This is a genomic window from Kribbella turkmenica (assembly GCF_004348725.1).
In the GTDB taxonomy this organism is placed as follows: Bacteria; Actinomycetota; Actinomycetes; order Propionibacteriales; family Kribbellaceae; genus Kribbella; species Kribbella turkmenica.
Genome location: NZ_SMKR01000002.1, coordinates 57,672 through 110,056 on the forward strand (window position 1 = coordinate 57,672; position 52,385 = coordinate 110,056).

Sequence of the window (52,385 nt, forward strand, 5' to 3'; positions counted from 1 at the left end):
CGACCCGGAGCGGATCCTGATCTGCTCGGGCTACGTGCAGGCGTTGAGTCTGCTCAGTGAGGTGCTCAGCTCACTGGGCGGGACGACGGTGTCGGTGGAGGAGTTCGGGTACGCGCTGCACCTGGACGTCGTCCGGTCACGTGGTCTCGAACCGGTGCCGGTCCCGGTCGACGGGTCGGGTGCGCAGGTCTCGGCGTTGTCCGGACAGGCCGCGCTGCTGACGCCGGCGCACCAGATGCCGACGGGCGTGCCGCTCGCGCCCGAACGCCGAACGGCGGCGGTCGAGTGGGCCCGGGAGGCCGGGGCGGTGCTGATCGAGGACGACTACGACGGCGAGTTCCGGTACGACCGGCAGCAGGTGGGTGCACTGCAGGCGCTGGACCCCGAGCGGATCGTGTACACGGGCACGGCGAGCAAGAGTCTCGCGCCGGGGCTGCGGCTCGCCTGGATGGTGCTGCCGCAGCGGCTGATCGAGCCGGTGGTCGCGGCCAAGCGGACCGCGGACTTCCAGACCGCGACGCTGGACCAGCTGATCCTCGCCGAGTTCATTGCCTCCGGCCACTACGACCGGAATGTCCGCCGGTGCCGCCTGCACTACCGCCGCCGTCGCGACCGCCTGGTCGAACTGCTCGCCGTTCGTGCCCCGGAGGTCAAGGTCGCCGGCATCTCCGCCGGTCTGCACGTCCTCCTCGACGTCCCGGGCGACGCCGATGACATCGTCCACCGAGCCGCCCGCCAGGGCCTCGGCCTGGCCACCCTCAGCAGGTATCACGTCGACCCGACTCCCAGCACCCGCCAGGCGGTCATCGTCGGCTACGGCACCCCACCCGACCACGCCTACCCCGGCGCCCTCGACCTCCTCTGCCAGGTGCTGGGCGTCTAGCGACCAAGCTTCGCTAGCCGATCGCAGCGGCCAGCCTGCGGATGGCGGCCGGCCCCACTCGGCAGCAGCCGCCGATGTAGCGTGCTCCGGCGGCCAGCCAGCCGGGTGCGAGCGACGTGCTGTCCGCGGCGGACCCGGTCCAGTGGCGGTCGCCGGCGTTCCAGGACTCGCCGCTGTTCGGGTAGGCGACCGCGGGTCTGCCGGTGACGGCGACCGCGGTTTCGACCGCGTGCTGTACGTCGTCCGGTGTGCAGCAGTTGATGCCGACCGCAACCACCTGCTCGACGGCGGCCACGGCGAAGGCTTCGGTCAGCGGCTGCCCCGCCCGGGTGCGCGAACCTGCGATGGAGTAGGAGAACCAGGCGGGGAAATCCAGTTCGCCCAGCAGCGTGACCAGGACCTCGGCCTCGTCGACGTCGGGGATGGTCTCGATCGCGAGCAGATCCGGTCCGGCGTCGACGAGCAGTTCGAGGCGCGGACCGTGGAAGTCGCGCAGGACCGACGGGCTCACGCCGTACCGGCCGCGGTACTCCGAGCCGTCCGCGAGCATCGCGCCGTACGGGCCGACCGATGCGGCCACCAGGCGTCCGGGCTGTTCGTCGCACACCGCCCGGGCGATGCGGACGCTGTCGCCGATCAACCGCTCGGCCTCGGCCCGCGACACCCCGGCCCGCTCGAACCCGGCCACGCTCGCCTGGTAACTGGCTGTCGTCGCGACCATCGCACCGGCCTCGTAGTACGCCCGGTGGACCGCGGCGATCTCTGCCGGTGCGTCCCGGAGCAGCCGCGCCGACCACAACGCGTCGGAGAGGTCGTGGCCCCGGTCCTCCAGCGCGTTCGACAGACCGCCGTCGAGGATGACCGGCCGGTCAGAGGCCATGGATCAACTCGAAGACCTCGTGGGCGCAGCCCCACGACAGCGTCACGCCGGAGCCGCCGTGGCCGTAGCAGTGGATGACGGGTTCACCGGTCCTGGTGCGCACGAGCTCGCAGCGGATCGTCGGCCGCGCGGGACGGAGGCCGACGCGGTGCCGGAGGACTTTCGCCGTGCGGAGCTGAGGAACCAGTTCGGCCGCGCGCTCCAGGATCTGGTCGGCGGTCGCGGGATCGACGGCGAGGTTCCAGTCACCGGGCTCGCTCGTGCCGCCGACGACCACGTCCTTGTCGCGCGGGACGACGTACGTGAGCTCGCCCGGCGAACGGTCGGCGACGAGCCAGTCGGTCAGCCCGCACTGCTCGACCGTCAGCACCTGGCCGCGGACCGGGGTGACGGTCGGGTCCGCAGCGGTCAGCCGGGCGCCCAGACCGGTGCAGTTCACGACCACGTCGGCCGTGGTGGGCAGCGCCGACAGCGCCGCACGGGTCAGCGTGCCGCCTGCCTGCTCGAGCCGCTTGACCAGCGACCGCAGGTAGGCCGGCATCTCGACCAGCGGCGCGGTGAACGCCCAGCCGTCCTCGAACCCGACCGGCGGCGACGGAACCCTGGTCAGATCGGGCAGCACGTCGGCCCAGGCCGGATCCGGCGTCCGGTGCACCAGGAACTCCCGTCCGTGCCGCATCCGCACCGACGGCTCGATCTCGGCCAGCTTGGCGAACTCGTCGTACGACGTCCGCGACCAGGCGGCCACCCGGTCCGCGGGAGCCGACAGGTACGGGTACCAGATCGCGGCCGCCACCGCGGACGTCGTCTCCAGCGGCAGGTCGCGGGCGAACACGGCCACGTCGTACCCGCCCTCGGCCAGCCGGACCGCACAGGTCAGCCCGATCACGCCCGCACCCACCACGATCACGCGCATTCACACATTGTGACGCGCGGGTAGGGATCACGCCACGTCAGCTTCCCGGTCAGCGCAGGTCGACGGCCAACGAGTAGAACCGGGTGATCTGGGTGGCACCGTTGTTGTCGTCCGAGAGCAGGTAGAGCTGCCGGCGGCCGCCGGGGAGGTGACCGCCGAGGGCGAGGGCCTCGACGTTGTCCAGCAGCGGGTTCGGCTGCGGCTGCTTGGCGACCGCACCTGACGGCGGGCAGTTCACCAGGTCGAACAGCAGCTCCTTCCGCAGGAACACCTTGTCCGGAGCGTCGGCGAGCGACGCCCGCGCGGTCACGTCGGCGGCCTTGCGCAGCGACACCGTGAACACCCGGATCGTGTTGCCGACGCCCGGTACGAACGCGCGCTCCATCGACAGCAGTTCGTCCCGGTCCACCACGGCCAGCTCGACCAGCGAGAGCCCGGGATCGGTCTGGTAGGCGTACTGCGCGACCGGCTGGTAGTCGTGGCCTGGCCGGCCGGCGTACCTGATGATCCGGTTCCGCGAGCGGCCGTCGGCGTCCGTGCCGTCGGGAGCGAGCGGTCCTTCCATCCCGGCGTACAGGGATCGTTCGTCCGGGCTGACCGCGAGCGACTCGAACGTCGCGTTGGTCGTCGCCTCACCGGCCGGAGCGACCTGGAACCGCGCGGGCACCGGCAGCGAACCGACCTGCAGCCCGTCGGACAGCCGGAAGCGGCGGATCGACGGCTCGCGCTCGGACGTGGCGAGGAGGGTCCGCTCACCGCGCTCGACGACCAGGCCCTCGCCGTCGAAGTCGGCACCCGTGTACGGCGTACCGTCCGGGCGCCGCAGGATCGTCATCCCGTCCACGCTGATCGTCGGCTCGCTGCTGATGTCGAGGTCGAAGACCCGGGCCGGCGTGGTCCCGACGTTGTCGACCAACGCCACCGCGCTGCTCCGGCCGGTCATGCTCAGCGCGGACAATCCGGCCACCGGCTGGCCCTCGAACGCCGTCTTGTCCAGCGCGTCGCTGAACCCGAGGAAGCGCGCGTCCCGCGAGCAGGATCCACCTCCGTCCTGCGGGGCGGCCGCGGCCGTCAAGGGGGTGGTGAGAGCGGTCAGGACAACGGCAGCGGCGAGCGGCTTGTGCCAGCGCATGACATTCCTCCGGCGAGGGCGAGGTCTGGACGACTGCAACCGATGGAAACCTACCGCGCGCAACACCAGGTGAACATCAGCGCACCAGACAGGGCCGCTTGGGATCGAACACCCAGTCCTTCAGCAGATACCGCATGGCGATCGCGTCGTCCCGCGCACCCAGCCCGTGCTCCCGGAACAGCTCGTGCGCCGCCGCCAGCGCGTCCCGGTCCAGGTCGATCCCGAGGCCCGGACGCGTCGGTACGGCGATCGCACCGTCGGCGATCCGCAGTGGTTCCTTGGTCAGTGACTGACCGTCCTGCCAGATCCAGTGCGTGTCCAGCGCCGTGATCTCGCCCGGTGCGGCCGCGCCGACCTGGGTGAACATGGCCAGCGAGATGTCGAAGTGGTTGTTCGAGTGCGAACCCCAGGTCAGCCCGAAGTCGTGGCACAACTGGGCGACCCGCACGGAGCCGGCCATCGTCCAGAAGTGCGGATCCGCAAGCGGGATGTCCACCGCGTCGGTCCGGATCGCGTGCGCCAGCTCGCGCCAGTCGGTGGCGATCATGTTGGTCGCCGTCCGCAGCCCGGTCGCCCGCCGGAACTCCGCCATCGTCTCGCGCCCGGAGAACCCCTCCTCCGCCCCGCACGGGTCCTCCACGTACGCGAGCACGTCGTCCAGCCCCGAGCACAACGCGATCGCCTCACGCACCGGCCAGGCGCCGTTCGGATCGACCGTGATCCGGGCCGACGGGAACCGCTTCGCCAGCGCGGTCACCGCCGCGATCTCCTCCGCGCCGGCGAACACACCACCCTTGAGCTTGAAGTCCGCGAACCCGTATCGCTCCTGTGCCGCCTCGGCCAGCGCCACCACCGCGTCCGGTGTCAGCGCCGGCCGGCGGCGCAGCGCGGACCAGCGGTCGCCGAATCCGTCGCCGGTCAGGTACGGCAGGTCCGTACGCGCCGGATCGCCTACGTAGAAGAGGTAGCCGAGCACCGGCACCCGATCGCGCTGCTGCCCGTCACCGAGCAGCTCGGCCACCGGCACGCCGAGGTGCTGCCCGAACAGGTCGAGCAGCGCCGACTCGAGCCCGGTCACCGCGTGCACCGTCGTCCGCAGGTCGAAGGTCTGCCGGCCACGGCCACCGGCGTCCCGATCGGCGAAGGTCCGCGCGACCGTGCGCAGGAGACCGCGGTACCGCGCGACCTCCTGGCCCACAAGTAGTTCCGCCGCCTCGGCGATCGTCGACGCGATCCGGCCGCCACCGGGGACCTCGCCGACGCCGGTGTTCCCCGAGCTGTCGGTCACGATCACCACGTTCCGGGTGAAGAACGGCCCGTGCGCCCCGCTCAGATTGAGCAGCAGGCTGTCGTACCCGGCGACCGGCACGACCTCGACCGACGCGACCGTGGGAGTCACTTGATCCGGCCGATCAGCTCGGTGAGCTGGGCGAGCTCGTCCTCGGTCAGGTTCTGCAGGGGTGGGCGGACCGGGCCGGCCGGGCGGCCGATCGCGGCCACGCCAGCCTTGACGATCGAGACGGCGTACCCCTTCTCGCGGTCGCGGATGTCCAGGTAGGGCAGGACGAATTCGTTCAGCTTGCGGTACACGCCCGCGCGGTCCTGTGCCCGGACGTCGGCGTAGAAGCCCTGGGCGAACTCGGGCACGAAGTTGAAGATGGCCGAGGAGTAGGTGCTGACGCCGAGCTGCAGGAGCGGCAGCGCGAACGTCTCGGCGGTCGGCAGGCCGCCGATGTAGACCAGCCGGTCACCGACCCGGGCGTAGGTGCGGGTCATCAGCTCGATGTTCCCGACGCCGTCCTTGAGACAGACCAGGTTCTCGTGGCGGTCCGCGAGCTCCGCGACCGCGACGTCGGTGAAGATCGCATTGGCCCGGCTGTAGACGGTGATGCCGAGCGACGTACTGCGGCAGACGGCGGAAACGTGCTCGATCAGACCACGTTGGCCGGCCTCGGTGAGGTACGGCGGCAGCAGCAGGATCCCGTCCGCGCCGGCGGCCTCGGCGGCCCGGGCCTGGGCGATCGCGGCCGCCGTCCCACCGGTCGCGGGCGCGATCACGGGGACCTCGCCGTCGATCTCGGCCACCGCGGTCCGGACGACGGTGTCGATCTCGGCCGGCGTGAGGGAGAAGCCCTCGCCGGTGCCACCCGCGGCGAACAGGCCGGCCACGTCGTACTGGCTCAGCCAGGCCAGGTGCTCGCGGTAGCCGGTCTCGTCGAAGCTCAGGTCGTCGTGAAAGTGCGTGACGGGGAAGGACAGCAGCCCGGTCTCGAGCTGAGCGGCCAGTTCGGTCGGGGAGTAGTGGGTCACGAGGTCAGGCTAGGAACGAGTTCAGATGCCTGTCCAAGATCAATTGTGGATTCATTGATGCTCGGCGAGCATCGTGAGCACGCGATGCAGGACAGGGTTGGTGGATTCACGGTGCCAGATCGCGTGCAGTTCGACGGGCTCGCCCGGTACGCCGACCTCGCAGTACGTCACGCCGTCGACGCCGAGGCTGCGCGCCGACGCCGGCACGAGCGCCACCCCGCGGCCGGCGGCGACCAGCAGGATCACCGTCAGGATCTGCTCGACCCGCTGCTCGATCCGCGGGCGGGCGTCGGCGAGGAACCGGATCGTCAGCTCGTGGAAGTAGCGGGCCTGGCTGGGGGAGTAGCTGATCACGTCCTCGCCGGCGAAGTCGGGCGCGGTCAGCGGCCGGCCGAGAACTGCGAGCCGGTGGCCGGCCGGGACGACGGCGCACAGCGGCTCGCGGAAGACGATCCGGGAGTCGAGCACCCGGGCGTCGAACGGCGGCCGGCCGAGGCCGAGATCCAGTTCGCCGCGCAGCAGACCGTCGATCTGCGCGGGGGTGACCCGTTCGTGCAAAAGCACGTCGACATCCGGTAGCTCGTCGGCGATCCGGCGCAGCAGCGGGCCGAGCGTCCTGATCGCGGAGGTCGCGGTGAACCCGAGCCGGAGCGTCCCGGCCACGCCCCGGTCGACGCGGCGGGCGAGGTCGCCCGCGGTCTCGACCAGTGCCAGCAGCCGCCGGGCCTCGGTCAGGAAGGCCCGCCCGGCATCGGTCAGCGCGACCCGGCGGTTGTCCCGCTCGAGCAGCCGGACGCCGACCGCCCGCTCCAGCTTCTGCACCTGCCGGCTCAGCGGCGGCTGGGTCATGGTGAGCCGCTCGGCGGCCCGGCCGAAGTGCAGTTCCTCGGCGACGGCGACGAAGGCGGCCAGCTGGTCGAGCGAGAACATGATTCCCGGAAAGTATCACTCACGGTCAAATCGGCCTTGGTCAGGCATCGTCGGCTTCCCCGGCTTCAGTCCGGGAACCGCTCGCTGGTGAGACGGTGGCGGGTGTTGGACAGGTGCACCCGCGCCGCCGCCCGGGCGGCCTCGGGATCGGACCGCGCGATCGCGTCGTGGATGTTCTCGTGTTCGAGCGTCACCCGGGCGAGATGGCCGGCGTCGGCCACCTCGTACGCCGGGTCCAGCCGGGTCCGCGGCAGCATGATCATCATCGGGCCGAGGGAGCCGATCAGCTCGCTGTAGAAGCGGTTCCCGGACGCGGCCGCGATCTTCTGGTGGAACGCGAAGTCCGCCTCCACCGACCGGCTCGGGTCCTCGCCGATCCGCCGGAAGTCCGCCAGTGCCCGCTCGATCGCCTTGAGCTGATGCGCCGTACGCCGGGCGGCCGCCAGCCCGGCCGCCTCGCTCTCGACGCCGGTGCGGAAGTCGAGGAGATCCAGCACGTCCTGGTGCGACCGCACCTCCCGCAGGCCCGGGGGCCGTTCCGGCACCGCCAGGACGAACGAGCCGCGGCCCTGGAACGTCTCCACCAGCCCGGCGGCCTGCAGTTGCGACACCGCCTCCCGGATCACCGTCCGGCTGACCCCGAACTCGTCCACCAGCGCGTTCTCGGCCGGCAGCTTGTCCCCGGGGGCGAGCTCGCCGCTGAGCATCCGCGCCCGCAACTGCTCGACGACCTCGTGCGCGAGCCCGCTCATCGCGTGCCGAACTCGCAGGCGTCCACCGTCCAGGCCGCGCACTGCTCGGAGGTGGTGAAGCCCAGGCCGGGCCGGTCGGGCACGATCATCCGGCCGTCCAGCGTCTCCAGCCGCTCGTCGAACAGTGGATTCAGCCACTCGAAGTGCTCGACCCACGGCTCGCGCGGGTACGCCGCCGCGAGGTGGAGGTGGATCTCCATCGCGAAATGCGGTGCCAGCTGCAGACCGTTGTGGTCGGCGAGCGTGGCCAGCCGGAGGAACGGCGTGATCCCGCCGATCCGCGGCGCGTCCGGCTGGATGATGTCGGCGGCCCGGGCCTCGATCAGCCGGACGTGCTCGGTGACGCTGGACAGCATCTCGCCGGTGGCGATCGGGGTGTCCAGGGCCGCCGCCAACTGCGCGTGCCCCTCGGCGTCGTACGCGTCCAGTGGCTCCTCGATCCAGACCAGACCGAACTCCTCCAGCACCCGCCCGAAGCGCAGCGCGGTCGGCCGGTCCCACTGCTGGTTGGCGTCGACCATCAGCGGTACGTCGTCGCCGAGGTGTTCCCGGACCGCGCGGACCCGGTCCAGGTCGACCCGCGTGTCCGGCTGCCCGACCTTGATCTTGATCCCGCCGATCCCGTCCGCCAGCGACTTCGACGCGCGCTCCTTGACCTCCTCGATCGGCGCGTGCAGGAACCCGCCGGAGGTGTTGTACGCGCGGACCGAGTCGCGATGGGCGCCGAGCAGCTTCGCCAGCGGCAGGTCCGCCCGCTTCGCCTTCAGGTCCCACAACGCGATGTCGATCGCCGCGATCGCCTGGGTCGCCACCCCGGACCGGCCGACCGAGGCCCCGGCCCAGAGCAACGTGTCGTACACCTTCCCGATGTCCGACGGGTCCTCGCCGATCAGGCCGGCCGCGACCTCCTTGGCGTGCGCGTACTGCGCCGGCCCCCCGGCCCGCTTGGAGTAGCTGAAGCCGATGCCGTGCTGGTCCTGCTCGGTCGCGATCTCGGCGAACAGGAAGACGATCGCGGTCATCGGCCGCTGCCGCCCGGTCAGCACTTTGGCGTCGCTGACCGGGCGGTCGAGCGGGAGAACGACGGACGAGAGCCGGACGTGGCGGATACGATCCATCAAGTCATCGTACAAGTGGTGGTCTTGTACGACAACTTACTCGACGGTGACCGACTTCGCCAGGTTCCGCGGCTTGTCGACGTCGTGGCCGAGCGCGACGGCCGCGTAGTACGCGATGATCTGCAGCGGGATCGTGAGCAGGATCGGGTCGAGCTCGGGCTCGTTCTTCGGTACGACGATCTTCGCCGCCACGCCGTCCGGCACCTCCACGCCCGGGTGGGTGACGACGTACAGCGGGCCGGAGCGGGCGCCGATCTCGTGCAGCGCGCCGACGTTGCGGTCGAGCAGTTCGTCGTCCGGCACGATCGCGACGCTCGGCACGTCCGGCGAGATCAGCGCGAGCGGGCCGTGCTTCAGCTCCGAGGTCTGGTACGCCTCGGCGTGCCGGTAGGAGATCTCCTTCAGCTTCTGCGCACCCTCGCGGGCGACCGGGTAGCCGCGCGTCCGGCCGACGAAGAACAGGCTCTCGTGCTGGGCCAGCCGGCCGGCGATCTTGGCCAGCTCCTCCTCCTGGGCGACGATCTCGGCGATGTGCTCGGGGATCTTCTTCAGGCCCTCGATCAGCCGTCGGCCGTCGGCCGGCGAGACGTCGCGGATCCGGCCGAGGTGGATGCCGAGCATCGCGAACGCGACCGCCATGTTGGTCAGCGCCTTCGTCGACGCCACCGAGACCTCCGGGCCGGCGTGCAGGTAGACCCCGCCGTCGACCTCGCGGGCGATGCTCGAGCCGACCGCGTTCACCAGGCCGATCACCCGGCCGCCCTTGCGCTTGAGCTCCTGGACCGCGACCAGGGTGTCCAGCGTCTCGCCGGACTGGCTGACCGCGACGTACAGGGTGTCGCGCTCGACCACCGGGTTGCGGTAGCGGAACTCCGAAGCCGGCTCGGCGTCGGCGGGGATCCGGGCCACCTCCTCGATGAACTGCGCGCCCATCTGGCCCGCGTAGTACGCCGAGCCGCAGCCGAGGATCTTGACCCGCTTGATCTCCCGGGCCTCCCGGGCGTCCATGTTCAGGCCGCCCAGGTGGACGGTGTGGAAGCGCTCGTCCAGGCGGCCGCGGATCGCCCGGCCGACGGCGTCCGGCTGCTCGTGGATCTCCTTCATCATGAAGTGCTCGTGCAGGCCGCGCTCGTACTCGTCGGCCTCCCACTCGACCGTCTTCGCGGTTTTGTTGGTCGGCGATGCGTCCTGGGTGAAGGTCCGGTAGCCGTCGGCGCGGACGGTGGCCAGCTCGCCGTCGTCCAGGTAGACGACCTGGCGGGTGTAGCGGATCAGCGCGGCCGCGTCGGAGGCCACATGCATCTCGCCGTCGCCGATCCCGAGGATCAGCGGGCTGCCGTTGCGGGCGACGACGATCCGGTCCGGGAACTCCAGGTCGATCACGGCGATGCCGTACGTGCCGTCGATCCGGCGCAGGCTGGCCAGCACCTTCTCCTCGAGCGTGTCGCCGTCGGCCTGCTCGATCAGGTGTGCGAGCACCTCGGTGTCGGTGTCCGAGCGCAGCTTGACGCCGGCGTCCTCCAACTGGGCACGCAGCGCGGCCGCGTTGTCGAAGATGCCGTTGTGCACGACGGCGATCCGCTCGTTGCCGCTCACGTGCGGGTGGGCGTTGTCCTTGCTCGGGCCGCCGTGGGTCGCCCATCGCGTGTGGCCGATGCCCAGCTTGCCGCCGAACCGCTTCGGCAGCGAGGCCTCCAGCTCGCGGACCCGGCCGGCGTCCTTGTGCACCTTCAGCTCACTCGATCCCAGGACGGCGACCCCCGCCGAGTCGTAGCCGCGGTACTCCAGCCGGGCCAGTCCGTCCACCAGGATGGGCGCGGCCGGCTTGGTGCCGACGTACCCGACGATTCCGCACATGTGTTCATGCCTTTCGGAGGTTGTCGTGGGAGGGCCCGCCGCGCGGCGGGCTCACGTGGTGTCCCCGTCAGCCGTAGACGATCCGTCGCAGCTGCCGGGCGGAGAGTTCGGGTGAGCGGACCGGCCAGTGCCGAAGCTCGGTGCCGAGCCGGGCGAAGATCTCGTCGTTGCGGGCGCCGTAGGTCTGCAGCTCACGGTGCCGGCGCCGGACGTACTCCTCGGTGGTCTCGGTGAAGTAGGCCAGGACGTCGGCGACCACCCGGCGCGCGTCGTCCGGCGGGAGGCCGGTGGTCCGGCTGATCTGTTCGGCGAGTTCGTCCACCGGACCCGCCGCCGCCTCACTGATCACCCGTCAACTGTGCAGTCTTTCCAGGGCCAAGGCAAAGGATCTGCCCGAAATCGGGCAAAATAGTTGAGTTGTCAGCGGTCAGAACAGTCGGAGTACGTCGGATTCCATCCCGCGGAGGGCGTCGTAGTCGACCGTCAAGCACTCCAGCCCGCGGTCCGTGGCCAGCACCTTGGCCTGGGGCTTGATCAGCTGGGCGGCGAAGATACCGCGGACCGGGGCGAGCAGCGGGTCCCGGTTGAGGAGCTCGACGTACCGGGTCAGCTGCTCCACGCCGTCGATCTCGCCGCGGCGCTTGATCTCCACCGCGACGTGCCTGCCGTCCGCGTCCCGGCAGAGCAGGTCGACCGGCCCGATCGCGGTCGGGTACTCCCGCCGTACCAGGGTCCAGCCGTCGCCGAACGTGTGCACGTGCTCGGCCAGCAGTTCCTGCAGGTGCGCCTCGACGCCGTCCTTGATCAGCCCGGGGTCGATGCCCAGCTCGTACGCGGTGTCGCTGTGCACCTGGTCGATGGTGATCCGCAGTTCCTCGCCGGCCTTGTTGGTGACGCTCCAGACGCCGGTGTCGACGTCCTCGGTCAGCTTGCACGGCGGCGACATCCAGTTCAGCGGCTTGTACGAGCCGCCGTCGGCGTGAATCAGTACGGAGCCGTCCGCCTTCACCATCAGCAACCGCGGCGCCATCGGCAGATGAGCCGTCAGCCGGCCGGAGTAGTCCACGGAACAGGTAGCGATCACCAAGCGCACGAGAAAGCACCGTAGTCCACAACCGCCGCAGAACCTACGCCACCCGGCCGCCGGAGTGGCAGTCTGGTGTGCATGATCCCGAAGCCCAGCGAGCAGGCGGTCGCCGCGTACGACGCGGTCGCGGCCGGACTGGAGTCGTCCGGCGTGGTCCGGGGCAGCATGTTCGGCATGCCCTGCCTGAAGATCGGGAAGAAGGTGGTCGCCGGGATGTTCGGCGACGCGATGACCTTCAAGCTGCCGCCGGAGCCACGGGAGGAGGCGCTCGGGCTGCCCGGTGTGGAGCCGTTCGATCCCGGCATGGGTCGTCCGATGAAGGCATGGGTGCTGATCCCGCTGGCCCAGTCCGCGGTCTGGCCGGACTATGCCGCCGAGGCGCTGGAGTACGTGCGCGGATGAACCTCATGTGTCCCGCGCGCATCCTCCTCCTGCCTGGGGATGTGGTCGATCACGAGGTCGGAGAGCGGATCGCGCAGGTGTACGCCGGTCCGTTCGAGGCGGCCGCCGGGACGCGGCTGGCGCATCGGCTCGGCGTACGGCTGACCGTCGTGCCGGAGCTGGTACGGCGGCCTCACGACGAGCTGCAGGCGATCGCGGACCTGCATCGCGGCGAGACTGTGGTCGTGCTCGGGGTCGATCTCGGGCTGCGGCTGCCGGCCGTCGTCGAGCACACCGGCGACGGGTGGACCCGGGTGCCGACGGACAACGAGGTGACACTGGCGTCGTACGAGCAGGCCGCCGAGAAGTTCCGGGACTCGATCCCCACCGAACCCAACGCACTGCTCATCGACCTGCTTGCCGGCGCGGTCGGCGCCGGCGCGGGCGTGCTCGAACTCGGCAGCGGCACCGGCCGGGACGCACTCGAGTTGGAGCGGCGAGGTTTCGTCGTCCGGCGGACCGACGCCGCCCAGGCCTTCGTCGAGATGATGCGTGCCGACGGGTACGACGCCGACCGGCTGAACGCGCTCGCCGACGACTTCGGCGGCCCGTACGACGCGGTCTTGGCCGACGCGGTGTTCGTGCACTTCGGCCGCGCCGAGCTCATCCAGGTATTGCGCAAGGCCGCGAGGGCCGCGCCCGTTCTCGCCTTCACCGCCCGTGAGGGCAAGGGCGAGGAGTGGTCCGACCGCCATCTCGATCTCCCACGCCACTTCGTCCTCTGGCAGGAGGAACCGCTGCGCGAGCTGCTCACAGCCACCGGCTGGGCCGTCGAGCGGCTCGAGCGGGGCGAGACGCGCATCGGCCCGTGGTTCCACGTCCAGGCCCGCCGCACGTGATGCGAGCGGGGATCGTGCTGCTGACGGAGGACGGCGTCGCCGCGATCGAGCGGGTGCGGGACGGGTCGACCTACCACCTCCTGCCCGGCGGCCAGGTCGAGGACGGCGAGAGCCCGGAGGAGGCGGCGCGGCGCGAGGCCTTCGAGGAGCTGGGGGTGCTGGTGAAGATCCGCGGTCTGGTGGCGGTGGTCCATTTCGACCTGCGCACTCAGCAGTACTTCCTGGCCGAGCCGATCGGTGGCGAGTTCGGCACCGGGAACGGCCCGGAGATGACGAGTTCCGCGGAGTCGGCGGCCGGGAGCTATCGCGCGGTCCGGCTGCCGGTCGGGGAGCTCGTCGGGCGGGAGCTCAAGCCGAAACCGATCGCTGCGGCGCTGGCCCAGGCGCCGGATCCGGGGTGGCTGCTCGACGAATGGCTGGAGTCGCCGGTGGTGTTCGAGGAGGTGTGAGGTTGGCCTCGCGGGTGACTCAGCTCATGGGCGGACCACAGGGCGGACTGGCATAGTTCGGACCATGGCTCGGGAACTGCAGACGGTGGGTGTGGTCGGTCTCGGCACGATGGGCGCCGGGATCGCGGAGGTGTTCGCGCGCAATGGGCTGACCGTGGTCGGCGTCGAGCGCGACGAGGTGGCGGCCGAGCGCGGCCGCGGGCACATCCAGCACTCGACCGACCGGGCGGTGAAGCGCGGCAAGCTGTCCGTCGAGGAGCAGCAGGCGCTGTTCGACCGGGTCACCTTCGCCACCGAGCTGGAGGCGCTGGCCGACTGCGACCTGGTGATCGAGGCCGTCGTCGAGCGGCTCGAGCTGAAGCGCGAGGTGTTCTCCGCGCTGGATAAGATCGTCCGCGAGGACGCGATCCTGGCGACCAACACCTCGTCGTTGTCGGTGACCGAGATCTCGGTCGCCACCGAGCGCCCGCGGCGCGTCGTCGGCATGCACTTCTTCAACCCGGCGCCGGTGCAGGAGTTCGTCGAGGTGATCAAGACCGTCGTCACCGAGCCGCACGTGGTGGAGGACGTGCAGGAGCTCGCACGCCGGCTGCACAAGGTCCCCGTGGTCGCCGCCGACCGGGCCGGCTTCATCGCCAACGCACTGCTCTTCGGTTATCTCAACCACGCCGTCTCGATGGTGGAGTCGCGGTACGCCACCCGTGAGGACGTCGACGCGGCGATGCGGCTCGGCTGCGGCTACCCGATGGGCCCGCTCGCTCTGCTCGACCTGATCGGTCTCGACACGGCGTACGAAATCCTCGACACGATGTACAAGCAGGGCCGCAACCGGCTGCACGCGCCGGCCCCGATCCTCAAGCAGATGGTCACCGCCGGGCTCCTCGGCCGCAAGACCGGCCGCGGCTTCTACACCTACGAGGCCCCGGACTCGCCGGTCGTGGTCGACGACGAGCACACCCCGTCGACGTCGGGCGGCGCACCCGCGGTCCGTTCGGTCCGGCAGGTCGGCGTCGTCGGCTCCGGCACGATGGCCGTCGGCATCATCGAGGTCTGCGCCAAGGCCGGGTACGACGTCGTCTACGTTGCCCGCGGCACCGAGAAGGTCGACCGCGTCCGGGCGGCCCTGGAACGCTCGCTGGAGAAGGGCGTCCAGCGCGGAAAGCTGTCGTCGGAGGAGCGGGACGCGGCGCTGCGCCGGATCACCGGTACGGCGAAACTCGACGACCTGTCCGAGGCCGACCTGGTGGTCGAGGCGGTGGTCGAGGAGCTGAGCGTCAAGCAGGCACTGTTCGAGACGTTCGACGAGATCTGCAAGCCGGGCGCGATCCTGGCCACCACGACGTCGTCGCTGCCGGTCATCGACCTGGCGATGGCGACCAAGCGGCCCAGCGACGTGGTCGGGCTGCACTTCTTCAACCCGGCGCCGGTGATGAAGCTGGTGGAGGTCGTCAGCACCGTCAGCACCGCACCCGAGGTGGCCGACACGGTCGCCGCCCTGGCCGTTGCCGCTGGCAAGCACCCGGTGCGCTGCGGCGACCGGGCCGGATTCATCGTGAACGCGCTGCTGTTCCCGTACCTGAACGACGCGGTCCGGATGCTCGAGGCGCATTACTCGAACGTCGACGACATCGACGCCGCGATGAAGCTCGGTTGCCGCCTGCCGATGGGGCCGTTCGAGCTGCTGGACGTGGTCGGCCTGGACGTCTCGCTGGCGATCCAGCGCACTCTCTACCTGGAGTTCCGCGAGCCCGGCTTCGCCCCGGCGCCGCTGCTCGAGCACCTGGTCACCGCCGGCTACCTCGGCCGCAAGACCGGCCGCGGCTTCCGCGACTACACCGCCTAGAACGTCACCAGCGGGTCGCCGATGAAGTCCGCGATGAAGTTGACGAAGAAGAACCCGAAGAACAGGAAGTTCAGCACCAGGATGAGGTAGTGCCACGGGCGCGGCCGGGCCGGCCTGGGCAGCTTACTGTTCAGGTACATCAGCAGGAACGGGTAGATCAGGGCACCCAGGTTGGACATGTTCGCCGACCATTGGACCAGGCCGACCGGTAGGGCCAGGTGGATGATGATCGAGATCACCACCAGCAGCAGGATCATGAACGGGTAGTAGAACTTCCGCGGATCACCCTCGATCCGCGCCCGCAGCCTGGAACTGCTCGCGTGCGAGGCGTCCGTGGTGACCCGGACCATCGCCTCGAAGATGCCGAGCTGGGTGCTGAACAGAATCATCACCCCCATCAGCAGCACGAGGTAGAAGACGAAGCTGCCGTACTCGCCCTGCAGCACCTCGGCGACGAACGTCGGCACGTTGGCCTGCGTCGGGTTCTCGCCGCTGATCTCGACGGCCCGCGTCATCAGGATCGTCGGCAGCAGCATGCCGAGCATCGCGCCGATGAAGAAGACCCCCCACATGTCGGTGAGCAGCAGCCGGTACCAGCGTTTCCACAGGCCGCGGTTCTTCTCGTCGTCGGGGAACGTGACGCCGCTGGCGAGCACCTGCTTCCGCTCGCCGCGCATGCCGGACAGGTAGCCGGCCCGGTGTCCCATGCCGTAGCCCTTGTCCCGGTAGTGCCCGAGGACGTACCAGTTCAGCCCCGAGGCGAGCGCGGTGAAGCCGGCCAGCGCACCGAGCTGCGTCGCGGAGATGCCCGCAGGCGGTGCGGCCGGGGTGAAGAAGCCGCTGATGCCGTCCCACCAGATCCGGCCCGGGACGAGGGCGATGTCGATGACCAGCAGCGCCAGCAGGATCGTGCTGATCAGCGCCCAGTTCGCCAGCTCCAGTGCCCGGCTGATGCGGCGGGCCGCCGCGGTGATCGCGAACACCAGGACCAGCAGCAGGATCGCGTAGATCCTGGGTTCCTCGGCATCGGCGCTGGCGGGGATCCGGCCGTGCACCAGGGCGTACACACCCTGCCCGGCCGAGGCGGCCCAACCTCCCGCGATGAACGCGAAGATGACCAGGAACACCGACACCGGTATCCAGAAGAACCAGCCCGGCGGTACCCGGCCCCAGCCGACCACGGGAACCTCACCGGTGGCGACGACGTACCGGGCGCACTCGACGTTGTAGAACGTTTGCAGCAAGGCGGACACGGTGATGATCCAGCCGACGCCGACGAAGCCGTACTGGCCCACATTCAGCGGGCCGAGCAGCCATTCGCCACTGCCGATGGAGATCCCGAGGGCGATCAGGCTCGGCCCGACGGCGAACTGGACCAGTTCCCGGGCACCGAGTCGTTTGACCTTGAAGACTTCCTCCGGTGTCGGCAGGTCCTGCACCGCGAGATCAGGACGGCTGACGCCGAGTGGGTAGCTGTGCTCCGACTGAGTGATCTCGGCCACTGTCCTTCTCCTCTGGCCATCGGACGGGGCGAACGTCCTGTACGACCTGATGGTCACGCGCAGCACCGGTGTTGACAAGCCTTCACCCCACCTGGCCTCCGGCGGGGCGGCGAAAAGCCTCTGACTCACCCCCACCGAGGCGCTCAGCGGTTGCCAAGCGCAACCGACGCCGCCCCAGCAGGGAGGCCCCGGCTTCGGGATTCCGCTGAAACCTGTCTTCGATCGCACGGCGGTCGGCCTAGGCTCGGCCGGGTGGACAGAAGTGCGCCTGAGCCGATGGCGCTGCAGCCCGATGCCGATGGGCAGTGGGTACGGCGATGGACCGGTGACGACTGGTTCGCCGAAGCCGATGGGTGGGTGCGGGAGCGCTTGGCCGCCGCCGGAACGGTGGTGTCCGGTGCGCCGGTGCCGTACAAGATCCGCTTCTGGGCGGCCGTCTGGTGCTATCCGACTGACCACGGGCTGTTCTGGTTCAAGGAGAACAACCCCGGCCAGGCGTTCGAGGCCGCTCTGGTGGGCGCGATGGCCCAGGCCTTGCCGCAGCACGTGGTCGCACCGCTCGCGATCGATCCGGAGCGTGGCTGGCTGCTGACCGCCGACCAAGGATTGACGCTCGCCGACCAGGGGGAGACCGACTGGCGTCGGCTCGTCATCGAATACGCCGAGTTCCAGCGCGACACCATTGCGGTGCGAGACGCCTTGCTCGCCGGCGGATTGACCTCACTCGAGCCGTCACGCCTGCCCGATGCCGTGCAGCGGATCGCCGACTGGTTCACGGATCTCGCGGACGACCACCCGCTCCGTCCCGACCCGGCGACCCTTTCCGGCGTACGGCGTGCCGTCGACGCCATGTCGGAGGTGGGCAAGCGGCTGCCGGGCGTCGTACCGATGGCTCTGGATCAGAACGATCTGCACGCGCGGAACGTCTTCCGGCCGGATCCGGAGGGTCCGTTCCGGTTCTTCGACTTCGGTGACGCGGTCTGGGGGCACCCGTTCGCCACCCTGGCCACTGTGCGCGAGGACGTCGACGAGTCGATTGTCACGGAGTACCTGGAACAGTGGTCGGACCTCGCGCCGCTCGACGTCCTGCGGCAGGAGCTCGAGCTCGCCGAGCCCCTGCACGCAGTCCATCGGATGGTGTCCTGGCACCGGTTGCTCGAGCACGCGGACGAGATCGAGTGCGCGGCCTGGACCGAGCACATCGAGCACTGGTTGCGCGAGCTTGTCCGGACCTACGGCTCCGCGTCGGCGTAATCGCCGCACGGGCCGCCGCCGATCGCTTCGGTCAGCGTGGTCGGCCGGCGGTCGGGGCGCACCAGCGGGTTGTAGAAGGCTGCGATCTCGGTGCTGGCCTCGGGGACGTAGTGGAAGATCAGCGAACGGCGGAAGCGGTCGGCCGACGTGTTCGGGCGGGATCCGTGGACGACGCTGCCGTGGAAGAACAGCACGTCACCGGCCTTCATCCGGGTCTGGACCTTGCGCAGGCCGTCGGGTACCGGGACCTCGGCGTTGGTGAACGACTCGGTCAGGTCGGCGGGCTCCGGGCAGACCAGCTCGGTCCGGTGCGATCCCGGGACGACCGCGAGGCCGCCGTTGTCCGCGTCCACGTCGTCGACGGCGATCCAGGCCGCCAGGCAGGTCTCGGGGTCGGCGCGCAGGAACGTGTTGTCCTGGTGCAGCGCCTGCCCGCGCGCACCCGGCGGCTTGAAGTAGAACATCGACTGCGCTCCCAGCGCGGGCCCGATGAGCGCGGTGACGACATCGAGGATCCGGCTGTCCAGCATCAACTCCAGTGACCGTCGCCCGGCCTCGACGTCGGTCCGCCGGTGCGGGTGCACGAACCGCGGATAGCGGGCCAGCGGGTCGTCGTCCGGGACGCCGTCGTCGATCGCCAGCGAGTGGTCGGCCGCGACCTGGTTCATGAAAACCTCTCTGATCTGCGCGATCTCGGCCTCGTCGAGCAACTGCGGGACCTGGACGACACCCTCCCGCTGATAGATCTCTGCAAGCGCTGTCATGGTTCCAGGATCGGTGCCCGGAGCCGCGCCGAGCGATACCCTATCGAGCTGTGAACCTTCGAGATCCTGCTACTCCGGACTCGCCGATCCCGGTCGTCCGGCGGCTGCTCACCGGTGAGTTCGACGAAGGACCGGAGTACGAGACCTATCGCCGCCGGGGGACGACGGACTGGCTGCTCGTGCACACGCTGGACGGTGGCGGCCGGTTCGCGGACGTCGGCGCCGATCCCGGCACGGTCACCCTGGTCCGGCCGGACACCCCGCACGACTACCGCACCCGCGGCCGGCGCTGGCACTTCCTCTACGCGCACTTCCACCCGAAACCGGACTGGTCACCGCTGCTCGACTGGCCGGAAGTTGCCCCAGGCATCCTTCAGCTGCGGCCGGCGGCACCGGCCGCCGGGCGGATCGCCGGTCACCTGCGCGATGCCGTCCGGCACCAGCGCAGCGTGCTGCCGCAGGGTGAGCAGCTGAGCGCGAACGCCCTCGAGGCGGCGCTGCTGTGGTGCGACACCCAGAACCCCAAGGCGGTCCGGATCGACGACCGCCTGCTGCGCGTGATCGAGCTGATCGACCAGGACCTCAAGGCCAGGCTCGACCTGCCGAAGCTGGCCCGCGCGGTCAACCTGTCGGTGTCCCGGTTCGCGCACCTGTTCCGCGAGCAACTCGGCGTCAGCCCGGCCCAGTTCGTCGAACGACGCCGCCTCGACGCCGCCTGCCGGCTGCTCGAGCTCACCACCCGCCCGATCGCCTCGGTCGCGGCCGAGGTCGGCTATCCCGACCCGCTCTACTTCTCCACCCGCTTCCGCCACCACACCGGCCAGAGCCCGACCGCGTACCGGCGAGCCTAGGCCAGGAACGGCGTGAGGACGGCGAGGAAGTCGTCGAGGCGTTCGGCGTGCACCCAATGGCCGGCCTCGGGAACCTCGGCGTACCGCACCTGCGGGAAGTACGACGCGATCGTGGCGCGGTGGTCCTGCTGGACGTAGTCGGACTTGCCGCCGTAGATGAACAGCGTCGGGCCGTCGTAGCGCGCGCCCGCGGGAGCCGGCCAGCCGGAGATCGCCGGCAGCGCGGCCTCGATCACTGGGAGGTTCGGGCGCCAGCGGGCACCCTGGTCGTCGAGGATCAGGTTCTGCAGGAGGAACGCGCGCGTACCGGGGGACTGGACCGCCCCGGCCAGTTGCGCGTCCACGTCGGCGCGGCGCTGGACGTTGCTCAGGTCCGCGGTCCGCATCGCGCGGGCGTACTCGACGAACGCCGGCCGATAGCCGACCGGCGCCGCGTCGACGACCACCAGCCGCTCGACCACCTCGGGGTGCCCGAGGGCCGTGAGCATCGCGGTCTTGCCGCCCATCGAGTGGCCGACGAGCGCGACCGGGCCGGCGCCGAGCGACTCGATCGTCTCCCGGACGTCGCCGGCCATCTCCGGGTAGGTCATCGACCCGGTGTGCGGCGACGTGCCGTGGTTGCGCAGGTCGAACGCGAACACTCGGTGGTCGCCGGACAGCCGCCGGGCGGCGGTCATCCAGTTCCGGCCGGAGCCGAACAGACCGTGCAGGACCACGACCGGCGTACCGCTGTCGCCGTACGACGTGACCGGAAGCTTCATGGAACCTCTTTCGCGGGTGCAGCGTGCAATCGGCAGGCGGTGAGGGGGTCAGCGGCGGCGTTGCCAGCAGGCGGTGTGCCAGTGGCGTCGCTCGTCGAGGGACTGGGCGCCGCCGATCGCGGCGAGCAGGCTGGGGTTCTCCGGCCAGACCACGACGTGCGGGGTGGCCGGCGGGATCAGCTGGTCGCAGCCGGGGCAGCGGTAGGGCTTGCTGGAGGCGGAGCCGGACACACGGCGGACGATCCACTCGCCGTCGGACCTCTCCTCCCGGGCCTGGGTACCGCCGAGCAGCGGTCGCTCCGATGAGGACCGCTGCCACTTGGAAGGTCTCCGGCGCGACATAGCCCTTCAAGGCTAGCCGTGTGGGGCAGGTCACCTGAGGGTGCCTGCCCCACCCGGCTCCGGGTCAGCTGCGCGCGACGGCGTACGCCGCGGTGCCGATCAGCTCCATCGAGACCTGCAGGCGCTCGAGGCTGACGTTCTTCGCGATGGTGTCCTCGGGCGAGTGGTACGGCGGCTCCAGGAACGCCGGCGAGATCTCACCCCGCCAGGAGAAGTTGGCCGACGCGATGCCGGCCTCCTGGAAGGACTGGTGGTCCGACGCACCGCGCTGCACCGGACCGACCATCTGCGGGTCGTACCCGAGCCGCACACCGGCTGCCCGGACGGCGTCGGTCGCGGTGTTGGCGAGGCCGGTGAACGACAGCAGCCAGTACGTGATCGCCGGGTCCCAGCTGGTCGCCACCATGTCGTTCTGGAACACGGCCGCGTGCCGGTCCCGCTGCGTCTGGTCCAGCTGCGCGACGTGGTAGCGCGAACCGATCAGGCCCTGCTCCTCCGAACCCCAGAGCGCGAAGCGCAGTGTCGCCTTGGTCGGGATCCGGCTGAACACCCGGGCCAGCTCCATCGTCAGCACGGTGCCCGAGCCGTCGTCGTTGGCCCCCGGCGCGCCGATGACCGAGTCGTAGTGACCGCACACCACCACGATCGGCGAGTCCGGGCCGCCCTGGCCGCGGCGCTCGCCGATCACGTTGTTCGAGATCAGGCCGCGGTGCGACGTCGTACTGATCCGCAGCGGCAGCGAGTTCACCACCGCCAGCGCCTCGCGGATCAGCCGCTTCTGCACCTGGGCGACGCCGACCACCGGGATCGGCGCGTTGGTGAGCCCGCCCGGCTGGAACGCCGACGCCCGGCGCGGGAAGACCAGGTCGGCCGGCAGCAGGATGACCCCGACGGCTCCGCGCGCCGCGGCTTCCGCGACCAGCGCCGGCCGCGCGGCGGAGGTGTCGTCGGCGATCACGATCGCACCGGCGACGTCGGCCGGCCAGACGGGCGCGGTCGCCGGCCCGACGTCCCGGACCGGACCTTCGACGGTGACGTCCAGCTTGCCGCCGGGCGCCGCGCCCGCCTGCCAGCACAGGTCGTTCGGCAGGATGTCCCGGACGTCCTCGATCTGGGCGGTGAACTTGTCCGCCACCGGGAACGGCTCCAGCCGGGTGTGGTAGCCGTACCGGTCGAGCTGGCCGGCGATGTAGTCGGCCGCGCGCTTCTCGCTCCTGGTCCCGCCGATCCGCGGGCCGATGTGCTCGGACAGCACCCGCAGGTGCTGCAGCGCCCGGTCCGAGGAGAGCCCGGACACGATCTGCCGGTCGTACCTGTCGAGCTTCGGGCGGTGCGCGGCGCCCGGACGCTGGTCGTCCGTGGCCCAGGCGGGAGCAGTGGGCAGAGCAGTGGCGGCGGTGACCCCGGCGACGGCTCCGAGCAGGCCGCGACGACTCAAACCGGATCTGTCGGTCATGCAGGTCTCCTCACAAGGTGGCGGCCCCGAGAGCAGAGACCGTAACCGATGCATCACCGGGGGCGCTGCACCTCGTGAGAATTTTCCTGAGCAGTAGGGAAATCCCTACTGCTGGGCGCGAAGCTCGCTGCCGACGTCGTGCATGTGCTTCAGGCCCATCCGGTACGACTCGACCAGGCCGGTGCTCAGGTAGGGCATGCCGATGCGTTCGCAGTACGACCGGACGATCGGCTGGGCGAAGCGCAGGTTGGCCCGCGGCATGCTCGGGAAGAGGTGGTGCTCGATCTGGTAGTTCAGGCCGCCCATCATCCAGTCGGTGACCAGGCCGCCGTTCACGTTGCGGGAGGTGAGCACCTGCTTCTCCAGGTGACCCCAGTTGGTGGTGTCGTCGGGCATCTCCATGCCCTTGTGGTTCGGCGCGAACACGCTGCCGAGGTGCAGACCGAAGACCATGTGGTGGATCAGCGCGAACAGCACGGCCTGGCCCGGCGACATGATCACGAACAGCGCAGCGAAGTACAGCACCAGGTGGGCGGCCATCAGCCCGAGCTCCAGCTGGGCCTCGCGGCGCGGGCGGCCGAGCAGGAAGCGGATGCTGGAGACCTTCAGGTTGAAGCCCTCGAGGGTGAGCAGCGGAAAGAAGATCCGCGCCTGGTTGCGGCTGAGCCAGCCGTGCAGGCCGGTGCGGCCCTCGGCCTGTTCCATCGTCCAGACCAGCACGCCCTCGCCGACGTCCGGGTCCTTGTCGGTGTGGTTCGGGTTCGCGTGGTGGCGGTTGTGCTTGTCGTTCCACCAGCCGTAGCTCATCCCGAGCAGCAGGTTGCCGTGCACCAGGCCGATCCAGTCGTGCAGCCGGCGCGAGCCGGCGATCTGCTGGTGACCGGCGTCGTGGCCGAAGAACGCGGCCCGCGTGGTCAGGATGCCGAGCGGGATCGCCAGCAACAGCGCCCACCACGAGCTGCCGAGGATCGCGACCCCGGCCCAGGTCGCGGCCATCAGGGCGACGTTGATCCCGATCGCCATCGTGTAAGCCGCGGTCCGCCGCTCCAGCAGCCCGGCCGACTTGATCTCGCGGAGGAGGGGCGCGAAGTCGCTGCCTTTGGTCGCAGCGGAGCGGGTAGCGGTGGGCTGAGCCATTCAGGTCCTCGTCTCAAAGCGGTGGGGGCCTAGGCGTACAGCCACGGCCAGCGTACGGCATCGAGTCTCATCGCCCTAACGGTCGAAAACATGAGTACCAATACCCGAACTCGATGGGGTCACAGTGCCCCCGCGAGAGTGGAGCTAACACCACTGAGACCGGATTCACCCTCGGTCATGATGGAGCCATGAACACCACCCAGGCACCGCCGATGCGGTACCCCAGGCTCGCGCAGCCGTGGATCGCGCTGTTCCTGGCCGTGCTGGCCGAGCTCGGGATCGCCTTCTTCGTGCTGAACGTGGTCTCGGTCCCGCTGATCGCGGTCTGGGTCGGCATCCCGATGCTGCTCGCGTTCGTCCCGGCCACCCGCTGGTTCGCGAACTGCCACCGGACGATGCTGGCCGGCTTCACCGGCGAGCCGATCCCGCGCCCGTACAAGAAGCCGCCGATGCCCGGCCTCCTGATGTGGCTGCGGACGACGCTGACCGATCCGGCTACCTGGCGTGACGTGGTCTGGCTGATCGTGAACGCGACCATCGGGTTCACCCTGAACCTGCTGTCCGCAGTGCTCTTCCTGGCGACGCTGTTCTACCTGGTCTACCCGCTGCTGGTCGGCGTCACCCCGGAGGGTGTGTTCACCGAGCCGTTCGGCGGGCTGGTCACGGTCAACTTCTGGACCAGCTTCCTGGTGATGCCGGTCGCGCTGGTCGCGTTCATGATCTGGATGGCGGCCGGTGAGCGGCTGCTGAAGGCGAACGCGTTCATGGCCCGCTCCCTGCTCGGCCCGACCGAGAGCGCCAAGCTGGCCCTGCGGGTCCGCGAGCTGGCCGAGTCCCGCGCCGAGACCGTCGACACCCAGGCGGCCGAACTGCGCCGGATCGAGCGCGACCTGCACGACGGCGCCCAGGCCCGGCTGGCCGCGCTCAGCATGAACCTGGGCATGGCCGAGGAAATGGTCGACCGGGACCCGGCGCAGGCGGCGGCTCTGCTGACCGAGGCCCGCCAGTCCGCGAGTACGGCGCTGTCCGAGCTGCGTGACCTGGTTCGTGGCATCCACCCGCCGGTGCTCGCCGACCGCGGGCTCGAGGGTGCGGTGAAGGCGCTCGCGCTGTCCTGCCCGTTCAAGGTCGACGTCACCTTCGACGTCCCCGGCCGGCCGGCCGCGCCGGTCGAGTCGGCGGCGTACTTCGCGGTGGCCGAGGCGCTCGCGAACGCGGTGAAGTACTCGGCCGCGACGAACGCCTGGATCCAGATCACCCACGAGGACGACAAGCTGCACCTGATCGTCGGCGACGACGGCGTCGGCGGTGCGGTGATCAGGCCCGGTGGCGGTCTGTACGGCATCGAACGGCGGCTGGCCGCCTTCGACGGTACGTTGACCGTGGTCAGCCCGACGGCCGGGCCGACCACCGTGATCATGGAGCTGCCTTGCGAGTCCTCATCGCTGAAGACCACGCCCTCCTCCGGGACGGCCTGATCCGCCTGCTGGAGGCGCACGACTTCGAGGTGGTCGAGGCGGTCGACAACGGTCCGCGGCTGGTGCCCGCGCTGGTGGATCACCGGCCGGACGTGGCCGTGGTCGACGTACGGCTGCCGCCGACGTTCACCGACGAGGGCCTGAAGGCCGCGATCGAGGCCCGCCGCCAGATCCCCGGACTGCCGGTCCTGGTGCTGTCGCAGTACGTCGAGCAACTGTACGCCCGCGAGCTGCTCACCGGAGGCGGCGGCGCGGTCGGGTATCTGCTGAAGGACCGGGTCTCGAACGTCGCCGACTTCCTGGACTCGGTCCGCCGGGTGGCCGGCGGCGGAACCGCGATGGACCCGGACGTGATCGGCCAGCTGCTCGCCCGCAACACCCGGGACGAGCCGATCGGCCGCCTCACCCCACGCGAGGCCGAGGTCCTCGGCCTGATGGCCGAAGGTCGCTCGAACGCCGCGATCGCGAACGCGCTGTTCGTCACCGAGAAGGCGGTCAGCAAGCACACGAACAGCATCTTCGCCAAGCTCGACCTGCCCCCGTCGGAAGACGACAACCGCCGGGTGATGGCAGTGCTGACGTACCTGTCCTCCCGCTGACGCAACCGGGCACCGAGCTCACCGCATCGCCGGAGTCTGCACGGAAATGTTTGGGTAAACGCTTGTCGGTAATCCATTGACCTTCACCTGAGTGACTCGGTAAGTTTTCTACCCAGTCCTGCATGATCCACGATCTAGGTGGTGGTGGCGATGGCGGTCCGGACCGGAGCGGAGCGTCTGGCCGGCGAGCCGGGACTGGCGGGCACCGGACGCCTCGGACTGATCACGAACTTCACCGGCGTCCTGCCGGACCTGCGGCCGACCGCCGTCGCGCTTCTCGGAGCCGGTCTTCGGCTGACTGCGCTGTTCGGCCCCGAGCACGGTCTGCGCGGCACCGCCCAGGCCGGCGCCAGCGAGGCCGCGGGCATCGATGCCGACACCGGCCTGCCGGTTCTCGACACCTACGAGCGGCAGGGTGCCGCCCTGGACGAGCTGTTCGGCGACGTCGACGTGCTGCTGTTCGACATCCAGGACGTCGGGACGCGGTTCTACACCTACATCTGGACGATGTACGACTGCCTGCAGGCGGCCGAGCGGCTCGGGAAGCGCTTCGTCGTCCTCGACCGGCCGAACCCGCTCGGCGGCCTGCGGGTCGAAGGACCGCTGCTGCAGCCCGGGTTCGAAAGCTTCGTCGGCCGTGCGCCGATCCCGCTCCGTCACGGCCTGACCGTCGGCGAGCTGGCCCTGCGGCTGGGCGCGGCCGAGGTCGTCACCATGGAGGGCTGGACGCGCGACTCCTTCGGGACGGGCGGGGTCTGGGTGCCGCCGTCACCGAACATGCCGACGCTCGACACCGCGCTCGTCTACCCCGGGACCGGTCTGTTCGAGGGCACCAACCTCAGCGAGGGCCGAGGGACCACGCGTCCCTTCGAGACCATCGGGGCACCGTTCCTCGACGACCGGTTCGTCCCGGCGCTGCGGGACTTCGAGCTGCCCGGGGTCGTCTTCCGCCGTACCTGGTTCGAACCGGTCTTCGGCAAGTACGCCGGCGAGGCGGTGCCCGGCGTCCAGTTGCACGTCGTCGACCGGACGACGTACGAGCCGGTGCGGACCGCGCTGGAGCTGCTGCACGTGCTGCGTCAGCTGTACCCGGACGACCTCCGCCTGCTGCCGTCGCTCGACAGGCTGTGGGGCTCGGACTCGTTGCGCAAGGCTCTCGAGGCCGGTGACGACCCGCTGACCTTGTTGCCTGTGGCAACTCTCGACTGGGCCGGGCCGCTGCTCTACGAGAGGACCGGGTGATGATCCGACCGTTCGAGGTGGGTGACGGGCCGGCGCTGGCCGAGGCGTGGACGGCGGCCGCGCCGGCGGATCCGATCGGCTACCAGCGCTTCCGCGACCTGATCCTGCTCGACCGGAACTTCGATCCCGCCGGGCTGCAGGTCGCCCTCGACGGCGACCGGGTGGTGGGCGCGGCGTACGCCGTACGACGCCTGATCGCGGCATCCGGTGACGACCTCGAACCGGCCGCGGGGTGGCTCCCGTTCTTCTTCGTGCATCCGGACCACCGCCGCCGCGGTCTCGGCCGCGCGCTGCTGACCGCCACGCTGGACTGGCTCCGTGCCGAAGGACGCTCGGTCGCGTACTTCTCGTCGTACACGCCGAACTACGTCCTGCCCGGGCTGGACGCCGCCCGCTACCCGGAGGCGTCCCGGTTGCTCACGTCGCTCGGCTTCGGGCGGCAGTACGACGCGGTCGCGATGGATCGGAGCCTGGTCGGGTACGAGCTCCCGGCCGAGGTCCGTGCGCAGCTCGCCGGACTGGTTGCCGAGGGCTACAGTTTCGGTACGCCGACCGGGGACGAGGTGACCGCGCTGATCGCGATCGCCGGATCCGAGTTCAACCCGGACTGGGCCCGGGCGATCCGCGAAGCCGTGGTCGCCGGGATGCCGCTGGACCGGATCGTGCTGGCGCGAAACCCGGACGGCCGGGTGCTCGGTTGGGCGATGCACGGGACGTACGAAGGCGTGATCGACCGCTTCGGTCCCTTCGGCGTACTGACGGCTTCCCGCGGCACCGGGCTCGGCAAGGTGCTGCTGCACCTGACGCTGGAACGGATGGCCGGGCTCGGCGCGCACAGCGCCTGGTTCCTCTGGACCGGCGAGCAGTCCGCCGCCGGCCGGCTGTATCTCAAGACCGGGTTCACCATCACCCGCACGTTCACCATCCTCCGGGCACCACTGGGACCGGACCGACGGAAGGACTGACATGCTCAAGAGAGGCGTACGGCTGGCCGTCGTCCTGGGGCTCTTGGCAACGGGCGCGGCCTGCTCAGGAGGCGAGGGTTCGGGAGACGGTGGCAAGGTACAGCTCACGCTGCTGAGTCACTACGGGTCCGACCCCGCCAAGGGCGGCCTGGACAAGATGATCGCGCAGTGGAACCAGGAGAACCCGGACGTCCAGGTGAAGTCCGAGGTGGTCAAGTTCGACGACCTGCTCACCACCTTGACCGTCCGCCAGACCGGCGGCCGGGGCGCCGACATCGTCAGCGCCTACGGGCTCTGGGGCGGGCAGTTGCAGAAGGCGAACGTGCTGGCGAAGGTGCCGGACGACCTCGCCAAGAGCATCAAGTCGAGCTACAGCCCGGCCGCGCTCGGCGCGGTCACCACCGGGGACACGCTGCTCGGCTACCCGACCGAGCTGAACACCTACGTGCTCTTCTACAACAAGAAGATCCTCGCCGCGGCCGGCGTGACCAAGCCGCCGGCCACCTGGGACGAGCTCCAGGACGTCGCGCGGAAGGTCGTCAAGCGCGACGCCAAGGGCAACATCCAGGTCGAGGGACTCAGCCTGATCCAGGACGGCGACAACAAGTCGGTGCATCCGTTCCTGTCGCTGCTCGACGCTGCCGGCGGCTCTTTCCTCGGTCCGGACGGTACGGCGCAGTTCGACGACCCGCAGGGCAAGGCGGCGCTGAAACTCGAGGCCGACCTGGCCGGGGTGAAGGCGAGCAACACCTCGGTGTCGCCGACCAAGCAGTTCCGCAGCGGGGGAGTCGCGATGGCGATCCAGGCCGGCTGGTGGGTCGGCAGCCTGAAGACGCAGATGGCGGCCAAGTACGCGTCCGACGTCGGCGTGGCACCGATCCCGGGGCCGACCGCCGGCAGCAAGGGATCGCTCGCGTACGGGTTCTTCATGGGCGTGAACGAACGCAGCAAGCACGCGGACGAGGCGTGGAAGTTCCTGACCTGGCTGAACGAGCACAAGGCCGACAGCGGTGTCACCGGGATGGGCCGGTACCTGGCCGGCATGGGCCTGATCCCGCCGCGGACCTCCGACCTGGCGACGCTGAGGAAGTCGCTGGACGACCCGAACCTGGTGCCGATCTACGACGCCGCGTCGTACGCGATGCCGGAGCCCAACCAGCCGGGCGCCTACGAAGCGAAGACCGCACTGCACAACGCGATCATGACTGTGCTGGCCGACGGCAAGAGCCCGGACGAGGCGCTGGCCCAGGCCGCCAAGGCCGTCAAGCCGCAATGACGACCGCGATCCGGGTCGGCGCGCTCCGGGCACCGGCCGCCCGCGCCTCGGGCCTCCACCGGGAGGGCCGGGCGGCGTACCTGTTCCTGGCGCCGTCGCTGCTGTTCTTCTGCATCTTCCTGATCCTGCCGTTCCTCTTCGCGATCGCGCTCGCCTTCTCGGACTGGGGCGGGTTCGACCTCGGCACGATCGAGTGGGCCGGGTTCGCCAACTTCAGCGAGGTGCTGAGCCTCGACGGCGCGTTCGTGCGGCCGATCCTGGTGAACACCTTGATGTTCGCCTTCGGATCGGTGCTGCTGGCAACGGTCGGCTCGGTGCTGGTGGCGCACTGCATCGAGCAGCTGCACTTCCAGGGGTTCTGGCGGGTGCTCTACTTCCTGCCGGTGGTCGCGACCGTGGTGGCGATCGGCAACGTGTGGAAGATGATGTACCAGCCGGCCGGGTTGATCAACGGCGTGCTGAACAAGCTCGGGGTGAACAGCATCGGGTTCCTGTCCGACGCGTCGTACGCGCTGCCGTCGGTGACCGTCGTGCACGCGTGGGCCTCGATCGGCGGCGCCGTACTGATCCTGACCGCCGGTCTCAAGGCGATCCCGCTGATGTACTACGAGGCGGCGGCCGTCGACGGGGCGTCGCCGGGGCGGATGTTCTGGCAGATCACGCTGCCGCTGCTGCGGCCGTCGCTGCTGTTCGTGCTGATCACCCAGTTCATCGGCGGTCTGCAGTCGTTCGCCCTGATCATCGTGATGACCGGTGACGGCGGGCCGGTCAACGCGACCAACGTCGCCGCCTTCGAGATGTACCAGCAGGCGTTCAAGTTCGGCGCCTGGGGGACGGCGAGCGCGATGGCGATGGTGCTGTTCGTCGTCATCTTCGCGATCACGCTGCTGCAGCTGTGGATCGCCCGGCGGCGCGGAGAGGAAACGTCATGAGACGGCGGTTCCCGTGGTTCTCGTACCTGGTGGTGGTCATCGGCGGCGTCGCGATGGTGATGCCGTTCCTCGACATGGTGATGAGCTCGTTCAAGGGCGCGGGGGAGTACGGGGTCATCCCGTACGAGTTCCTGCCGGAGTCGTTCAGCCTGGACAACTACCGGGACGCGTTCTCCCAGCTCGAGCTCGGCCGGCTGTTCCGCAACAGCGTGATCGTCACCGTCAGCGTGACGATCAGTGTGCTGGTCACGTCGTCGATGGCCGGTTACGCACTGGCGAAACTGCGCTTCCGCGGCCGGGCGGTGATCTTCCGGTTCATCCTGGCCACGATGATGCTGCCGCCGTTCCTGCTGCTCATCCCGGTCTTCCTGATCATGCTCAACTGGCCGCTGGCCGGCGGCAACGACCTCCTCGGCCGTGGTGGCGACGGCGGTCTCACCACCAGCCTGCTCGCGCTGATCCTGCCGTTCACCGTCAGCGGGTTCGGCATCTTCCTGATGCGCCAGTTCATGGTGTCGTTGCCGGACGAGATGCTCGAGGCGGCCAGGATCGACGGCGCCAACCAGTGGCAGACCTGGCGGCTGATCGTCCTCCCGCAGACGAAGCCGGTCGCGATCACCCTCGGCCTGATCACCTTCATCGGGATGTGGAACGAGTACATCTGGACGCTGCTGATCTCGTCCTCCGAGCCGTCCCTGCAGACCCTGCCGGTCGGCATCCAGCTCCTGCAGAGCTTCCTCGACCCCGACCGGACGATGCCCATCGTGATGGCCGGCCTGGTCGTCAGCACGCTGCCCGTGCTGGTCGTGTTCCTGCTGTTCCAGAAGTACTACGTGCGAGGCGTCGTACTGAGTGGCCTGAAGTGAGGAGTTGCTTGTGACCAGAACAGTGCTCGCCGTCGGAGCGCACATCGGCGACATGGACCTGACCGCCGGACCGACCCTGGCCAAACTGGTGCTGGAAGGCGCCGACGCCACGATCGTCGCGCTGACCCCGGGCGAACGCGGCCACCCGCGGCTGCCGCCGTCGGAGTACAAGAAGCAGAAGATCGCCGAGGGCGAGGCGTTCGCGACCGCCATCGGTGCCGACTTCATCGTTCTCGACCACAGCGACGGCTTCCTGCCCGACACCGACGACGTCGCCGCGGAACTCGCCGCGGTCATCCGGGAGAAGCAGCCGGACACGCTGATCACCCACTGGAAGCACAGCATCCACCGCGACCACGAACACGCCGCGAGCCTGACCGAACGCGCCCGCTTCCTGGCCGGCCTCCCGATGGAGCCCGCGGACGGCGTCGACGGACCGCGGCACTCGGTCCGCTCGGTCCTGCACGCCGAGAACTGGGAGGACATGGAAGGCTTCCACCCCTCCCTGTACGTCCCCATCCCGGACGAGGCCTTCTACCGCTGGGTCTCCGCCATCCGCCACCAGGCCTTCGCCCGCGGCGAAACCTACGGCTTCCGCTACATCGACTACTACACGGCCCTCATGACCACCCGGGGCTGCCTGGCCGGCTACCCCCGGGCCTGCGCCTTCCACACCAAGGGAACCCCCGAGATCACCAAACTCGCCGGCCCCTAGCCGGTCCCACGACCTCCCGTAACGACCCCACGCGGCATCCGATGCTGGCCGGAGCAGGCATCGACTCACCGCAGCCAGCGGCGGCCCGATCGGCCTGGGGATCCAGGTTGCCAAGTCCCAGCTCGGCTAACTGCCGCGCATCCGGCGGTCAGGCTCGGCTGTCTCTGGCTTCGGTGTAAGCCTCGCGCAGTATTGCCAGGAGGTCGTCGTCATAGGCGACCTTGATGTAGTTGCCTCTGCCGATCTCGTTCGGAGCCATCGAATCCAGTTTGGCGAGCGTGGTGGGCGCTTCCTGTTCGAACACAGTGCGGTACGGCGAGATGTACGGGCCCTTGTCATTCCAGATCGAAATCATGCCGCGCGTCTGACCGGGCAGCCGTGGATTGAGTACCCATCGGACCTTGCCGATCGAGGTATAGAGCGTCGCAAGCTGATCGCGCTCCAGTTCGCGCGCCCACTCCAACAGGCGGCGCAGGACCGCCTGCTGCCCGGCAGGCGCGCTCGCGATGGTCTCGGCGAATGCGTCCGAGCCCCGAACTATCTCGGTCGCCGGCGCCGGTTTACTCGTACCGGCTAGCTCCGCCGTCAGCTGTGACCGGTCCGGTTCGATCAACTGCGGGACGAGAATGCGTTGGCCGGAAACCTCGTACGCGGTCACGACAACCAGATCGAGCTCCAACCGGTCACTCGTCATGTCCTGCAGATACCCGACGAGGTCGACCAGATCGTCCGGCGCCTCGTCGAGCACGATCACCGCCCGCAGACGTCCTTCGGTCAACGCATCATCGAACAGAGTCTGGAACCTCTCCTCGTCAAAGCTCGGATCCGCCTCGGCGGCCGACTTGGCTGCGTTGGCGATTGAGCCGTAGCCGCGCTCATCGAGGTAGCTGCGCAGTATCGTGTTCAGCCCGTTGGCGTCGAGACGGCGCAGATATGCGGCGTACCCGAGCACCTGCGTCAGCGACTTCCGGCGGTCGGTGTTCGACGCGAGCTTGATCTCGATCACGACCGGTCGTCCGGTCTCGACCTCCACCGCGAGCAGGTCTGCGCGCTCCCGCCCGCAGTTGACCTCTCGGCCGACCACCGCGAGCCGAGGCGAGCCGGCCAGGGGCAGCATGGCCGGTGTGTCCTCGATCAGTCCATGCAAGTCCGCTTCACTCACGAAACCGATTGCAGCCAGTGGGCGCCAGCGCCCCTCTCCGCCCTGGCTCCAAACACCCGCCATACGTTCCTCCCTAAGCCGTCGGCGCCCTCAGGCTAAATGAGCGGTCCGTCGGTCCCAAGTGTCGTAGCCGATCATTCGGGTTGAGCACCGTTGGGTCTCGCGGTACTGCGTTTGCAGGTGATCGTCGAGGCACGTTGACGTCATGCGGCTGGAACTGTCCACCGGTCGGTTGAAGTGAGGCGCTGCACGGGAGGCGGTTGATGGCGGGCAATGAGGCCCGCAGATGAGCGGCGGCAGCCGCCCGCGGCGGGTGGGTGGAGCGGGCGTCCGGTACGCGACGTAGGAGCGGGGTAGCGGACGCGTGGGCGGTCCACGCACCTCCTACGACGCGTCGGCCTTGCGGACCCAGACTTCTCGGATGATGAGGAGGATGGCGGCGGCGGAGGGGATGGCCAGGAGGGCGCCGACCACGCCGAGCAGGGCGCCGCCGAGGAGGGCGGCGATGACGGTGACCGCGCCGGGGATGTCCACGGCCCGGCGCATGATGCGCGGAGCGATGACGTAGTTCTCGATCTGCTGGTAGACGATGCCGTACGCCAGGCAGGCGACGCCGGTCCACAGGCCCATGGTGAAGCCGATGAGGGCGACGACGACGACGCCGATCAGGCCGCCGACCATCGGGATGAAGGCGGTGAACATGACCACGATCGCCAGCGCCAGGGCGTACTCCCGCAGCCCGACGATCTGCAGGAACACGAACATGAAGAAGCCGGCGCAGGCCGCGACCAGGAACTGGCCGCTGACGTAGCCGCCGACCCGGCTGAGGACCTCGTCGCCGAGGATCGAGACCCGGGGACGGCGGCTGGCCGGGACCAGGCTGTACGCCGCCCGCTTCACCGACGGCAGCGACGCCAGGAAGTACAGCGTCAGGATGAGGATCGTGAACGCGGAGAACAACGCGTTCGCCACCACCCGGCTGACGCCGAGGATGCCGCCGAACGCGCGCTGTGCGAGCGCCGGGTCCTGGACGTAGTCCTGGGCCTTCTGGATGAACTGGTAGCGCTCGTTGAGCTCGTTGAGCGTCCGCGACTTCGTCAGCAGGTCGAGCCAGTCGGGCGCGTTCCTGATCAGGCTGTTGATCTGGTCGGTGACGACGGGGACGATCGCGAACCCGACGCCGGCCACCGCGAGGATCATCAGCAGGAAGACGACGCCGACGGACAGCCCGCGCTTCAGGCCGCGGCGCATGAACCACTCGACCAGCGGGTTCAGGCCGACCGCGATGAACATCGAGACCAGCAGCAGGATCAGGACCGAGCGGGCCTGGCCGAGCGCGTTCCACAGCCCCCAGGCGACGAGTACGCCGAGGGCCGCGAAGAAACCGAACATGAACGGGTTCGACCGCCGCAGCGGCGGACCCGGCAGCCCCATGCCGGTGTCGGGGTGCCGCTCGTCGATCAGTAGTTCGCCGGCCAGGTTCTCGTCCTGGGCGGCAACGGTCAGGGCCGAGCGGCCGGCCTTGCGCGCGGCGACCTCCGCGTCGTCCGCCGAGTCGTCGGCCTGGTCGGCCGCGGAGTCGGCGTCCCCGGCCGAGTCGTCGGCCTCCGCGGCGGAGCGCTCGGCGGACTGTGCCGATGTCTCGGCCTGCTCGGCGGCGGCTGCGGCCTCCGCGGCGGCGGCCCGGGCCTCGCGGGCGGCTTCGGCGAGGTCCTGCCCGGGCGTCGCTGTGGAGTTTTCGTCGCCGGGTGGCGTCACATCTTGTCCTTCGGGGATCGCGAGCCGGCAGCGGCCTCGTCCGGCTTCTCGTCGTCGGCGGGCTCCTTGCCGGCTTTGGTGGCCACGGCGTCCGGAACCGCCTGCACCCGAGTCTCCTCGTCGGCGAGGTCACTCAGCCGGAACTCGTCGATCCTGGTCGAGTCGGCCGGCTCGTCGTCGGTTTCCACGGGACCGCCGGCGGTCTTGCTCGCCAGCTCGCCGGCGTCCTTGGCGTCCACCCGCAGGCCGGTGTCGATCCGGGTCTCGTCCACGCGCGCCTCACCCGCGCCGGCGCCGACGAACGGGCTGGCCCCGGTGAACGGGCCGTCGTCGTCCTCGTCCTCGTCGTACGACGAGTCGTCCTTGGCCTTCGGCGCGAACGGGCTGTCCGCCGCCGGTACGGCGTCCCGCGGCGCGAACGGACTGCCCGCCGGCGCCACCGTCTCGGCCGGCGGCGCGAACGCCGCAGCCACGGGCTCGGCCGCCGCCGCTGCCGCCGGCGCCGCCGGGGGAGGCGTCTGCGGCCGGGCGAACGGGTTCACGTACGCCGGCGCCGCCGTCTCGGAGTCGAGCTCCGCGGCCTGCCGGGCGATGTTGCTGGCGATCTCGTTCAGCCCGGCGATCTGGGTGAGGATGCCGTCGCGGCGCTTGGCCAGCCGCTCGGTCTCGCGGGCGACGATCGTGCGCGACCGCTCGGCCTCGTCGGCGGCGCTGGCCAGCTCGGCCTCGGAGCGGGTCCGCGCGGTGGCCAGCAGCTGCTCGGCCTCGCGGCGTGCGCGGCTGAGGGTCCGCTCGGCCGACTCCTCAGCCCCGGCGCGGATCTTGCGGGCCTGCTCGGTCGCCTCGGCGACCCGCCGCTCGGAGGCCTCGGCGGCCTCGCGCATCTGGGTGGTCAAATTCTCGGTGTCGGCCGCGATCTGCTGGTGCTTGTCGGCCAGCTCCTTGGCCTGCTGCTCGCGCTCGTCGGCGAGCCGGGCCCGGAGGGCGGCGGACTCGCGCTGGATCGCGGTCCGGATCTTCTCGGCCTCGTGCAGCGCGCCGTTCTTCAGCGTGCTGGCCTGGGACTCAGCGGTCAGCATCAGCTGCTCGGCCTTGCGCCGGGCGGTCTGCAGCACCTCGGCGGCCTCGGTCTCCGCGGTCCGGCGGATCTCGGCGGCGTCGCCCTCGGCCGTCCGGCGCAGGCTGTCGGCCTCGGTCAGCGCGACCGAGCGGATGTCCTCGGCCTCCCGCTCACCGGTCGCCCGGGCCGCGGCCGCCTCCTTGGCCGCGGTGGCCCGCAGCTCGTCCGCCTCCCGGCGAGCCTCCTCAAGAGCCTCGGACGCCTGGTCCTGGGCGAGCCGGAGGATTTGCGCCGCGCGATCGCCGAGACCGGCGTACGACGGGTTGGCGCTGGCCTCGAGCTGCCGCCGGGTCTCCTCGAGCTGACGCTGCAGGGGAGCAACGCCGCCCTGGAGCTCGTCGGCCCGGTTCCGTGCCTCGACGAGTTGCATCTCCAGCGCGCGGACGTAGTCGTCCACCGCCTGCTTGTCGTACCCACGGCGACTGACCGGGAATCCCCCGGCCGCGGTCGCCGTACGGTCGAAGAACGGCAGGCTCGACTCGTCAGGCATTTCCCGAGATTCCCTTCTGGCGGCTCATGGTGAATCCCCACCTTAAGCCTGTCAGAACCGGGCGTAACCGGCCAATCCGGCTCTGGGGACAAACTACCTGTTGCGGAAGCGATTGATCGCGTCCGCGTGCTGTTCCCGCAGCGCCGTGTTCCGAACCCCGAGACCTTCGGTCGGCGCGAGCGTCAGCACGCCGACCTTCCCCTGGTGGAGGTTGCGATGGACGTCGTACGCCGCCTGCGCGGTCTCCTCCAGCGGGTACACCTTGCTGACGGTCGGGTGGACCATGCCCTTGGCAATCAACCGGTTCGCCTCCCAGGCCTCGCGGTAGTTGGCGAAATGGGAGCCGATGATCCGTTTGAGATTCATCCACAGGTAGCGGTTGTCGTACTCGTGCAGGAAGCCGGACGTCGACGCGCAGGTCACGATCGTGCCGCCGCGGCGGGCGACGTACACCGACGCCCCGAACGTCTCCCGGCCCGGGTGCTCGAAGACGATGTCCGGGTCGTCGCCGCCGGTGAGCTCCCGGATCCGGGCGCCGAACCGCTTCCACTCCAACTGGTCCTGGGTGGTCTCGTCCTTCCAGAACCGGTAGCCCTCGGCCGACCGGTCGATGATCAGCGAGGCGCCCATGGCGCGGCAGATCTCCGCCTTCTCCGGGGACGACACCACGCACACCGGGATCGCGCCGCCGTTCAGCGCGAACTGCGTCGCGTACGACCCCAGCCCGCCGGACGCGCCCCAGATCAGGACAACGTCGCCCTGCTTCATGTTCGCGCCGTTGGCCGAGACGAGTTGCCGGTACGCCGTGCTGTTCACCAGCCCCGGTGACGCGGCCTCCTCCCAGGTGAGGTGGTCCGGCTTCGGCATCAGCTGGTTCGACTTCACCAGCGCGAGCTCGGCCAGCCCGCCGAAGTTCGTCTCGAAGCCCCAGATCCGCTGCTCGGAGTCGAGCATGGTGTCGTTGTGCCCGTCCGGCGACTCCAGCTCGACCGACAGGCAGTGCGCCACCACCTCGTCGCCCGGCTGCCACGCGTTCACCCCGGGTCCGGTGCGCAGTACGACGCCGGCCAGGTCGGAGCCGACCACGTGGTACGGCAGGTCGTGGCGCGCGGTCAGCGGGGACAACTTCCCGTACCGCTTCAGGAACGAGAACGTCGACACCGGCTCGAAGATCGACGTCCAGACGGTGTTGTAGTTGATCGCGCTCGCCATCACCGCGACCAGGGCCTCGCCCGGTCCGAGCTCCGGCGTCGGGACGTCGTCGAGGTGGAGGCTCTTGCGCGGATCCTTCTCCTTGCTGTCCAGACCCTCGAACAAGGTCGCCTCGTCGGCGTGCACGGTGATGCCGCGGTAATGGTCCGGGACGTCGAGCGCACCGACGGCGGCGGTGTCACCGGACAGGATCGCGTCGAGGATCTGCTTCACGTCGTACCTCCTGGAGCGGCGGTCTGGGTGAGCGGAACTTACCGCTGAGTATGCACGTCTGGCTGTGCCTTGTGACACAGCGAGGTGCGGTTGAGACGACCGTCACTGCTCCAGTCCACCGTTGTCAGTGGTCTTATCAGCGGAGGCGGGTGTGCAGCCTGACCTGGGTGAAGCCGTCACCCGATCTCAGCTGGACCAGGTCGCACAGCTGGTTGGCCAGCCAGACGCCGCGGCCGCCGAGCCCGTCGAGCGGCGGCAGCACCCGGCCGACCAGCAGGTCGTCGATCCGGCCGTGGTCGGCCACGTCGCAGATCAGCGAGCCGTCGGCGACCCACACGGTCAACGTCCCGCGCCCGCCGCCGAAGCGGATGCTGTTCGTGCAGATCTCGTGCAGCGCGAGCGCCAGGTCGTCCAGCCGGTCCCGCGAGACGCCGTACGACGACGCCTGCGCGTTCACCCACTGCCGGACGTGCCCGAGATCGGCGAGTCCGAACTCCCACCGCTCGGCCCGGTCCGGTACGTCGCTCAGCGCCGTACGGAACGCCTTTTCCGCAACGGCTTCCGCGCCGGAGTGGGTGGCGGTCGGGTCGATGCCGACGGCGGTCTCGTACGGACAGAGCAGCCGGAAGTCCTTGTCGCCGGCGAACGCGACGCCGAGCAGCGCCTCGTGCAGGACGGCCTCGTCGTACTCGTCCGCGTTCCGGCCCGCGTACGCCGGCTCGCCGAGGCCGCGGACCGGGCGGCCCGGATGCCGCTCGAGGGCGTCCCGCCACAGCGGGATCAGCCGGGCCGGGTTGCGGCCGGCCTGGGTCATGTCGATGAAACCGACCTGGTCGCCCTCCGGCCCGAGGGCCTCACGCAGGGCGACGATCCGGGCCGGTGGCAGGGCAGCCACGACTGCCTCACCCATTGCCAGGCCGTCGCGGACGAAGGGTGTCGCGAGCCGCACGAACTCCTCGTCCGATCCGTAGACGAAGGCGCCGTGCTGGAACCCGGTCGGCACACCGTCCAGAGATCCGGTGGCGCTGCTCCTCAGCACCCGAACAGCGTAGTCCGCGATTCGCCGCTCGGCATGGGTTCGGCGCGTGCCGTCACCGCCTGTGGGAGGCCGGTGACAGCGAGGTTTCACAACTGTGCGGGCTCGACCAGCTCGACCAGGACGCCGCCGGCCGACTTCGGGTGCACGAAGTTGACCCGCGACCCGGCGGTGCCGCGCTTCGGTTCGTCGTACAGCAACCGCGCGCCGCGCTCCCGCAGCGTCGCCGACACCGCGTCGAGGTCGCGCACCCGGTAGGCGAGCTGCTGGATGCCCGGCCCGCGCTGGTCGAGGAACTTCGCGATCGGCGACGCGTCCGACAGTGGCGCCAGCAGCTGGATCGACGACCCCGAGCCGCCCACCGACAGCATCGCCTCCCGGACGCCCTGCTCCTCGTTGACCTCCTCGTGCGCGACGGTCATCCCGAACACGTCGGCGTAGTACCGGACGGCCTCGTCGAAGTCGGCCACGGCGATACCCACGTGGTCGATCGCCTCGAACAAGCCGGTCGTGGTGGCGGTGGGGTGGTCCATGACGCCAGGGTGGCCCAGCCGCCCGGACGAAGCCAATCGAAAGTGGCCGATGCGACACCGCCCCGATGCGACACCGCCCCGATGCGACACTGGGGAGATGGCGGGGGATGTCGTCATCGGACTCGGCCGGCTGCTGGCCGGCGTGCGGCCCTGGCGCGCGCCCCTCGCGTTCCGCCGGCACGGCCTCACCCTGGCCACCCTGACAACCCTTGCCGCACGCAACAATCCGGGGGCGGTCGCGCTCGTCGACGACGACGGCCCGATCACGTACGCCGACCTCGACCGGCTCACGTACGAGCACAGCGACGGCGAACGGATCGCGGTCCGGGAGCCGAACGGGCGGGCGTTCGTCGCGGCGGTCGTCTCCGGCCTGCGGGCCAACGCCGATGTCGTCCTCGCCGATCCCGGCGCGCCGGCCGTCGAGGTCGGCGCGCGCCGGGCCCGGCGCCGCGGCCAGGTCGTGGTGATGACGTCCGGCAGCACGGGGACGCCGAAGGCCGTCGACCGGAAGATCAGTGCGGCGCAGGCCGTGCCGGTCGCGACCCTCGTGCGCCGATTGCCCCTGCGGCGTGGGGTTCCGCTGGTCGTCACCCAGCCCTTCTTCCACGGTTTCGGAGTGGGTTTCCTCGCGCTCGGGCTGGCCTTCGGGATGCCGGTCGTCGTCCGGCGGCACTTCCGTCCCGAGGACGTGGCCGGGTTCCTGCGCGACCACCCGGGGGCTTTGCTGACCGGCGTACCGCCGATCCTGTCGAAGGTCGCGCGGACCGGGATCGAGGTCCCGCTGGCCGCTGTCGTGAGTGGCGGCGGGCAGTTGCATCCGGCCGTGGCGGAACGGCTCACGCGCGCGTTCGGGCCGCGGTTGTTCAACCTTTACGGTTCCAGTGAGCTGGGTTGGTCGACGCTCGCCACACCCATCGATCTGCGGGAGGCGCCGGGAACGATCGGTCGCCCGGCGGCCGGCGTACGGGTCGCGGTCGCCGGGGACGACGGTCAACCGGTGCGCGCCGGCCAGATCGGCCACATCCACGTCGGTGGCCGGCTGGCCGGACGGATGGCCGACTCCGGCGACCTCGGGCACCGCGACTCGGCCGGACGGCTCTTCGTCGACGGCCGGGCCGACGACCTGATCGTGACCGGCGGGGAGAACGTGTTCCCGATCGAGGTCGAGAACGTCCTGCTCGCGCACCCGGCCGTGGCCGAGGCGCGGGTGGGCGGCGTACCGGACGAGGAGTACGGCGCCCGGCTGGAGGCGCACGTGGTCCGCCGGCGCGCTGTGGAGGCGTGGGAGTTGCGCCGGCACGCGCGGGCGCACCTCGGTCCGGCGAAGGTGCCGCGGACGATCACCTTCGTGACCGAGCTTCCGGTCACGTCGACCGGTAAACGGGACCGGCGTGTGACCTGATCGACAGGGTCGGACCAGGGGCGTACCAGTGCCGTCGCAGGTATCGTGACACCATGTCTGACGCGTCTCGCAGCTCGCAGAACCAAACCGTCATAGTGGCCGGCGCGCGCACCCCGATCGGGCGGCTGCTGGGTGGCCTCAAGGGCTTCACCGGCGCCGAGCTCGGCGGGTTCGCGATCAAGGGCGCACTGGAGAAGGCCGGGGTCGCACCGGACCAGGTCGAGTACGTGATCATGGGCCAGGTGCTGCAGGCCGGCGGCGGCCAGATCACCGCCCGCCAGGCCGCGGTCAAGGCCGGGATCCCGATGGACATCCCGGCCGTTACCATCAACAAGGTCTGCCTGTCGGGCCTGAACGCGATCGCGCTCGCCGACCAGCTGATCCGCGCCGGCGAGTACGAGATCGTCGTCGCCGGCGGGATGGAGTCGATGACGAACGCGCCGCACCTGCTGCCGAAGTCCCGCGAGGGCTTCAAGTACGGCGACGTGTCACTGGTCGACTCGATGGCGTTCGACGGGCTGTGGGACGCGTTCACCGACCAGGCGATGGGTGCGCTCACGGACCAGGCCAACAACGAGGGCCTCGAGCTCACCCGCGAGGAGCAGGACGAGTTCAGCGCCCGCTCGCACCAGCAGGCCGCCGCGGCCTGGAAGAACGGCGTCTTCGCCGACGAGGTGGTGCCCGTCGAGGTGCCGCAGCGCAAGGGCGACCCGATCGTGGTGGACAGCGACGAGGGCGTCCGCAGCGACACCTCGGTCGAGTCACTGGCCAGGCTGCGGCCGGCGTTCGGCAAGAACGGCACCATCACCGCCGGCTCGGCCTCGCAGATCTCCGACGGCGGTTGCGCCGTGGTCGTGATGAGCAAGGCGACGGCCGAGGAGCTCGGGCTGAGCTGGATCGCCGAGATCGGTGCGCACGGCTCGGTCGCGGGCCCGGACTCCTCGCTGCAGAGCCAGCCGGCGAACGCGATCGTCAAGGCCTGCGCGAAGGAGGGTATCGAGCCGGCCGCGCTCGACCTGGTCGAGATCAACGAGGCCTTCGCGGCCGTCGGGATCGCGTCCGCGCGGGAGCTGCAGGTCGACCTCGACAAGGTCAACGTGAACGGCGGCGCGATCGCCCTCGGCCACCCGATCGGCATGTCCGGCGCCCGGCTGGTGCTGCACCTGGCGCTGGAGCTGCAGCGTCGCGGTGGCGGCGTCGGCGCCGCGGCCCTGTGCGGCGGCGGCGGTCAGGGCGACGCCCTCATCGTGCGCGTACCCCAGAAGAGCTGATGCCACGGCGCACAGCTCCTGTCGGCGAGTTGGTCGAGCGGGCCCGGGAGGGTGACTCCCGGGCGGTCGCCCGGCTGATCTCACTGGTCGAGGACGAGTCCCCGCTGCTCCGCGAGGTGATGGCGGCGCTCTCGCCGTACGCCGGGAACGCGCACATCGTCGGGATCACGGGCTCGCCGGGGGTCGGTAAGTCTACGTCGACGTCGGCGCTGGTCTCGGCGTACCGGGAGACCGGCAAGCGGGTCGGCGTGCTCGCGGTCGACCCGTCGTCGCCGTTCTCCGGCGGCGCCCTGCTGGGGGACCGGGTGCGGATGCAGGACCACGCGACCGACGCCGGGGTGTTCATCCGGTCGATGGCGTCGCGCGGTCACCTGGGCGGCCTGGCCTGGTCGACGCCGCAGGCGCTGCGGGTGCTGGACGCGGCCGGGTTCGACGTCGTGCTGGTGGAGACGGTCGGGGTCGGGCAGTCCGAGGTGGAGATCGCCGGGATGGCCGACACGACGCTCGTCCTGCTCGCCCCCGGCATGGGTGACGGCATCCAGGCGGCGAAGGCCGGCATCCTCGAGGTCGGCGACATCTACGTTGTGAACAAGGCGGATCGCGACGGCGTGCAGAACGTCACCCGCGACCTGCGGGCGATGCTCGCGCTGGCCGAACGGGCCGAGGGCGCGTGGTCGCCGCCGATCCTGAAGACTGTTGCCTCACGCAACGAAGGGGTCGCCGAGGTGGTCTCGGCGATCGAGGACCGGCTGGCCTGGATGGAGTCCAACGGGGTGCTGGCCCAACGCCGGCGCGGCCGGGCCCGCGACGAGATCGAGGCGATCGCGATGACGGCGCTGCGCTCCCGGTTCGCGCACCTGCACGGCGATGCCCGGCTGGACGTGCTGGCGGCCAAGGTGGCCGAGGGCAACACCGACCCGTACACCGCCGCCGACGAGCTCATCGCGGCCCTCTGACCGGGGCACGATCTGCAACACTCGACCACACTCTGTCACATTGTGTCGTCGCCGGTGGCAGGAGTGACAGAAGGTCCGGAATCGGGCAAAGTCGGCCGGTTTTCCGCGCGACGGTGCGATCCGCGTCTCACGGCGGCGCGCCGGTGGCTGCCACGCCCCCGAATCCGTTACAGAATGGGACTTGTAGCTGGTGAGCATTGTGCGGTGGGCTGTGTTCAGTCAGTGACAATTGGTGACGGTCCGTGATACAAACACAAACACAGTCGACCGAGTGGTTGCGAACGAGGAGTGGTGACATGCCGAAGAAGCTGTTGATCTGGTCGGTCATCGCCTTTGCCGGCTTCTATCTGTTCACTCAGCCGGCGAACGCCGCCGACGCGGTGGGAGGCGCGTTCTCGGCCGTCGGCGACGCGTTCGGGAGCGTGATCACCTTCCTGACCGCGCTGTTCAACTGATCTGCCGTCCGAGTGTCCCGTCACGAGCGATCGTGCGGGACACTTGGCTGTACGGGGTCACACAACAGCGTGACAGGGGAGTGAGCGGATGGCCGGAATAGGCCTGTTCCGGATCTTCGACCCGAAGGTCCGGCGCCATCTGATCTCGGACGAGGGCGAAGTCGTCATCGACGAGGTCCGGCAGCACTGGGTGGTGTTCACGCCGCCGATGCTCGAGGTCGTGCTGGCGACCGCCCTGCTGGTGGCGGTGGTGACCAACTCGATCGGCGGCACGCAGGTGCTGCTGGCGATCGTGCTGATACTCCTGATGCACGCCTTCTGGCAGTTCCTCACCCATCACCGCGACCGCTTCGTGGTGACCAACATGCGGGTGATGCGGATCCGCGGCGTCTTCTCCCAGACGGTCGCGACCACGCCGATCGCACGAGTCCTCGACATCACCCTGCAGAAACCGATCGTCGGCCGGATCTTCGGCTACGGCCACTTCGTCTTCGAGTCGGCGGCGCAGGATCAAGGCTTCCGGGAGATCCGCTGGGTCAGCCGCCCGGACGACCGGGACCTGACCATCCAGCGCGTCATCCAGCGCACCGGTCTGCGCGCGTCGGCCAGCGTCGACGTGGTGCAGGGCGACGACGACACCGACGACGACGGCACCGGCCCGATCGGGATGGACTCCGCGCAGGAGGTCGCCACCACGGTGGCCCCGACACCGGCCTCCCAGCAGGCCCAGGCCCGCCCGCCGGCCGGCTCCGGCACCAAGTCGATCTTCAACAGCGAACGCGGCAACTGGACCGACGACGACCGCGACTGACCGTCAGCCGGCCAGGTCGAGGAAGACCTGCCGACGGCGTTCGCGGTGTGCGCGTTCGGGATCCGTGGCCGGTCCGGCGAGCGCCCGGGTGAGTTCCTCGGCTGCTTCGGCGTACCGGTGATCGCGAGCGAGCAGCTCGGCACGTACGGCGTGCCAGCGAGGGCTCGGCGGGAGCTCGTCGAGCATGGCCAGACCGGACGCGGTGCCGTCGGCCTCCGCGGTGGCGACCGCATAGGCCAGGTGCGCGGACGTGCTCGGCGCGATCGAGACCAGCAGTTCGTACAGGCGGACGATCTCCCACCAGTCGGTCGCCGAGTAGCTGGGTACGCGGGCGTGCTCGGCCGCGATGGCCGCCTGGAGTTGATACGCGTCGGCCTGCCGGCCGGAGCGCAGCAGCGAGTCGTTCAGCATGGCGATCCCGCGGTCGATCGCCTGCTTGTCCCACCGGGAACGATCCTGCTGGTCGAGGGTGACCACGTGACCGTCCTCGTCGAGCCGGGCCGGCCGGCGTGCCTCGGTGAGGAGCAGCAACGCCAGTACGGCGGACGGCATCGGCTGGTCCGGGAGCAGTTCGTGCAGCAACTCCGCCAGCCGGACCGCCTCGGCGCACAGGTCGACGTCGTACGCCGTCTCGCCCTCCATCGGAGCGTGGCCGGACGTGTAGAGGCTGTGGATGACGCTGCACACGGCCGGCAGCCGGGCGGGCAGTTCGTCGTCAGCCGGCAGCCGATACGGGATCCGTGCGGCCGCGATCTTCTGCCGGGCCCGCGTCAGCCGCTTGTTCGTCGCGACCTCGGTGGTGAGCAGGACGCCGCCGATCTGGGCCGGTGACAGGCCACACAACGTGCGCAACGCCAGCGCGACCCGGGTCGGCGGCGACAGTGCGGGATGGCAGCAGGTGAAGATCAGCCGGAGCAGGTCGTCTCGGACGACGCTGTCCGGGACGATCCCGTCCGACCGGCCGATCTCCATCAGTTCCAGCCCGGCTCGCTCCTTGCCGGGGCGTGCCCGCTCCCGGCGGACGATGTCGATCGCTTTGCGCCGGGCCGTCACCGTCAGCCAGGCACGCGGCTCCGGCGGCACTCCGGTGACCGGCCAGGCGCCGAGAGCCGCCAGCGCCGCCTCCTGGACGGCGTCCTCGGCGAGCTGGACGTCGCCGACGGTCCGGATCAGGGTCGCCAGGATGCGGGTCCCCTCGACCCGGATCGTCTCCGCGAGCGTGTCGTGCATGCCGCTACCTGGCGAGGATGACCGGCCGGACCTCGACGGCACCGTTCCACGCGGCCGGGATCTGCGCGGCGACGGCGATCGCCGCCTCCAGGTCCTCGGCCTCGATCAGGTAGTACCCGGTCAGGGCCTCCTTGGTCTCCGCGTACGGCCCGTCCGTCGTGACGACCTTCCCGCCGCGTGCACCCTCCACCCGGACGACGGTCGCCGTCGGCGTCGGATGCAGGACGGCACTCGCCTTGACGCTCCCGGCGTGGTCCAGCGCGAACTGCCGGTACTCCGCCAGCTCACTCGCCTGCTCGGGAGCCCACCAGTCGACGTCCGCCGTGTAGGTCAGTGCAAGGTACTGCGCCATCGGAACACTCCTTCTTCGCCAGGCCCACTGTGGCCCCTCGGCAAAGGAACGATCGGCCACCCTGGATCAGGACATCACTGGGTCGCCTCCGAGACCCGGGCCCGGAACTCGCGGATGACGTCCTCGTCACCGGCCGACCGGATCGCCGAGACCTCCGACCGGCCCCACAACCACAGGAACACGGCCTCGGCCGACCCGAAGATCTCGGCGGCCACGCCACCCTCGGCGCTCTGGCTCACCGTCACACTGGTGGCGTCCGCGCGGACCGTCCACGACCTGCCTTCGGCGGTCAGCCGTACGGCGGCGTCGACGGCGTGCTCGGTGTCGCCTTCCTCCCACCACGGGCCGGCGAGATTCGGGTAGACAAGCTCGTCGATGCCGTCGAGCGCCGATTCGAGCGCGATCGGCGTGACCACGTCGTGCGCCTGCTCCACGTCGATCCGGTGGACCACACTCTCCAGCGCCATCCGCCGGTACCAGAACCCCGCTGTCTTGTCGTCCGGGTTGAACGTCCAGGTCGCCTGCCCGGTCCCGGCCTGCTCCAGGGCGTCGACGATCGCCGCGCGTGCTTCGTCGTACAACTCGAGTGCGTCCCGGTCACCGAGGTCCGGCGGCCACGGGTCGGGCAGCGCCCCGAGCCGCAGCACCTCCACCTTGTGCAGGTAGACCTGCGCGACATGCCGCACGACCGACTCGACCGTCCACCCCGGACAGCTCGGCACGGCGGCTTCCAGCCCCATCCGGCCCACCTCGCCCAGCCGCGCACTCTCAGCTCGCAACTGCTCGAGATAGAAGCCGGCCCGCTCCCTCGACAGCGTCATACCGCGAAGCATGACACCCCCACCGGACACTTTCGGAGAGTCGCCATGGTGTGCCTGGTCTCCGGCTAATCTTCGGCACATGGCGAGGAAGAGGGCGTTGCCGTTCGATCCTATCGACGAGGCTTCGCGGCAGTGGGGGCGGCGGTGGGGGGCGGTCGAGCAGATGCGGGCCGTCACGTCGCTGATGCGGGCCCAGCAGATCGTCATCGGTGAGCTCGACGACATCCTCAGGAAGCACGGGCTGACGTTCGCGCGGTTCGAGGCGCTGGTGCTGCTGACGTTCTCGCGCCGCGGGTCGCTGCCGCTGGGCAAGATGGGCGAACGGCTGCAGGTGCACCCGACCTCGGTGACGTCGATCGTCCGGCGGCTGGAGGCGGCCGGCCTGGTGACGCGGACCCCGCACCCGGACGACGGGCGGGCGGTGCTGTGCGAGATCACCCCGGAGGGACGCGAGCTGGTCGAGCGCGCGACCGCCGACCTGGTCGCGGCCGACTTCGCCCTGTCCGGCCTGACCGACGAGCAGCTGAAGATGCTCTGGTCCGTTCTCGAGCCACTGCGCCACAACGCCGGCGACTTCACCTGACCCGGGCAGCGGATCCCCACGCCATCACAACGCGCAACTCTGTGCGTCTCCACGCGGCGGCCGGCCTCCGGCGCGCAATTGTGATGGCCCGGCGGTCCGGGGCTGGTTGGAAATAGTTGGACGTCCTAGTATTTTGGGACCAGTTCTCGAGGAGGTCTGACTGATGGATGCCGACCAGATCGCCGCCGGCCGGAGCCGGTGGCAGCAGCGGTACGACGCGGCGCGCAAGCGGGAGGCGGACTTCACCACGCTCTCCGGCACCCAGGTCGCGCCCGTGTACGGACCTCCCGAGGGTGTCGAGGACCCGCGGATGGAGCGGATCGGCTGGCCGGGAGAGTTCCCGTTCACCCGCGGGCTCTACCCGACCGGATACCGCGGCCGCACCTGGACGATCCGCCAGTTCGCCGGCTTCGGCAACGCCGAGCAGACCAACGAGCGGTACAAGATGATCCTGAACGGCGGTGGCGGCGGCCTGTCGGTCGCCTTCGACATGCCGACGCTGATGGGCCGCGACTCCGACGACCCCAAGTCGCTCGGCGAGGTCGGCCACTGCGGGGTCGCGATCGACTCGGCCACCGACATGGACCGGCTGTTCAAGGACATCCCGCTGCAGGACGTGACCACGTCGATGACGATCTCCGGTCCCGCCGTACCGGCGTTCGTGATGTACCTGGTCGCGGCCGAGCGGCAGGGGGCCGACCTCACCAAGCTCAACGGGACGCTGCAGACCGACATCTTCAAGGAGTACATCGCGCAGAAGGAGTGGCTGTTCCCGCCGGAACCGCACCTGCGCCTGATCGGCGACCTGATGGAGTACTGCGCCTCCACCATCCCGGCGTACAAGCCGCTGAGCGTCTCCGGCTACCACATCCGCGAGGCCGGCTCGACCGCCGCGCAGGAGCTCGCCTACACGCTCGCGGACGGCTTCGGGTACGTCGAGCTGGGCCTGTCCCGCGGACTCGACGTCGACGTGTTCGCACCCGGCCTGTCGTTCTTCTTCGACAGCCACCTGGACTTCTTCGAGGAGATCGCGAAGTTCCGCGCCGCCCGGCGGATCTGGGCCCGCTGGCTGCGCGACGTGTACGGCGCCAAGACCGAGAAGGCCCAGTCGCTGCGGTTCCACACGCAGACCGCCGGGGTCTCGCTGACTGCGCAGCAGCCGTACAACAATGTCGTCCGGACTGCGGTCGAGGCGCTGGCCGCCGTCCTCGGCGGGACCAACTCGCTGCACACCAACGCGCTCGACGAGACGCTCGCGCTGCCGACCGAGGAGTCGGCCGAGATCGCGCTGCGGACCCAGTCGGTGCTGATGGAGGAGGTCGGGGTCACCAACGTCGCCGACCCGCTCGGCGGGTCCTGGTTCGTCGAGGCGCTCACCGACGACATCGAGGCGCAAGCCGAGGAGATCTTCGCCCGGATCAAGGAGATGAGCCCGGACGGCTCGATGACCGGCGGCATCCTGCGCGGGATCGAGGACGGCTGGTTCATGGCCGAGATCGCCGACGCCGCCTTCGAGTACCAGCAGAAGCTGGAGAAGGGCGAGAAGAAGATCGTCGGGGTGAACACCCTGACCGACACGGTCTCCGGTGAGCTGTCCATCCTCCGGGTCAGCCACGAGGTGGAGATCGAGCAGTGCAGGGTGCTCGCGGAGCGCAAGACGCACCGCGACGAGGACCGGGTACGGCGTACGCTGTCGGCTCTGGTCGAGGCGGCCAGGGGAACCGGCAACCTGATCGAACCCATGCTGGAGGCGGCGCGTGCGGAGGCCACGATGGGGGAGATCTGTCACGTTCTTCGGGAACTCTGGGGCGAGTACCGAGAGCCCGCCCGCTTCTGAGGAGACGGCGGCAGAGCCCGAACCGTCGAGGCCGGGCGGCACCCCACGGGCCGCCGACGGGCGCGGCGTGGTGGTCTGCGGGTCCGACCGCACGATGCTGCGCGTCGTGACCGAACTGGTCGGCTCCGGCGAGCAGGTCACCGCGATCGTCAACCCGGCGTCGCGGCACTACGAACGGATCGCTGAGCTCGGCGCGCACGTACTGGGCGTCCGCGTCGTCAGCGAGGGCCTGCTGCGGCGGGCGGGGATCGACGCGAAGGACGGTCAGCCGTCGCACGCGCGGGCGCTGGTGCTGCTGGACAACGACGACGTCCACAACGTGCACACCGCGCTGACCGCGCGGGACATGGATCCGGACCTGCGCATCGTCGTCCAGATGGTGAACCCACGGCTGGGTGCGCAGTTGCACAGCCTTCTCGGTGACTGCGTGGTGATCTCGGGTCCGTCGCTCGCGGCGCCCGCGTTCGTGTCGGACGCGCTCGAGGACGACGAGCTGACCTGGCTCGATCTCGGTGGCCGGCGGCTGGTGGCCGGCCAGGCCGACCTGATCCGCGAGCCGCATCTGGCCGTGCTGGCCGACACCACGTCGTCGGCGACCCCGGAGCTGCTGCCGATCGACAGCACCGACCCGACCGGCGACATCGTGCTCGGCACCGGCGTCCGGACCGTCTGGCGGACCAAGGACGTCCGCCGGGCCGGCTGGCTGATGGCGATGCGCGACGTCTTCGACCGCCGGGTACGCCGGATCGCGGCGGTGATGGCGTTCCTCGTGTTCGTCGGGACCTTGCTGACGCACTACATCGCCGACATCGACTGGCTGCGGGCGCTCTACCTGGCACTCGGTGCGGTGACGTCGGCCGGGATCGAGGACGACCGGTTCTCCGACGCCGAGCCGTGGGCCAAGGTCGCCGGCGTCGTCGTCCAGCTGACCGGCATCGTGCTGATGGCCCTGCTCACCGCGGTGGTCGTCGACTCGCTGATCGGTGCCCGGCTGTCGCGGGTCATCGGCGGTGTCCGCGGCCGGCCGCGCAACCACGTGGTCGTCTGCGGTCTCGGTACGGTCGGTGCGCGCGTCCTGGAAATCCTGGCGGAGCGCGGCGTCGCGGTGGTCGGGGTCGAGCACGACGACGACGCACCCGGCGTCCAGACCGCGCACCGGTTGCGGATCCCGGTGGTGATCGGGGACAGCAGCAACGAGGAGACGCTGCGCTCGGCCGGCGTCCAGCGCGCCCAGGCGGTGCTCGCACTGACCAACGGCGACATCACCAACCTGGAGTCCGCGATGGTCGTCCGCGACCTGAATCCCGAGGCGCGGATCACCATGCGGATGTTCGACCACGACCTGGCCCAGCGGGTGGAACGGCGGCTCGGACTCGGTCACAGCCGGTCGGTGTCGATGCTGGTCGCGCCCGCGATCGCGGCGGCGGTGGCGAACCGCCGCAGCCAGGTGACCGTGCCGGCCGGTCGGCGTGTTCTGCTGCTCACCGAGGTGACCGTGCAGCCGGGGTCGGTCGCGAGCGGGTTGCGGCTGGGCGAGGTGAGCGAGGCCGGAGGTCTCCTGGTGCTCGCCCGCCAGAGCGGCACCACCTGGGACTGGCCCCCCGAGCAGGGCAAGGAGCTGCACCCGGGCGACCGGCTCGCCGTCGCCGGCACCCGCAGCGGCCTCGCTCGACTGCTCCTGGCCACCCGGGCGCAGCACGGCTAGGGCATAGTGTCCACCGCCGGAGATTCGTACGTCAGCTCCGGATTTCCGGAGGTGGACACTCTCGGGGAGGATGGACCCGTGAACGTGAACGGAATGCGAGGGCAGTCGTGAGTCAGTCGAACTTCTCCCGTCCCGGGGCGATCGATCTGTCGTCCCTGCGCAGGCCCGGCATGGCTCCGGCCGGACCCGGCGGTCCCGGTGGCGCACCCGCCCCGGGTGGTGCACCGGCGGCCGGTGGCGGCGCGTCGGGGGCGTATGTGCTGAACGTGAGCGAGCCGACCTTCCAGGCCGACGTGATCGAGCGCTCCCTGCAGGTCCCGGTGGTGGTCGAGTTCTGGTCGCCGCGGTCGCAGGCCTCGGCCGCGCTCAGCCAGGTGCTGGCCAAGCTCTCCACCGACTACGCCGGCAAGTTCCTGCTCGCCCGGATCGACATCGACGCGAACCCGCAGCTGGCCCAGGCGGTCGGCGTCCAGTCGGTTCCGCTGGTGATCGCCGTACTGCGGGGTCAGGTGGTCCCGCTGTTCCAGGGCACGCTCGGCGAGCCGGAGGCGCGGCAGTACCTCGACCAGCTGATGACCGTGGCGGTCGCGAACGGCATCACCGGCCGGGCCGAGCCGGTCGGCGGCCCGGTGGCCGAGGAGGCCGCCGAGCCCGAGCCGGACCCGCGGTACGCGAAGGCCGAGAACGCGGTCGGCGCCGGTGACCTGGACGGCGCGATCGCGGCGTACGAGGAGCTGCTCAAGGAGACGCCGAACGACGCCGAGGCGAAGTCCGGCCTGGCCCGGGTCCAGCTGGTCAAGCGGACCCAGGACGTGCCGGCCGACGTCCGTACCCGGGCGGCCGACAACCCCGCGGACGTCGAGGCGCAGAAGCTGGTCGCCGACGTCGATCTGATGGGCGGCCACGTCGAGGACGCCTTCAACCGGCTGATCACCACCGTCCAGGTGACCGCGGGCGACGAGCGCAACTCCGTCCGGCTGCACCTGCTCGAGCTGTTCGAGGTGGTCGGCGCCGACGACGAGCGCGTGGTCAAAGCCCGCCGGCGGCTGATGTCCGCGCTGTTCTGACCCGCATCGCTCTGCGACCCCCTCGGCCTGGCCCGGCCGAGGGGGTCTTTTCGTGTGTCCGGTCCCGGACGCGTGTGAACTCTTGCAATCGCTGTTGACCTGGCTTGAGAATAATTCACATGAGTATTGCCGCCGCGTCGCCGCAGCCGAGCCTGGAGGCCCGGATCAACGGGTTGCTGCCCGCCCTGAGCCCGGCGCAGGCCCGGATCGCCACCGAGGTGCTGCGGGATCCGGCCGGGGTCGCCTCGTCGACGATCGGCCAGCTCGCGGCCCGGTGCGGGACGTCGCTGCCGAGCGTCACCCGGTTCTGCCTCGCCCTCGGGCTGTCCGGGTACGCCGAGCTCCGGCTGGCGCTCGCGGCCGAGAGCGGCCGGACCAGCAGCAGCTGGGAGCGCGGGACCGGCGCCGAGGTCGGCCCGGACGACTCGCTGGACGACGTCCTGCGGACGCTGTTGCGCGCCGACACCCGGGCGCTCGAGGACACGGTCGCGTCGATCGACGTCGGCGCCCTCGGCCGGGCCGTGCAGGCGCTCTCCGACGCCCGCCGGATCGACATGTACGCCGTGTCCGGGTCGGCGTCCGTCGCCGAGGACCTGCGGCTCCGGCTGCACCGGATCGACCGGGCCGCCAGCACCTGGAGCGACGTGCACAGCGCGCTGACGAGCGCGACGTTGCTCGGTCCGGGGGATGTCGCCGTCGGCATCTCGCACAGCGGCGAGACGCTCGAGGTGCTGGAGCCCTTGCAGCGGGCCGGGCGCGGCGGTGCCACAACTGTTGCCGTCACCAACTACCCG

The 52,385-nt window shown here is 70.2% G+C and carries 51 protein-coding genes (1 of these 51 only partly in view); 25 read left to right on the forward strand and 26 right to left on the reverse strand.

Annotated features, from left to right (window positions below):
• Nucleotides 1–883, forward strand: the 3' portion of a protein-coding gene (pdxR, locus tag E1218_RS00805; RefSeq protein WP_132315117.1) for a MocR-like pyridoxine biosynthesis transcription factor PdxR. Its footprint begins 503 nt before the window's first position; only the last 883 of its 1,386 coding nucleotides appear in the window; the start codon falls outside the window, past its left edge; it ends in the stop codon at nt 881–883.
• 13 nt (nt 884–896) lie between these two features.
• Here the strand turns inward: pdxR and mmuM are convergent, their stop codons facing one another.
• The 11 genes from mmuM to nucS all read right to left on the reverse strand — a co-directional run bounded on the left by mmuM (nt 897) and on the right by nucS (nt 11,871).
• Entirely contained in the window at nt 897–1,763 is an 867-nt protein-coding gene (mmuM, locus tag E1218_RS00810; RefSeq protein ID WP_132315119.1) for a homocysteine S-methyltransferase, read from the reverse strand.
• On the reverse strand, nt 1,753–2,679 hold the full coding sequence (locus tag E1218_RS00815) for an FAD-dependent oxidoreductase (RefSeq protein ID WP_132315121.1): 927 nt from the start codon (nt 2,677–2,679) through the stop codon (nt 1,753–1,755). Before E1218_RS00815 ends, mmuM begins: the two co-directional genes overlap by 11 nt.
• Nucleotides 2,680–2,728: 49 nt before the next feature.
• Nucleotides 2,729–3,811 carry an esterase-like activity of phytase family protein gene (locus tag E1218_RS00820; RefSeq protein WP_132315123.1) on the reverse strand — a complete coding sequence of 361 codons (1,083 nt, stop codon included), beginning with the start codon at nt 3,809–3,811 and terminating at the stop codon, nt 2,729–2,731.
• A 76-nt stretch (nt 3,812–3,887) separates the two neighbouring features.
• Nucleotides 3,888–5,210, reverse strand: a complete 1,323-nt coding sequence (locus E1218_RS00825; protein ID WP_132315125.1) for an enolase C-terminal domain-like protein — start codon at nt 5,208–5,210, stop codon at nt 3,888–3,890.
• Nucleotides 5,207–6,121, reverse strand: a complete 915-nt coding sequence (gene kdgD / locus E1218_RS00830; RefSeq protein ID WP_132315127.1) for a 5-dehydro-4-deoxyglucarate dehydratase — start codon at nt 6,119–6,121, stop codon at nt 5,207–5,209. Before kdgD ends, E1218_RS00825 begins: the two co-directional genes overlap by 4 nt.
• Nucleotides 6,122–6,172: 51 nt before the next feature.
• Nucleotides 6,173–7,051 (reverse strand): LysR family transcriptional regulator, encoded by an 879-nt coding sequence (locus tag E1218_RS00835; RefSeq protein ID WP_132315129.1) that lies wholly within the window; start codon nt 7,049–7,051, stop codon nt 6,173–6,175.
• A gap of 65 nt (nt 7,052–7,116) precedes the next feature.
• Nucleotides 7,117–7,803: a FadR/GntR family transcriptional regulator gene (locus E1218_RS00840; protein WP_132315131.1), complete on the reverse strand. Its 687-nt coding sequence runs from the start codon at nt 7,801–7,803 to the stop codon at nt 7,117–7,119.
• Nucleotides 7,800–8,921, reverse strand: coding sequence for an L-talarate/galactarate dehydratase (locus tag E1218_RS00845; protein ID WP_132315133.1), 1,122 nt, complete (start codon nt 8,919–8,921; stop codon nt 7,800–7,802). The genes E1218_RS00840 and E1218_RS00845 overlap by 4 nt, the downstream gene beginning before the upstream one ends.
• Before the next feature lie 36 nt (nt 8,922–8,957).
• The gene (gene glmS / locus E1218_RS00850; RefSeq protein WP_132315135.1) at nt 8,958–10,778 is read right to left on the reverse strand and encodes a glutamine--fructose-6-phosphate transaminase (isomerizing); all 1,821 of its coding nucleotides are present in this window, start codon (nt 10,776–10,778) and stop codon (nt 8,958–8,960) included.
• Between the two features lie 67 nt (nt 10,779–10,845).
• Nucleotides 10,846–11,127: a hypothetical protein gene (locus E1218_RS00855; protein WP_233711914.1), complete on the reverse strand. Its 282-nt coding sequence runs from the start codon at nt 11,125–11,127 to the stop codon at nt 10,846–10,848.
• Nucleotides 11,128–11,205: 78 nt separating this feature from the next.
• The gene (gene nucS / locus E1218_RS00860; RefSeq protein ID WP_132315137.1) at nt 11,206–11,871 is read right to left on the reverse strand and encodes an endonuclease NucS; all 666 of its coding nucleotides are present in this window, start codon (nt 11,869–11,871) and stop codon (nt 11,206–11,208) included.
• Between the two features lie 72 nt (nt 11,872–11,943).
• Here nucS and E1218_RS00865 point away from each other — a divergent pair, with 72 nt between their 5' ends.
• From E1218_RS00865 to E1218_RS00880, 4 genes are all read left to right on the forward strand, one after another.
• Nucleotides 11,944–12,267 (forward strand): hypothetical protein, encoded by a 324-nt coding sequence (locus E1218_RS00865; RefSeq protein WP_132315139.1) that lies wholly within the window; start codon nt 11,944–11,946, stop codon nt 12,265–12,267.
• Nucleotides 12,268–12,308: 41 nt separating this feature from the next.
• Nucleotides 12,309–13,145 (forward strand): class I SAM-dependent methyltransferase, encoded by an 837-nt coding sequence (locus E1218_RS00870; RefSeq protein WP_233711915.1) that lies wholly within the window; start codon nt 12,309–12,311, stop codon nt 13,143–13,145.
• Nucleotides 13,146–13,159: 14 nt separating this feature from the next.
• Nucleotides 13,160–13,594: an NUDIX domain-containing protein gene (locus E1218_RS00875; protein ID WP_165949069.1), complete on the forward strand. Its 435-nt coding sequence runs from the start codon at nt 13,160–13,162 to the stop codon at nt 13,592–13,594.
• A 64-nt stretch (nt 13,595–13,658) separates the two neighbouring features.
• Complete coding sequence (locus tag E1218_RS00880; protein WP_132315145.1) at nt 13,659–15,437, forward strand: 3-hydroxyacyl-CoA dehydrogenase family protein; 1,779 nt, start codon at nt 13,659–13,661, stop codon at nt 15,435–15,437.
• Here the strand turns inward: E1218_RS00880 and E1218_RS00885 are convergent.
• Nucleotides 15,434–16,939, reverse strand: coding sequence for an Nramp family divalent metal transporter (locus E1218_RS00885; protein WP_165949070.1), 1,506 nt, complete (start codon nt 16,937–16,939; stop codon nt 15,434–15,436). The two genes, E1218_RS00880 and E1218_RS00885, sit on opposite strands and share 4 nt — an antisense overlap.
• Before the next feature lie 252 nt (nt 16,940–17,191).
• Here E1218_RS00885 and E1218_RS00890 point away from each other — a divergent pair, with 252 nt between their 5' ends.
• Nucleotides 17,192–18,193 carry an aminoglycoside phosphotransferase/kinase family protein gene (locus E1218_RS00890; protein WP_132315147.1) on the forward strand — a complete coding sequence of 334 codons (1,002 nt, stop codon included), beginning with the start codon at nt 17,192–17,194 and terminating at the stop codon, nt 18,191–18,193.
• Here the strand turns inward: E1218_RS00890 and E1218_RS00895 are convergent.
• The gene (locus E1218_RS00895) at nt 18,172–18,957 is read right to left on the reverse strand and encodes a phytanoyl-CoA dioxygenase family protein (protein ID WP_132315149.1); all 786 of its coding nucleotides are present in this window, start codon (nt 18,955–18,957) and stop codon (nt 18,172–18,174) included. The genes E1218_RS00890 and E1218_RS00895 overlap by 22 nt on opposite strands.
• Before the next feature lie 50 nt (nt 18,958–19,007).
• On the opposite strand from E1218_RS00895, the gene E1218_RS00900 reads away from it, so the two are divergent.
• Nucleotides 19,008–19,808, forward strand: coding sequence for a helix-turn-helix domain-containing protein (locus E1218_RS00900; protein ID WP_233711916.1), 801 nt, complete (start codon nt 19,008–19,010; stop codon nt 19,806–19,808).
• Here the strand turns inward: E1218_RS00900 and E1218_RS00905 are convergent.
• The 4 genes from E1218_RS00905 to E1218_RS00920 form a co-directional block, all read right to left on the reverse strand.
• Complete coding sequence (locus E1218_RS00905) at nt 19,805–20,569, reverse strand: alpha/beta fold hydrolase (RefSeq protein WP_132315151.1); 765 nt, start codon at nt 20,567–20,569, stop codon at nt 19,805–19,807. The two genes, E1218_RS00900 and E1218_RS00905, sit on opposite strands and share 4 nt — an antisense overlap.
• A 48-nt stretch (nt 20,570–20,617) precedes the next feature.
• Entirely contained in the window at nt 20,618–20,911 is a 294-nt protein-coding gene (locus tag E1218_RS00910; protein WP_132315153.1) for a hypothetical protein, read from the reverse strand.
• 64 nt (nt 20,912–20,975) lie between these two features.
• On the reverse strand, nt 20,976–22,367 hold the full coding sequence (locus E1218_RS00915; protein WP_132315155.1) for a M28 family metallopeptidase: 1,392 nt from the start codon (nt 22,365–22,367) through the stop codon (nt 20,976–20,978).
• Nucleotides 22,368–22,472: 105 nt separating this feature from the next.
• Nucleotides 22,473–23,504, reverse strand: coding sequence for a fatty acid desaturase family protein (locus E1218_RS00920; RefSeq protein WP_132315157.1), 1,032 nt, complete (start codon nt 23,502–23,504; stop codon nt 22,473–22,475).
• Nucleotides 23,505–23,692: 188 nt separating this feature from the next.
• Between E1218_RS00920 and E1218_RS00925 the strand changes: the two genes are divergently transcribed.
• From E1218_RS00925 to E1218_RS00960, 8 genes are all read left to right on the forward strand, one after another.
• The gene (locus E1218_RS00925) at nt 23,693–24,982 is read left to right on the forward strand and encodes a sensor histidine kinase (protein WP_132315159.1); all 1,290 of its coding nucleotides are present in this window, start codon (nt 23,693–23,695) and stop codon (nt 24,980–24,982) included.
• On the forward strand, nt 24,934–25,581 hold the full coding sequence (locus E1218_RS00930) for a response regulator (protein WP_132315161.1): 648 nt from the start codon (nt 24,934–24,936) through the stop codon (nt 25,579–25,581). Before E1218_RS00925 ends, E1218_RS00930 begins: the two co-directional genes overlap by 49 nt.
• Before the next feature lie 150 nt (nt 25,582–25,731).
• A complete protein-coding gene (locus tag E1218_RS00935; protein ID WP_132315221.1) occupies nt 25,732–26,823 on the forward strand; it encodes an exo-beta-N-acetylmuramidase NamZ family protein in 1,092 nt (363 codons plus the stop codon).
• Complete coding sequence (locus E1218_RS00940) at nt 26,823–27,788, forward strand: GNAT family N-acetyltransferase (RefSeq protein WP_202865696.1); 966 nt, start codon at nt 26,823–26,825, stop codon at nt 27,786–27,788. The genes E1218_RS00935 and E1218_RS00940 overlap by 1 nt, the downstream gene beginning before the upstream one ends.
• Nucleotide 27,789: 1 nt before the next feature.
• Entirely contained in the window at nt 27,790–29,064 is a 1,275-nt protein-coding gene (locus E1218_RS00945) for an ABC transporter substrate-binding protein (protein WP_132315163.1), read from the forward strand.
• A complete protein-coding gene (locus E1218_RS00950) occupies nt 29,061–29,996 on the forward strand; it encodes a carbohydrate ABC transporter permease (protein ID WP_132315165.1) in 936 nt (311 codons plus the stop codon). The genes E1218_RS00945 and E1218_RS00950 overlap by 4 nt, the downstream gene beginning before the upstream one ends.
• On the forward strand, nt 29,993–30,862 hold the full coding sequence (locus tag E1218_RS00955; RefSeq protein WP_132315167.1) for a carbohydrate ABC transporter permease: 870 nt from the start codon (nt 29,993–29,995) through the stop codon (nt 30,860–30,862). The genes E1218_RS00950 and E1218_RS00955 overlap by 4 nt, the downstream gene beginning before the upstream one ends.
• A gap of 10 nt (nt 30,863–30,872) precedes the next feature.
• Nucleotides 30,873–31,577: a PIG-L deacetylase family protein gene (locus E1218_RS00960; RefSeq protein WP_132315169.1), complete on the forward strand. Its 705-nt coding sequence runs from the start codon at nt 30,873–30,875 to the stop codon at nt 31,575–31,577.
• Nucleotides 31,578–31,725: 148 nt separating this feature from the next.
• Here the strand turns inward: E1218_RS00960 and E1218_RS00965 are convergent, their stop codons facing one another.
• From E1218_RS00965 to mce, 6 genes are all read right to left on the reverse strand, one after another.
• Entirely contained in the window at nt 31,726–32,739 is a 1,014-nt protein-coding gene (locus E1218_RS00965) for a PDDEXK family nuclease (protein ID WP_132315171.1), read from the reverse strand.
• Between the two features lie 384 nt (nt 32,740–33,123).
• On the reverse strand, nt 33,124–34,497 hold the full coding sequence (locus E1218_RS00970) for an AI-2E family transporter (RefSeq protein ID WP_132315173.1): 1,374 nt from the start codon (nt 34,495–34,497) through the stop codon (nt 33,124–33,126).
• A complete protein-coding gene (locus tag E1218_RS00975) occupies nt 34,494–36,107 on the reverse strand; it encodes a coiled-coil domain-containing protein (protein WP_233711917.1) in 1,614 nt (537 codons plus the stop codon). The genes E1218_RS00970 and E1218_RS00975 overlap by 4 nt, the downstream gene beginning before the upstream one ends.
• A gap of 93 nt (nt 36,108–36,200) precedes the next feature.
• On the reverse strand, nt 36,201–37,532 hold the full coding sequence (gene ccrA, locus E1218_RS00980) for a crotonyl-CoA carboxylase/reductase (RefSeq protein ID WP_132315175.1): 1,332 nt from the start codon (nt 37,530–37,532) through the stop codon (nt 36,201–36,203).
• 136 nt (nt 37,533–37,668) lie between these two features.
• On the reverse strand, nt 37,669–38,571 hold the full coding sequence (locus E1218_RS00985; protein ID WP_233711918.1) for a sensor histidine kinase: 903 nt from the start codon (nt 38,569–38,571) through the stop codon (nt 37,669–37,671).
• A gap of 86 nt (nt 38,572–38,657) precedes the next feature.
• Complete coding sequence (gene mce / locus E1218_RS00990) at nt 38,658–39,101, reverse strand: methylmalonyl-CoA epimerase (protein WP_132315177.1); 444 nt, start codon at nt 39,099–39,101, stop codon at nt 38,658–38,660.
• A gap of 97 nt (nt 39,102–39,198) precedes the next feature.
• Here mce and E1218_RS00995 point away from each other — a divergent pair, with 97 nt between their 5' ends.
• The 5 genes from E1218_RS00995 (at nt 39,199) to E1218_RS01010 (ending at nt 43,996) form a co-directional block, all read left to right on the forward strand.
• Nucleotides 39,199–40,503 (forward strand): AMP-binding protein, encoded by a 1,305-nt coding sequence (locus E1218_RS00995; protein WP_165949071.1) that lies wholly within the window; start codon nt 39,199–39,201, stop codon nt 40,501–40,503.
• Between the two features lie 53 nt (nt 40,504–40,556).
• Nucleotides 40,557–41,774, forward strand: a complete 1,218-nt coding sequence (locus tag E1218_RS01000) for an acetyl-CoA C-acetyltransferase (protein WP_132315181.1) — start codon at nt 40,557–40,559, stop codon at nt 41,772–41,774.
• Entirely contained in the window at nt 41,774–42,730 is a 957-nt protein-coding gene (gene meaB / locus E1218_RS01005; protein ID WP_132315183.1) for a methylmalonyl Co-A mutase-associated GTPase MeaB, read from the forward strand. The genes E1218_RS01000 and meaB overlap by 1 nt, the downstream gene beginning before the upstream one ends.
• Nucleotides 42,731–43,026: 296 nt before the next feature.
• Nucleotides 43,027–43,185, forward strand: coding sequence for a hypothetical protein (locus E1218_RS35845; protein ID WP_165949072.1), 159 nt, complete (start codon nt 43,027–43,029; stop codon nt 43,183–43,185).
• Nucleotides 43,186–43,273: 88 nt separating this feature from the next.
• The gene (locus tag E1218_RS01010; protein ID WP_132315185.1) at nt 43,274–43,996 is read left to right on the forward strand and encodes a PH domain-containing protein; all 723 of its coding nucleotides are present in this window, start codon (nt 43,274–43,276) and stop codon (nt 43,994–43,996) included.
• A gap of 3 nt (nt 43,997–43,999) precedes the next feature.
• On the opposite strand, the gene E1218_RS01015 is transcribed toward E1218_RS01010, so the two are convergent.
• The 3 genes from E1218_RS01015 to E1218_RS01025 form a co-directional block, all read right to left on the reverse strand.
• The gene (locus tag E1218_RS01015; protein ID WP_132315187.1) at nt 44,000–45,226 is read right to left on the reverse strand and encodes an RNA polymerase sigma factor; all 1,227 of its coding nucleotides are present in this window, start codon (nt 45,224–45,226) and stop codon (nt 44,000–44,002) included.
• A gap of 4 nt (nt 45,227–45,230) precedes the next feature.
• Nucleotides 45,231–45,578, reverse strand: coding sequence for a YciI family protein (locus E1218_RS01020; RefSeq protein WP_132315189.1), 348 nt, complete (start codon nt 45,576–45,578; stop codon nt 45,231–45,233).
• A 74-nt stretch (nt 45,579–45,652) separates the two neighbouring features.
• Nucleotides 45,653–46,399, reverse strand: a complete 747-nt coding sequence (locus tag E1218_RS01025; protein ID WP_132315191.1) for a maleylpyruvate isomerase family mycothiol-dependent enzyme — start codon at nt 46,397–46,399, stop codon at nt 45,653–45,655.
• A gap of 79 nt (nt 46,400–46,478) precedes the next feature.
• On the opposite strand from E1218_RS01025, the gene E1218_RS01030 reads away from it, so the two are divergent.
• From E1218_RS01030 to E1218_RS01050, 5 genes are all read left to right on the forward strand, one after another.
• A complete protein-coding gene (locus tag E1218_RS01030; protein ID WP_132315193.1) occupies nt 46,479–46,982 on the forward strand; it encodes a MarR family winged helix-turn-helix transcriptional regulator in 504 nt (167 codons plus the stop codon).
• Nucleotides 46,983–47,145: 163 nt separating this feature from the next.
• The gene (locus E1218_RS01035; RefSeq protein WP_132315195.1) at nt 47,146–48,819 is read left to right on the forward strand and encodes an acyl-CoA mutase large subunit family protein; all 1,674 of its coding nucleotides are present in this window, start codon (nt 47,146–47,148) and stop codon (nt 48,817–48,819) included.
• Nucleotides 48,820–48,889: 70 nt separating this feature from the next.
• A complete protein-coding gene (locus tag E1218_RS01040) occupies nt 48,890–50,524 on the forward strand; it encodes an NAD-binding protein (protein WP_407657555.1) in 1,635 nt (544 codons plus the stop codon).
• Between the two features lie 107 nt (nt 50,525–50,631).
• Nucleotides 50,632–51,591 carry a co-chaperone YbbN gene (locus E1218_RS01045; protein ID WP_132315199.1) on the forward strand — a complete coding sequence of 320 codons (960 nt, stop codon included), beginning with the start codon at nt 50,632–50,634 and terminating at the stop codon, nt 51,589–51,591.
• A 119-nt stretch (nt 51,592–51,710) separates the two neighbouring features.
• Nucleotides 51,711–52,385, forward strand: a 675-nt coding sequence (locus E1218_RS01050; protein WP_132315201.1) for a MurR/RpiR family transcriptional regulator, incomplete at its 3' end; no start/stop codon positions are given.

What these genes read in the sequence shown, in the direction of transcription:
- E1218_RS00880 (WP_132315145.1), top strand. Translation starts at nt 13,659, where the DNA reads ATGGCTCGGGAACTGCAGACGGTGGGTGTGGTCGGTCTCGGCACGATG.
- E1218_RS01030 (WP_132315193.1), top strand. Translation starts at nt 46,479, where the DNA reads ATGGCGAGGAAGAGGGCGTTGCCGTTCGATCCTATCGACGAGGCTTCG.
- E1218_RS00925 (WP_132315159.1), top strand. Translation starts at nt 23,693, where the DNA reads ATGAACACCACCCAGGCACCGCCGATGCGGTACCCCAGGCTCGCGCAG.
- E1218_RS00940 (WP_202865696.1), top strand. Translation starts at nt 26,823, where the DNA reads ATGATCCGACCGTTCGAGGTGGGTGACGGGCCGGCGCTGGCCGAGGCG.
- E1218_RS01020 (WP_132315189.1), bottom strand. Translation starts at nt 45,578, where the DNA reads ATGGCGCAGTACCTTGCACTGACCTACACGGCGGACGTCGACTGGTGG.
- mce (WP_132315177.1), bottom strand. Translation starts at nt 39,101, where the DNA reads ATGGACCACCCCACCGCCACCACGACCGGCTTGTTCGAGGCGATCGAC.
- E1218_RS01035 (WP_132315195.1), top strand. Translation starts at nt 47,146, where the DNA reads ATGGATGCCGACCAGATCGCCGCCGGCCGGAGCCGGTGGCAGCAGCGG.
- E1218_RS00955 (WP_132315167.1), top strand. Translation starts at nt 29,993, where the DNA reads ATGAGACGGCGGTTCCCGTGGTTCTCGTACCTGGTGGTGGTCATCGGC.
- E1218_RS00835 (WP_132315129.1), bottom strand. Translation starts at nt 7,051, where the DNA reads ATGTTCTCGCTCGACCAGCTGGCCGCCTTCGTCGCCGTCGCCGAGGAA.
- E1218_RS01025 (WP_132315191.1), bottom strand. Translation starts at nt 46,399, where the DNA reads ATGACGCTGTCGAGGGAGCGGGCCGGCTTCTATCTCGAGCAGTTGCGA.
- meaB (WP_132315183.1), top strand. Translation starts at nt 41,774, where the DNA reads ATGCCACGGCGCACAGCTCCTGTCGGCGAGTTGGTCGAGCGGGCCCGG.
- E1218_RS00920 (WP_132315157.1), bottom strand. Translation starts at nt 23,504, where the DNA reads ATGGCTCAGCCCACCGCTACCCGCTCCGCTGCGACCAAAGGCAGCGAC.
- E1218_RS00905 (WP_132315151.1), bottom strand. Translation starts at nt 20,569, where the DNA reads ATGAAGCTTCCGGTCACGTCGTACGGCGACAGCGGTACGCCGGTCGTG.
- mmuM (WP_132315119.1), bottom strand. Translation starts at nt 1,763, where the DNA reads ATGGCCTCTGACCGGCCGGTCATCCTCGACGGCGGTCTGTCGAACGCG.
- E1218_RS00950 (WP_132315165.1), top strand. Translation starts at nt 29,061, where the DNA reads ATGACGACCGCGATCCGGGTCGGCGCGCTCCGGGCACCGGCCGCCCGC.
- E1218_RS00915 (WP_132315155.1), bottom strand. Translation starts at nt 22,367, where the DNA reads ATGACCGACAGATCCGGTTTGAGTCGTCGCGGCCTGCTCGGAGCCGTC.
- E1218_RS00895 (WP_132315149.1), bottom strand. Translation starts at nt 18,957, where the DNA reads ATGACAGCGCTTGCAGAGATCTATCAGCGGGAGGGTGTCGTCCAGGTC.
- glmS (WP_132315135.1), bottom strand. Translation starts at nt 10,778, where the DNA reads ATGTGCGGAATCGTCGGGTACGTCGGCACCAAGCCGGCCGCGCCCATC.
- E1218_RS00975 (WP_233711917.1), bottom strand. Translation starts at nt 36,107, where the DNA reads ATGCCTGACGAGTCGAGCCTGCCGTTCTTCGACCGTACGGCGACCGCG.
- E1218_RS35845 (WP_165949072.1), top strand. Translation starts at nt 43,027, where the DNA reads ATGCCGAAGAAGCTGTTGATCTGGTCGGTCATCGCCTTTGCCGGCTTC.
- E1218_RS00995 (WP_165949071.1), top strand. Translation starts at nt 39,199, where the DNA reads ATGGCGGGGGATGTCGTCATCGGACTCGGCCGGCTGCTGGCCGGCGTG.
- E1218_RS00935 (WP_132315221.1), top strand. Translation starts at nt 25,732, where the DNA reads ATGGCGGTCCGGACCGGAGCGGAGCGTCTGGCCGGCGAGCCGGGACTG.
- E1218_RS01000 (WP_132315181.1), top strand. Translation starts at nt 40,557, where the DNA reads ATGTCTGACGCGTCTCGCAGCTCGCAGAACCAAACCGTCATAGTGGCC.
- E1218_RS00815 (WP_132315121.1), bottom strand. Translation starts at nt 2,679, where the DNA reads ATGCGCGTGATCGTGGTGGGTGCGGGCGTGATCGGGCTGACCTGTGCG.
- E1218_RS00820 (WP_132315123.1), bottom strand. Translation starts at nt 3,811, where the DNA reads ATGCGCTGGCACAAGCCGCTCGCCGCTGCCGTTGTCCTGACCGCTCTC.
- E1218_RS00945 (WP_132315163.1), top strand. Translation starts at nt 27,790, where the DNA reads ATGCTCAAGAGAGGCGTACGGCTGGCCGTCGTCCTGGGGCTCTTGGCA.
- E1218_RS01010 (WP_132315185.1), top strand. Translation starts at nt 43,274, where the DNA reads ATGGCCGGAATAGGCCTGTTCCGGATCTTCGACCCGAAGGTCCGGCGC.
- E1218_RS00910 (WP_132315153.1), bottom strand. Translation starts at nt 20,911, where the DNA reads ATGTCGCGCCGGAGACCTTCCAAGTGGCAGCGGTCCTCATCGGAGCGA.
- E1218_RS00865 (WP_132315139.1), top strand. Translation starts at nt 11,944, where the DNA reads ATGATCCCGAAGCCCAGCGAGCAGGCGGTCGCCGCGTACGACGCGGTC.
- E1218_RS00840 (WP_132315131.1), bottom strand. Translation starts at nt 7,803, where the DNA reads ATGAGCGGGCTCGCGCACGAGGTCGTCGAGCAGTTGCGGGCGCGGATG.
- E1218_RS01015 (WP_132315187.1), bottom strand. Translation starts at nt 45,226, where the DNA reads ATGCACGACACGCTCGCGGAGACGATCCGGGTCGAGGGGACCCGCATC.
- E1218_RS00845 (WP_132315133.1), bottom strand. Translation starts at nt 8,921, where the DNA reads ATGGATCGTATCCGCCACGTCCGGCTCTCGTCCGTCGTTCTCCCGCTC.